The sequence below is a fragment of the Nonomuraea sp. 3-1Str genome (assembly GCF_031570565.1).
GTDB lineage: Bacteria > Actinomycetota > Actinomycetes > Streptosporangiales > Streptosporangiaceae > Nonomuraea.
Genome location: NZ_JALHBK010000007.1, coordinates 227,973 through 284,229 on the forward strand (window position 1 = coordinate 227,973; position 56,257 = coordinate 284,229).

General features: G+C 72.2%; 53 protein-coding genes (2 of these 53 only partly in view). 25 read left to right on the forward strand and 28 right to left on the reverse strand.

What is annotated here, in order from left to right:
* A protein-coding gene (locus MTP10_RS14615; protein WP_310709696.1) for a histidine kinase crosses the window boundary here: on the reverse strand, positions 1-156 show its 5' end (the start). It extends 987 nt beyond the left edge of the window; the window shows 156 of its 1,143 coding nt (coding positions 1-156); it begins with the start codon at positions 154-156; its stop codon lies off the left edge, out of view.
* 139 nt (positions 157-295) lie between these two features.
* Between MTP10_RS14615 and MTP10_RS14620 the strand changes: the two genes are divergently transcribed.
* Positions 296-532, forward strand: coding sequence for a hypothetical protein (locus MTP10_RS14620; protein ID WP_310709697.1), 237 nt, complete (start codon positions 296-298; stop codon positions 530-532).
* 35 nt (positions 533-567) lie between these two features.
* Entirely contained in the window at positions 568-1,707 is a 1,140-nt protein-coding gene (locus tag MTP10_RS14625) for a cystathionine gamma-synthase (protein WP_310709698.1), read from the forward strand.
* Between the two features lie 48 nt (positions 1,708-1,755).
* On the opposite strand, the gene MTP10_RS14630 is transcribed toward MTP10_RS14625, so the two are convergent.
* Positions 1,756-2,184: a DUF2269 family protein gene (locus tag MTP10_RS14630; RefSeq protein ID WP_310709699.1), complete on the reverse strand. Its 429-nt coding sequence runs from the start codon at positions 2,182-2,184 to the stop codon at positions 1,756-1,758.
* Between the two features lie 10 nt (positions 2,185-2,194).
* Positions 2,195-2,329: a hypothetical protein gene (locus MTP10_RS14635; RefSeq protein WP_310709700.1), complete on the reverse strand. Its 135-nt coding sequence runs from the start codon at positions 2,327-2,329 to the stop codon at positions 2,195-2,197.
* 149 nt (positions 2,330-2,478) lie between these two features.
* On the opposite strand from MTP10_RS14635, the gene MTP10_RS14640 reads away from it, so the two are divergent.
* Positions 2,479-2,901, forward strand: a complete 423-nt coding sequence (locus tag MTP10_RS14640; protein WP_310709701.1) for a DUF6292 family protein — start codon at positions 2,479-2,481, stop codon at positions 2,899-2,901.
* A 23-nt stretch (positions 2,902-2,924) separates the two neighbouring features.
* Here the strand turns inward: MTP10_RS14640 and MTP10_RS14645 are convergent, their stop codons facing one another.
* From MTP10_RS14645 to MTP10_RS14655, 3 genes are all read right to left on the reverse strand, one after another.
* A complete protein-coding gene (locus MTP10_RS14645; protein ID WP_310709769.1) occupies positions 2,925-4,892 on the reverse strand; it encodes a hypothetical protein in 1,968 nt (655 codons plus the stop codon).
* A 30-nt stretch (positions 4,893-4,922) separates the two neighbouring features.
* On the reverse strand, positions 4,923-5,690 hold the full coding sequence (locus MTP10_RS14650) for a hypothetical protein (RefSeq protein ID WP_310709702.1): 768 nt from the start codon (positions 5,688-5,690) through the stop codon (positions 4,923-4,925).
* Between the two features lie 63 nt (positions 5,691-5,753).
* Positions 5,754-7,175 carry a sigma 54-interacting transcriptional regulator gene (locus MTP10_RS14655; protein ID WP_397334463.1) on the reverse strand — a complete coding sequence of 474 codons (1,422 nt, stop codon included), beginning with the start codon at positions 7,173-7,175 and terminating at the stop codon, positions 5,754-5,756.
* 141 nt (positions 7,176-7,316) lie between these two features.
* On the opposite strand from MTP10_RS14655, the gene MTP10_RS14660 reads away from it, so the two are divergent.
* Positions 7,317-8,510: an FIST N-terminal domain-containing protein gene (locus MTP10_RS14660; RefSeq protein ID WP_310709770.1), complete on the forward strand. Its 1,194-nt coding sequence runs from the start codon at positions 7,317-7,319 to the stop codon at positions 8,508-8,510.
* Positions 8,511-8,527: 17 nt separating this feature from the next.
* Here the strand turns inward: MTP10_RS14660 and MTP10_RS14665 are convergent, their stop codons facing one another.
* Positions 8,528-9,541: a hypothetical protein gene (locus MTP10_RS14665; protein ID WP_310709704.1), complete on the reverse strand. Its 1,014-nt coding sequence runs from the start codon at positions 9,539-9,541 to the stop codon at positions 8,528-8,530.
* 162 nt (positions 9,542-9,703) lie between these two features.
* On the opposite strand from MTP10_RS14665, the gene MTP10_RS14670 reads away from it, so the two are divergent.
* Together MTP10_RS14670 and MTP10_RS14675 are read left to right on the forward strand one after the other, a co-directional pair.
* Positions 9,704-10,255, forward strand: a complete 552-nt coding sequence (locus MTP10_RS14670; protein ID WP_310709705.1) for a sigma-70 family RNA polymerase sigma factor — start codon at positions 9,704-9,706, stop codon at positions 10,253-10,255.
* Positions 10,252-10,839, forward strand: coding sequence for a hypothetical protein (locus MTP10_RS14675; RefSeq protein ID WP_310709706.1), 588 nt, complete (start codon positions 10,252-10,254; stop codon positions 10,837-10,839). The genes MTP10_RS14670 and MTP10_RS14675 overlap by 4 nt, the downstream gene beginning before the upstream one ends.
* Positions 10,840-10,884: 45 nt before the next feature.
* Here the strand turns inward: MTP10_RS14675 and MTP10_RS14680 are convergent, their stop codons facing one another.
* Positions 10,885-12,324, reverse strand: a complete 1,440-nt coding sequence (locus MTP10_RS14680; RefSeq protein ID WP_310709707.1) for a M1 family metallopeptidase — start codon at positions 12,322-12,324, stop codon at positions 10,885-10,887.
* Between the two features lie 99 nt (positions 12,325-12,423).
* Positions 12,424-13,506: a 4-hydroxyphenylpyruvate dioxygenase gene (gene hppD, locus MTP10_RS14685; RefSeq protein ID WP_310709708.1), complete on the reverse strand. Its 1,083-nt coding sequence runs from the start codon at positions 13,504-13,506 to the stop codon at positions 12,424-12,426.
* A 130-nt stretch (positions 13,507-13,636) separates the two neighbouring features.
* On the opposite strand from hppD, the gene MTP10_RS14690 reads away from it, so the two are divergent.
* The gene (locus tag MTP10_RS14690; RefSeq protein ID WP_310709709.1) at positions 13,637-14,134 is read left to right on the forward strand and encodes an Lrp/AsnC family transcriptional regulator; all 498 of its coding nucleotides are present in this window, start codon (positions 13,637-13,639) and stop codon (positions 14,132-14,134) included.
* Positions 14,135-14,221: 87 nt separating this feature from the next.
* A complete protein-coding gene (locus MTP10_RS14695) occupies positions 14,222-16,357 on the forward strand; it encodes a transglycosylase domain-containing protein (RefSeq protein ID WP_310709710.1) in 2,136 nt (711 codons plus the stop codon).
* Here the strand turns inward: MTP10_RS14695 and MTP10_RS14700 are convergent.
* On the reverse strand, positions 16,343-18,322 hold the full coding sequence (locus tag MTP10_RS14700; RefSeq protein WP_310709711.1) for a thioredoxin domain-containing protein: 1,980 nt from the start codon (positions 18,320-18,322) through the stop codon (positions 16,343-16,345). The two genes, MTP10_RS14695 and MTP10_RS14700, sit on opposite strands and share 15 nt — an antisense overlap.
* A gap of 103 nt (positions 18,323-18,425) precedes the next feature.
* Between MTP10_RS14700 and MTP10_RS14705 the strand changes: the two genes are divergently transcribed.
* A complete protein-coding gene (locus tag MTP10_RS14705; protein ID WP_310709712.1) occupies positions 18,426-19,604 on the forward strand; it encodes a hypothetical protein in 1,179 nt (392 codons plus the stop codon).
* Between the two features lie 23 nt (positions 19,605-19,627).
* On the opposite strand, the gene MTP10_RS14710 is transcribed toward MTP10_RS14705, so the two are convergent.
* The 3 genes from MTP10_RS14710 to mca all read right to left on the reverse strand — a co-directional run bounded on the left by MTP10_RS14710 (position 19,628) and on the right by mca (position 21,064).
* Entirely contained in the window at positions 19,628-19,918 is a 291-nt protein-coding gene (locus MTP10_RS14710) for a GNAT family N-acetyltransferase (protein WP_310709713.1), read from the reverse strand.
* Positions 19,919-20,089, reverse strand: coding sequence for a hypothetical protein (locus MTP10_RS14715; RefSeq protein ID WP_310709714.1), 171 nt, complete (start codon positions 20,087-20,089; stop codon positions 19,919-19,921).
* A gap of 87 nt (positions 20,090-20,176) precedes the next feature.
* Positions 20,177-21,064: a mycothiol conjugate amidase Mca gene (mca, locus tag MTP10_RS14720; RefSeq protein ID WP_310709715.1), complete on the reverse strand. Its 888-nt coding sequence runs from the start codon at positions 21,062-21,064 to the stop codon at positions 20,177-20,179.
* A 134-nt stretch (positions 21,065-21,198) separates the two neighbouring features.
* Here mca and MTP10_RS14725 point away from each other — a divergent pair, with 134 nt between their 5' ends.
* The 9 genes from MTP10_RS14725 to MTP10_RS14765 all read left to right on the forward strand — a co-directional run bounded on the left by MTP10_RS14725 (position 21,199) and on the right by MTP10_RS14765 (position 30,148).
* Complete coding sequence (locus MTP10_RS14725; RefSeq protein ID WP_310709716.1) at positions 21,199-21,618, forward strand: DUF4307 domain-containing protein; 420 nt, start codon at positions 21,199-21,201, stop codon at positions 21,616-21,618.
* Between the two features lie 105 nt (positions 21,619-21,723).
* Positions 21,724-22,224: a transcription elongation factor GreA gene (greA, locus tag MTP10_RS14730; protein WP_049557273.1), complete on the forward strand. Its 501-nt coding sequence runs from the start codon at positions 21,724-21,726 to the stop codon at positions 22,222-22,224.
* Positions 22,225-22,424: 200 nt separating this feature from the next.
* Positions 22,425-23,573 (forward strand): C40 family peptidase, encoded by a 1,149-nt coding sequence (locus tag MTP10_RS14735; protein ID WP_310709717.1) that lies wholly within the window; start codon positions 22,425-22,427, stop codon positions 23,571-23,573.
* A gap of 68 nt (positions 23,574-23,641) precedes the next feature.
* Positions 23,642-24,163 (forward strand): hypothetical protein, encoded by a 522-nt coding sequence (locus MTP10_RS14740; RefSeq protein WP_310709718.1) that lies wholly within the window; start codon positions 23,642-23,644, stop codon positions 24,161-24,163.
* A gap of 250 nt (positions 24,164-24,413) precedes the next feature.
* The gene (locus MTP10_RS14745) at positions 24,414-26,207 is read left to right on the forward strand and encodes a phosphoenolpyruvate carboxykinase (GTP) (protein ID WP_310709719.1); all 1,794 of its coding nucleotides are present in this window, start codon (positions 24,414-24,416) and stop codon (positions 26,205-26,207) included.
* A gap of 105 nt (positions 26,208-26,312) precedes the next feature.
* Entirely contained in the window at positions 26,313-27,140 is an 828-nt protein-coding gene (locus MTP10_RS14750) for an amidohydrolase family protein (RefSeq protein ID WP_310709720.1), read from the forward strand.
* A gap of 142 nt (positions 27,141-27,282) precedes the next feature.
* A complete protein-coding gene (locus MTP10_RS14755; RefSeq protein WP_310709721.1) occupies positions 27,283-27,804 on the forward strand; it encodes a hypothetical protein in 522 nt (173 codons plus the stop codon).
* Positions 27,805-27,859: 55 nt separating this feature from the next.
* Positions 27,860-28,621, forward strand: coding sequence for an isoprenyl transferase (locus MTP10_RS14760; RefSeq protein WP_310709722.1), 762 nt, complete (start codon positions 27,860-27,862; stop codon positions 28,619-28,621).
* A gap of 207 nt (positions 28,622-28,828) precedes the next feature.
* Positions 28,829-30,148 (forward strand): PhoH family protein, encoded by a 1,320-nt coding sequence (locus MTP10_RS14765; RefSeq protein WP_310709723.1) that lies wholly within the window; start codon positions 28,829-28,831, stop codon positions 30,146-30,148.
* Positions 30,149-30,163: 15 nt separating this feature from the next.
* Here the strand turns inward: MTP10_RS14765 and MTP10_RS14770 are convergent, their stop codons facing one another.
* From MTP10_RS14770 to MTP10_RS14780, 3 genes are read right to left on the reverse strand one after another with little or no spacing between them, the layout of a single operon-like run.
* Positions 30,164-30,727: a hypothetical protein gene (locus MTP10_RS14770; protein ID WP_310709724.1), complete on the reverse strand. Its 564-nt coding sequence runs from the start codon at positions 30,725-30,727 to the stop codon at positions 30,164-30,166.
* On the reverse strand, positions 30,724-32,160 hold the full coding sequence (locus MTP10_RS14775; protein ID WP_310709725.1) for a HAMP domain-containing sensor histidine kinase: 1,437 nt from the start codon (positions 32,158-32,160) through the stop codon (positions 30,724-30,726). The genes MTP10_RS14770 and MTP10_RS14775 overlap by 4 nt, the downstream gene beginning before the upstream one ends.
* Positions 32,157-32,831 (reverse strand): response regulator transcription factor, encoded by a 675-nt coding sequence (locus MTP10_RS14780; protein WP_175603042.1) that lies wholly within the window; start codon positions 32,829-32,831, stop codon positions 32,157-32,159. Before MTP10_RS14780 ends, MTP10_RS14775 begins: the two co-directional genes overlap by 4 nt.
* A gap of 273 nt (positions 32,832-33,104) precedes the next feature.
* On the opposite strand from MTP10_RS14780, the gene MTP10_RS14785 reads away from it, so the two are divergent.
* Positions 33,105-33,806, forward strand: coding sequence for a lytic transglycosylase domain-containing protein (locus MTP10_RS14785; protein ID WP_310709726.1), 702 nt, complete (start codon positions 33,105-33,107; stop codon positions 33,804-33,806).
* A gap of 71 nt (positions 33,807-33,877) precedes the next feature.
* On the forward strand, positions 33,878-35,875 hold the full coding sequence (locus tag MTP10_RS14790; protein WP_310709727.1) for a glycosyltransferase family 2 protein: 1,998 nt from the start codon (positions 33,878-33,880) through the stop codon (positions 35,873-35,875).
* A gap of 5 nt (positions 35,876-35,880) precedes the next feature.
* Here MTP10_RS14790 and MTP10_RS14795 read toward each other — a convergent pair whose 3' ends face one another.
* From MTP10_RS14795 to MTP10_RS14815, 5 genes are read right to left on the reverse strand one after another with little or no spacing between them, the layout of a single operon-like run.
* A complete protein-coding gene (locus tag MTP10_RS14795; protein WP_310709728.1) occupies positions 35,881-37,077 on the reverse strand; it encodes a tannase/feruloyl esterase family alpha/beta hydrolase in 1,197 nt (398 codons plus the stop codon).
* Positions 37,077-38,099: an alpha/beta hydrolase gene (locus tag MTP10_RS14800; protein ID WP_310709729.1), complete on the reverse strand. Its 1,023-nt coding sequence runs from the start codon at positions 38,097-38,099 to the stop codon at positions 37,077-37,079. The genes MTP10_RS14795 and MTP10_RS14800 overlap by 1 nt, the downstream gene beginning before the upstream one ends.
* On the reverse strand, positions 38,096-39,367 hold the full coding sequence (locus MTP10_RS14805; RefSeq protein ID WP_310709730.1) for an MFS transporter: 1,272 nt from the start codon (positions 39,365-39,367) through the stop codon (positions 38,096-38,098). The genes MTP10_RS14800 and MTP10_RS14805 overlap by 4 nt, the downstream gene beginning before the upstream one ends.
* Positions 39,368-39,421: 54 nt before the next feature.
* The gene (locus MTP10_RS14810; protein WP_310709731.1) at positions 39,422-41,350 is read right to left on the reverse strand and encodes a GAF domain-containing protein; all 1,929 of its coding nucleotides are present in this window, start codon (positions 41,348-41,350) and stop codon (positions 39,422-39,424) included.
* 10 nt (positions 41,351-41,360) lie between these two features.
* Positions 41,361-42,122 (reverse strand): SDR family oxidoreductase, encoded by a 762-nt coding sequence (locus MTP10_RS14815; RefSeq protein WP_310709732.1) that lies wholly within the window; start codon positions 42,120-42,122, stop codon positions 41,361-41,363.
* A 245-nt stretch (positions 42,123-42,367) separates the two neighbouring features.
* Here MTP10_RS14815 and trpD point away from each other — a divergent pair, with 245 nt between their 5' ends.
* A complete protein-coding gene (gene trpD / locus MTP10_RS14820; RefSeq protein WP_310709733.1) occupies positions 42,368-43,399 on the forward strand; it encodes an anthranilate phosphoribosyltransferase in 1,032 nt (343 codons plus the stop codon).
* Positions 43,400-43,409: 10 nt separating this feature from the next.
* On the opposite strand, the gene MTP10_RS14825 is transcribed toward trpD, so the two are convergent.
* From MTP10_RS14825 to MTP10_RS14835, 3 genes are read right to left on the reverse strand one after another with little or no spacing between them, the layout of a single operon-like run.
* Entirely contained in the window at positions 43,410-44,804 is a 1,395-nt protein-coding gene (locus MTP10_RS14825) for a class II fumarate hydratase (RefSeq protein ID WP_310709734.1), read from the reverse strand.
* 54 nt (positions 44,805-44,858) lie between these two features.
* Complete coding sequence (locus MTP10_RS14830; RefSeq protein WP_310709735.1) at positions 44,859-46,433, reverse strand: protein kinase domain-containing protein; 1,575 nt, start codon at positions 46,431-46,433, stop codon at positions 44,859-44,861.
* A gap of 34 nt (positions 46,434-46,467) precedes the next feature.
* Positions 46,468-47,598 carry a serine/threonine-protein kinase gene (locus tag MTP10_RS14835; RefSeq protein WP_310709736.1) on the reverse strand — a complete coding sequence of 377 codons (1,131 nt, stop codon included), beginning with the start codon at positions 47,596-47,598 and terminating at the stop codon, positions 46,468-46,470.
* A 690-nt stretch (positions 47,599-48,288) separates the two neighbouring features.
* On the opposite strand from MTP10_RS14835, the gene MTP10_RS14840 reads away from it, so the two are divergent.
* Positions 48,289-48,480 (forward strand): DUF5999 family protein, encoded by a 192-nt coding sequence (locus MTP10_RS14840; RefSeq protein WP_310709737.1) that lies wholly within the window; start codon positions 48,289-48,291, stop codon positions 48,478-48,480.
* 90 nt (positions 48,481-48,570) lie between these two features.
* Here the strand turns inward: MTP10_RS14840 and MTP10_RS14845 are convergent, their stop codons facing one another.
* Both MTP10_RS14845 and MTP10_RS14850 read right to left on the reverse strand, forming a co-directional pair.
* Complete coding sequence (locus tag MTP10_RS14845) at positions 48,571-50,223, reverse strand: fumarate hydratase (RefSeq protein WP_310709738.1); 1,653 nt, start codon at positions 50,221-50,223, stop codon at positions 48,571-48,573.
* Positions 50,224-50,293: 70 nt separating this feature from the next.
* Positions 50,294-51,190, reverse strand: coding sequence for a DMT family transporter (locus tag MTP10_RS14850; RefSeq protein WP_310709739.1), 897 nt, complete (start codon positions 51,188-51,190; stop codon positions 50,294-50,296).
* 67 nt (positions 51,191-51,257) lie between these two features.
* Between MTP10_RS14850 and MTP10_RS14855 the strand changes: the two genes are divergently transcribed.
* Both MTP10_RS14855 and MTP10_RS14860 read left to right on the forward strand, forming a co-directional pair.
* Complete coding sequence (locus tag MTP10_RS14855) at positions 51,258-52,658, forward strand: PLP-dependent aminotransferase family protein (RefSeq protein WP_310709740.1); 1,401 nt, start codon at positions 51,258-51,260, stop codon at positions 52,656-52,658.
* A 49-nt stretch (positions 52,659-52,707) separates the two neighbouring features.
* The gene (locus MTP10_RS14860) at positions 52,708-53,646 is read left to right on the forward strand and encodes a Gfo/Idh/MocA family oxidoreductase (RefSeq protein WP_310709741.1); all 939 of its coding nucleotides are present in this window, start codon (positions 52,708-52,710) and stop codon (positions 53,644-53,646) included.
* 17 nt (positions 53,647-53,663) lie between these two features.
* Here the strand turns inward: MTP10_RS14860 and MTP10_RS14865 are convergent, their stop codons facing one another.
* Both MTP10_RS14865 and MTP10_RS14870 read right to left on the reverse strand, forming a co-directional pair.
* Positions 53,664-54,821, reverse strand: coding sequence for an MFS transporter (locus tag MTP10_RS14865; protein WP_310709742.1), 1,158 nt, complete (start codon positions 54,819-54,821; stop codon positions 53,664-53,666).
* A 45-nt stretch (positions 54,822-54,866) separates the two neighbouring features.
* The gene (locus MTP10_RS14870; RefSeq protein WP_310709743.1) at positions 54,867-55,601 is read right to left on the reverse strand and encodes a DUF998 domain-containing protein; all 735 of its coding nucleotides are present in this window, start codon (positions 55,599-55,601) and stop codon (positions 54,867-54,869) included.
* Positions 55,602-55,778: 177 nt separating this feature from the next.
* Here MTP10_RS14870 and MTP10_RS14875 point away from each other — a divergent pair, with 177 nt between their 5' ends.
* Positions 55,779-56,257, forward strand: partial view of a DUF1707 domain-containing protein gene (locus MTP10_RS14875; RefSeq protein WP_310709744.1) — the 5' portion only. 169 nt of this gene lie beyond the right edge of the window; only the first 479 of its 648 coding nucleotides appear in the window; it begins with the start codon at positions 55,779-55,781; the stop codon falls past the right edge of the window.

Consider the following 56,257-nt stretch of genomic DNA (forward strand, 5'->3'; position numbering starts at 1 on the left):
GATGCCCGCGGCCCCGGTGATGGGGACGAGCCACTGCGGGCCGCCGTCCTTGGCCGCCACGGCCATGTCCACCAGCAGCATCATGCCGAGCCAGCCGACCACGGCGATCTCGCTCAGCCGCCTGATCCAGTACACGATGCGCCTGCCGTCCCCCACGCCATGGAGCCTAAGCCGGAAGTCGGAGTGCCCGTATCGGCCGTTCGGCCGAGCGGCGGCGGCCAGGACCGGCCCTTCAGCGGAGGCGGCGGCCGGCGCCCGCGGCGCATGCTGGACACGTCGGAAGGGGGACGAGGCCATGGTGGTCATCGGATTCACGCTGCTGGGGTTGGGACTGGTCGTCGGGCTGCTGCTCGCGGTGGCCGACCCGGTGCTGCTCTCGCGCATCAACGGGGAGCACACCGGCCAGGACGACGCGGAGACGGGCAGCGGCCGGTACATCCCGGTGCCGCGCCGCGAGCCGCGCGTGGAGGCGGAGGTCGTCCGGCTGGCGGACCCGGCGCGCGACGACCGGCACGAGCCCGCCGCCGCCTGAGCCGGTCGCGGGGCGCGTCCGTTACCGTGGGGCCTATGACGAACGGTTTCGAAACCCTGGCGATCCACGCAGGTCAGGAGCCCGACCCGCTGACCGGCGCGGTCGTGCCGCCCATCTACGCGACGTCCACCTACAAGCAGGACGGCGTCGGCGGCCTGCGTTCCGGATATGAATACAGCCGCTCGGCCAACCCCACGCGCACGGCGCTGGAGGAGGCCCTGGCGGCGGTCGAGGGCGGGGCGCGCGGGCTGGCCTTCGCCTCGGGCCTGGCGGCCGAGGACACGCTGCTGCGCACGGTCTGCCGGCCCCAGGACCACGTCATCATCCCGAACGACGCCTACGGCGGCACGTACCGGCTGTTCGCCAAGGTCAACGCCCGCTGGGACCTGCACTTCGACCCGGTGCCGCTCGGCGACCTCGACGCCGTGGCCGCGGCGATGACGCAGAAGACGCGGATCGTGTGGCTGGAGACGCCGACCAACCCGCTGCTCGGCATCGCCGACATCGCGGCCCTGGCCCAGCTCGCCCACGACAACGGGTCCCTGCTGGTCGTGGACAACACCTTCGCCTCGCCGTACCTGCAGCAGCCGCTCGCGCTGGGCGCCGACGTGGTCGTCCACTCCACCACCAAGTACATCGGCGGCCACTCCGACGTGGTGGGCGGGGCGCTCGTCGCGGCCGACCGCGGGCTCGGCGACGAGCTGGCCTACCACCAGAACGCCATGGGCTCGGTCGCGGGGCCCTTCGACGCCTGGCTCACGCTGCGCGGCCTGAAGACGCTCGGCGTGCGGATGGACCGCCACTGCGACAACGCCGAGCGCGTCGTCGACCTCCTGCGCGCCCACCCGCGCGTCACCCAGATCCTCTACCCGGGGCTGGAGGAGCACCCGGGGCACGAGGCCGCCGCCAAGCAGATGAAGAGGTTCGGCGGCATGGTGTCGTTCCGGGTCGCGGGCGGCGAGGAGGAGGCCGTCGCGGTGTGCAACCGGGCCGAGCTGTTCACGCTGGGCGAGTCGCTGGGCGGCGTCGAGTCGCTGATCGAGCACCCCGGCCGCATGACGCACGCCTCCGCGGCCGGCTCGCCGCTGGAGGTGCCCGGCGACCTCGTGCGGCTGTCGGTCGGCATCGAGACGATCGACGACCTGCTCGCCGACCTGAGCCGCGCGCTGGGCTGACCGCCCGGCCCGGCGGAGCCGTCCAGGTCGGCACCACCATCAGGCCGTCTAGGTCGGCACCACCATCAGGAAGAGGATGACCAGCCAGATCACCGCCAGCAGCCCGCTGATGGCGGCGATCCGGCCGTTCTGGACCTTGGCGTCGTCGTCCGTCTCGGTGCTCGCGAGCATCCGGACGGCCGAGCGCAGATCCCGGTCGATGATGACGATCAGCACGATGGCGACGATGAACAGCGTCATCGACGCCGTCATGTACCACTTGCCGAGCACGCCCCCGCCCATGACCGCGCCGAGCGCGATCCCGAACACCAGCACGCCCAGCGCTCCGATGCCGTAGACACGGGTCGTGCGCTGGATGCTCTGCAGGACGGGCACGTTCTTGGTGCGGATGGCGCGGGGCGCGGCCATGGTCACCGCGGTGAGCGGGCCCACGGTGAAGATGGCGAAGCCGATGTGCAGCCAGAGAAGCAACGACATGCCGCTGAGACTAGTCCCCGGCGATCTCGACCGTGGGCTCGACACCCAGCGGTGCCTCGACGCCGTCTTTGCCGTCCGGGGAGCAGTGCATGACGAGCTCGGTGACGGCCACGGCCACCACCATGAGCGTGATCAACACAATCATGGGCAACATCTGACTCCCCTCCTTCCCCGTCGTGGACGTAAATATCGTCCGTAATGACTAGACGGTGTGGCAACGGAATAAGTTCGGCGCGGGTATGGTTGGGGACCGTCCCACTTTTCTCACCCTTTGGACACATGGGGGTGTCTTCCGTGACCATCAGGCACGTCGAGCCGTATACCGATGAGTGGCTGAAGCAGCCGGTCTGCTACGCGCGCCTCGTCGTCGAGCAGCTCGGCGCCGAGGTCTCCGACTGGTGGGAGGGTCCCTGCGACCCCCGCGCCGTCACCGTCCGGCTCGCCGACGGCACGGCACTGGTGTGGGACGAGGAGAGCGGCTGGCGGCTCGGCCGCTACGTCGCCGGCGAACCCGGCCGACACACCGAGCTCACCGGCGTCCGTTACCTCGGCGGAGGGCTGCTGCCCCGGCCGGAGCGGGTGCCGGCGGCGCTCGCCGACGCCCGCGAGGGCGTGGGCTCCAGCACCGCCTGGCGCCCCTGCTACCGCTCCCACCGCAACTGCCGCGACGGCTTCGACGTCGCCCTCGACTTCTACACCCGGCTCATCGACGCCTGACCTCCCTCGCGGGAGCGGCCGGGTCAGCGGGCGCGGCGCAGCCGCAGGAAGTCGCTGACCACGTACTCGCCGAGCCGCTCGGCGTCGGGGGAGAAGACCCGCCCGCCGTTCCTGCGGGCCACCTCCTCCACGAACTCCTTCAGCCGCTCGTCGGCCGCCAGCATGAAGACGTTGAGCGTGGCCCGCCGCCTGGTCATCTTGTCGACCTCGGCCAGCGTCAGCTCCAGCGTCTCGGCGGAGGGCGGCCACTCGAACGCCGACTGCCCGTTGCGCATCAGGTGCGCCGTCGGCTCGCCGTCCGTCACCACCAGCACCACCGGCTCGAAGTCGGGGTGCCGGTCGAGGTGGCGGCCCGCGATGAGCAGCGCGTGGTGCAGGTTGGTGCCCTGCACCATGTCCCAGTCGAGACCCGCCAGCTCGTCCGGCTGGAGCACGCGCGCGTAGTTGGAGAACCCGATGATCTGCACCGCGTCCTGCGGGAACTTCGAGGCCACCAGCGCCTGCAGGGCCAGCGCGGTCTGCTTGGCCGCGGCCCAGGTGCCGCGCAGCGCCATCGAGTAGGACAGGTCCACCAGCAGGCAGACGGCCGCCGCGCTGCGCCGCTCGGTCTCGGCCACCTCGAAGTCGTCCACCGACAGGCGCACCGCGCTCCCCGGCGACCCCTCGGCTCGCCGCAGGCCGCCGTTGCGCACGCCGTTGACCAGCGTGCGGACCACGTCGATGGGCTGCTCGTCGCCGAAGCGCCACGGCCGTGACGAGCCGGTCAGCTCGCCCGCCGAGCCCGCGTCGTGCAGGTCGTGGTCGCCGCGCCGGCCGGCGTCGAGCGAGGAGAACACCCGGCGCAGCGCCGTCTCGCCGAGCCGCCGCACCGCCTTGGGGGTGAGCTCCAGCTTGCCGCGGCGGCGCAGCAGGTAGCCCTGCTCCTCCAGCTCCCGCTCGATCCGCCGCAGCGCCTCCAGGTCGTCCACCGCCGAGCGTCCGAGCGCACGCCGGACCGCCGCCTCGTCGATGTCGTCGAGCCGGGCGCCCGGGTAGTCCTGCCGCAGCGCCGACTCCAGCCGCGTCAGGTCGGCCAGCTCCTCCAGCGCCGTCACGGCGTCGCCCATCGCCAGCGGCTCCTCGCCGCCCAGCCGCTCGGGGGTGTCCCAGGCCAGGTCGGGGCGGCGGGCGTAGAGGGACTCGCCGAGGCGGCGCATCTGGTCCGACAGCCCGGCCTGGTCGAGCGTCTGGTTGATCAGGTTGTTGAGCTCCTCGCGCTGGCCGGGCGTCATCGAGGCCAGCATCCGCTGCGTGGCGGCGGCGCGGCGGGCCAGGATGTCGACCAGCTCCTCCAGGTCGCGCGGGCGCTCGGGGAACAGGTCGCCGTACTCCTCCATGAACGCGTCGAAGTCGGCCTGCGTGTGCTCGCCCCGGGCGTCCTTGTCGAGCATGTCGTTGAGGCCGGCCATCATCTGCCGGACCCGCTCCATGGCCGCCGGGTCGGGGTCGGCCAGCGCGTCGCGCATCCCACGGAACTGGGTGTCGAGCACCTCGCGCCGCAGCAGGTCGCGCAGCTCCTCGAACGTCTGCCGCGCGGCGGCGGAGCGCCACTCGTACGAGCTCAGCTCCTGGATGGCGCTCGCCGTGTCGTCGGGCAGCCCGTCGAGCTCGCTCTCGCGCAGCCGGGCGTCGTCGGACGGGTCGGGGAACAGCTCGGCCCGCTCCTGGCCGATGGCCTTGTCGAGCAGGGCGCGGGCGTGTTCGAGGGTGCCGTCGAGGCGGCCGCTGTCGCGCAGCTCGCGGCGGCGGCGGCGCACCTCGCGCAGCATGTCGTCGAGGCCCCTGCGGTCGTTCGCGCCCGGCAGGCCCCGCTTGAGCAGGTCACGCAGGGCATGGACGGGGGTGGAGCCGGACAGGATGGCGTCGCCCATCTCGTCCAGCGCCGCCCGCACGTCGTACGGCGGGGCCAGGGGGTCGGGGCCGTCGTGGTACTCGCCATAGCGGTAGGCCATCACGGACCCACGCTAACCCCACGAGCCCGTTCACGCGTCCCCGTAGACCTCCCAGACCTGCTGGACCTCCTCGGAGAGGGGCACGTAGTCGACCCGGACCGCCACCGGGTGCCGTACGCCTCTCAGCGCCCCGGCCAGGTCGGCCCCCGTGCACGCCTTCCGGCCGAGGCCGTTCGCGTCCGCGTTGACGGGCTCGCCGGTCAGCCAGCCGTCACGGCACCCCCGGGTCACGCGGCTGAAGGCCGCCGCCCGGGTGTAGCCGAGCCGCACCGTACGGCCGGCGCGGGTGAACAGCACGGCCGAGTCCCCGGCCGGCCGGAGCGTGCCCCGCACCACCCGGGAGGGCGACGGCTGGACCAGGACCTCGCTGACCGTGACCGCCCGGCCGTCGCGGTGCTCGACGTGGACCGGCACCGGGCCGCCGCGCAGGCTCTCGGTCAGGTCGCCCGGCGCGCACCGGGTGGTGCCGCGTCCCCTGCCGTCGATCGCGATCTGTCCCTCGGTCTCCTTGAGGTCGCAGGCCACGGTGACGCGGCGGTAGGCGGCCCCGGTGTAGTCGAGCGTGAGCCGCCGGGCCCCGGCGATGGCGGTGAAGCGGTGCAGCGGCTTGCGGTAGGTGGCCGCGCGGGGCGTGACGCGCAGCCTGCCGGCGCCGTCGGCCCACGCGTAGCCGAACACCGCCTCGGTCTTCGCCTCGGCCTGTGCGGGGCGGGTGGCCGCGGTGGCGGCGGCCGGTGCCGCGGGCGCGCAGAGCAGACCGCACAGGGCCAGGACGGCGACATGGACGAACGGGCGCATGGGACGGTTCCCCCCGGTCGGAGTGATGGACACCCACTCTGACGCGGGAGGGACGTCAGATGTTCACGTCCGGTAGACGGTCACCCCGTCGAGGTCGTCCTTCGACAGCCGCCGCATGAGGTACAGGCCCTCCAGGGCGAACTCCAGCGCCGCGGCGGCGTGCCCCGGCGACTCCTCGCCCGTGCCCATGCCGAGCCGGGACATGATCTTGGCCAGGCCGTCGACCGGGCCGATCCGGTGCAGCAGCTCGCCGGCCGGCACCAGCTCGCCCGACTCCACCTGGTTGCCCTGGGAGAACTTCTCGATCAGCGCGGACAGGTCCATGCCGCCCAGCCGGCTGCGGAACGTCTCCGCCGTGGCCCGGCGCAGCAGGTGGGCGAGGATCTCGGTCTCCCGGCCCTCCTCGCTGACCTCGAACTCCACCTTGCCGCGCAGGCTGTGGACGACGCAGGACAGGTCGCACACCCGGGTGACGGCCCGGTCCTCGCCGGTGATCGCGGCCCTGCGCACGGCGGAGGCGGCGGCGGTCTCGGCGGCGGCGATGGAGAAGCGCGCCGAGACGCCCGAGCGGGCGTCGACGGAGGTGGACTCGCGGACCAGCCGGGTGAACCGGGCGATGGTCTCGACGAGGTGCTCCGGCACGTCGGCGCCGATGTCGGGCACCGACTCCTGCCGGATCAGCGCCAGCTCGTCCTCGACCGTCATCGGGTAGTGGGTGCGGACCTCCGCGCCGAACCGGTCCTTCAGCGGCGTGATGATCCGGCCCCGGTTGGTGTAGTCCTCGGGGTTGGCGCTGGCGATGAGCAGGACGTCCAGCGGGAGCCGCAGGTTGTAGCCGCGGACCTGGATGTCGCGCTCCTCCAGCACGTTGAGCAGCGCCACCTGGATGCGCTCGGCCAGGTCGGGCAGCTCGTTGACGGAGAAGACGCCGCGGTTGGTGCGCGGGACCAGTCCGTAGTGGACGGTCTCCGGGTCGCCCAGCCGCCTCCCCTCGGCGATCTTGATGGGGTCGACGTCGCCGATCAGGTCGCCCACCGACGTGTCGGGCGTGGCGAGCTTCTCGCCGTAGCGCTCGTCGCGGTGCTTCCACGCGACGGGCAGCTCGTCGCCCAGCTCCTCGGCGAGGGCCCGGCAGCGCGTGCAGACCGGCGCGTACGGGTGGTCGTTGATCTCGCAGCCCTCGACGACCGGCGTCCACTCGTCGAGCAGGCCCGTCACCGTGCGGATCAGCCGGGTCTTGCCCTGGCCGCGCTCACCGAGCAGGACCAGGTCGTGCCCGGCGAGCAGAGCCCGCTCAAGGTGCGGCAGGACGGTGTCGTCGAAGCCCACGATGCCGGGGAAGCGGGGCTCGCCCGCGCGCAGTCTGGCCAGCAGGTTCTCGCGGACCTCTGCTTTCACGGTGCGATGAACGTGACCGCTTTCTCGCAACTCGCGGAGATTTAGAGGCTGATGCACGGGATCGAGACTACGTCCCCCGCGACGAATGCGGCAGAGGTTTCGCGTCCGGCGCAGATTACGGATCTTGCTGATTGAGTGACGCGTCGTGTGCGTGCTTGTTCCTTTAGTGGGGAGAATCGGAGCCTAGGGAACTTGGAGCTGCCGAGGGAGGCGGGAAGCGTGGCCCTGATGACAAGCCGCTTCGCGGACGGCCTCGCCGTGGGTGCGGACCTGGAGGAGACGGACCTGGAGAAGCTCGCCGAGCGTGCGGTGGGACAGGCGCTGTCCCGGCTCGGCGACCAGGCGGACCTGGTCTGTTTCTTCATCTGCGGTGACGACCCCGACGACGTCGCACGGGCCGGGCAGCGGGCGATGGCGCTCGCGCCCGACGCGCACGTGATCGGCTGCAGTGCCACAGGAGTGATCGGAGACGGACAGGGAGTGGAGCTGAAGCCGTCCGTGAGCGCGTGGGCGGCCACGCTGGGGCAGGCGCGGCTGACGCCGTTCGCCCTGGAGACGCTGAACGCGGAGGACCGGTTCGTGGTGGTCGGGCTGCCCGACCGGGGCCCCGACGACCACGTGGCGATCCTGCTGGCCGACCCCTACTCGTTCCCGACGGACGCGTTCGTCGAGCGGTCGGCGGACGTGCTCGGCGATCTCCCGCTGATCGGCGGCCTGGCCAACGGCTCACACGGGCGCGGCTCCGTGCGGCTGTTCGCCGACGGCGAGATCTACACCGAGGGCGCGATCGGCGTGCTGCTCAGCGGCCCCGTGCGGATCAGCACCGTCGTCAGCCAGGGGTGCCGCCCCATCGGCCCGTCCATGGTCGTCACCCGCGCCGAGGACAACCTCCTGCTGGAGCTGGCCGGGCAGCCCGCGCTGGCGCGCCTGGAGGACATCGTCAGCGAGCTCGACGAGGACGACCGCGAGCTGGTCGCCGCCGGCCTGCAGATCGGGCTGGCCATCGACGAGTACGCCGAGCGCCACGAACGCGGCGACTTCCTCATCCGGGGCGTGATCGGCATCGACCCGGAGCGGGAGGCCGTGGCGATCGGCGACATCGTGGAGATCGGGCGTACCGTCCGCTTCCAGGTGCGCGACGCCGCCACGGCCGACGAGGACCTGTACGACCTGCTGGAAGCCCACCGGGCCGAGTTCGGGCAGGCGGACGGGGCGCTGCTGTTCTCCTGCAACGGGCGCGGGTCGGCCATGTTCGGCAGCGCCGACCACGACCCGGTGGCGCTGCGCGACACGCTGGGCCCGATCGGCATGGCCGGGTTCTTCGCGGCCGGGGAGGTGGGACCGGTCGGCGGCCACAACCACGTGCACGCCTTCACGGCGTCGGTGCTGGTCTTCTCGCCGGGTACGGCGGACGGGGCGTAGATCCGGGCGGGCGACCGTTACGGCACCAGCCCCCAGGTGGTGGCCAGCCGCTCCGCCACGGCCTCCTGCCGGGGGCGGTAGACGGCGAGGAACCGCGCGCCGCACTCCAGGTCGTCCAGCGCGGAGGCGATCTCCCGGCGCAGGTACCGCTCGGCCTCGCGGGCCGGCAGGACCTGGCGCGACTCGTCCGACACGTCGGCGGGGGAGCGTCTCTGCACCCGCTTCCCCTCGCGGTGCCGCGCGGCGGACTTCTCCAGCCGCTCCAGGAGCGCGGCGAACCGGTCGCGCTGCGAGGTGGCCACCTCGGTGGGTGCCGTGGCGGTGACCGCGTACCCCTTGGCGGTGAGGCAGTAGGCGTAGGAGCCCGCCAGGGCGATCAGTCCCGGGTCGGTGTCCAGCTCGTTCTTCCAGGCCCGTCCGAGCGCCCGGACGTACTGCCGGCGCAGGTGGGCCGCGTCGCTGACGTCCCGGCCGAGGACCTGCTTGACGGTGATGACGTAGCACTCGGCGCCGGCGGCGGCGTAGGCGTCCGTGCCCGCCGCGCCGTGCGCCCTGGTGCGAGCCGGCCCGGGAGTCTCGGGCGGCGGCTCCACGGCGAGGGGCGTGCCGACGGCCGGCGGCTCGGGCGCGTGCGTCCGCGTGGGCGTGGCGTCCGCGGTGTCGGCCGGCGCGGAGGGGGATGTCACCGGCGTCTCGGCGGCCGGGAGATCGGCCTGCGGGGGAAGGGTCTCCGGGACGTGGGCGAGCGGGTCGTTCGGGCGGGCGAGCGCGGCGAAGACCCCGTAGCCGTACCGCGAGCGGTACGCGCGCATCGCCGCCCGGTCGCCTCCGCGGCGCCGCTGCTCGTCGGCGGCCGGCGGCGCGGGAGTCCCCGGTACGGCCGGCGCGTACGTGAAGCCTCGCCCCTTCATGCACGCGGCCATGACCTGCTGCTGCCGCCCCAGCACGCCCGGGGCCGGAGGCGGCGCGGGCACGAGGCCGCAACCGGTCGCCATGGCGGCGACGCCCAGGAGGGCCACGATCTTGCGCATGACGGCCAGGGTAGGGGCTCCCGCGCCCGGCCCCGGCACGGTCCGCACCCGTCAGCGGCCGACAGGCGGTGATTCGTGTCATAGATCACAACTGTCAGGCTTGTAACGCTTCGGTGGGCTCCTTCCAAGCAGGGGTGTAGATCGACGAAGGGAGCTTGGCCGGTGCGTCGCAAACAGGCGGAGATCGCCACGGATCCCGTGGCCTTCGAAGCCTTCTACCGGCGGCACGTCGACGCGGTCACCCGCTTCCTCGCCCGCCGGGTCGAGGACCCTCACACCGTCGCCGACCTGGTGGCCGAGGTGTTCGTGGCGGTGCTCGACTCCGCCCACACCTACCGGGCGGGCCTGGGCAGCGAGATCGCGTGGCTGTACGGCGTGGCGAGGAACACGCTCTCGGCCGAGCGGCGCCGCGCGTTCAGGGAGTCGAGGCTGGCCGACCGCGTGGGCGGCCGGCGGCTGCTGGACGCCGACGACGTCGCGCGCCTGGAGGAGCGGATCGACGCGGAGAGCAGGGCCAGGCGGGCCTTCGAGGCCATGGCTGGGCTGCCCGAGGGGGAGCGGGCCGTGATGGAGTTGATCGCCATCGACCAGCTCACCGTCACGGAGGCCGCGCAGGCCCTCGGCATCCGGCAGGGGACCGCCCGGGTCCGGCTGTACCGCGCGCGCCGCGCGCTGCGCGACGTTCCCCTCGTCATGGAAGGAACCACAGGATGAGTTTCGAGGAGCGCCTGCTGATGGAGCTGAAAGCCGAAGTCGCCGCCCGCGGGGTGGAGCACCGCCGCCGGGTGACCGTCCGCCGTCTGTTCGCGGGGGCGGCGGTGGCCGGGCTGGCCGCCGCGGCCGCCGTGGCCGTGCCGCTGCTGACCGGCACCGAATCCCCGGCGTACGCGGTGACGAAGAACACCGACGGCACGATCGGCATCGAGATCAAGGAGTTCAGAGACGCGGACAAGCTGGAGAAGGACCTGGCACGGCTGGGCGTCACGGCCGACGTGACGTACGTCAAGCCCGGCACCTGGTGCAGGCGCGACAGGGGCCGCGTCGTGCCGGGGGACAAGGCCGCCCGCGTGCGGGCTGGAGGGGTGGACATCGAGCCCCGGTACATCGCGAAAGGCCAGACGCTGCTGCTGGAGTTCACCATGAACGAGGATCAGACCTCCGGCCCGGTGAAGCCACAGGTCCTGTGGCAGTTCTCGGGACGGGTGATCGACGGCCCGGTCAAGCCGTGCGTCGTGGTGCAGGACCCGAGCTGGAACGACATCGGCGGCCCCGAGGGACGGCCGCCCGCCGGTAGCTGACCCCGCGGCCGACGCCGGGCGGGCCGGGGCCGGGCCGCGGGTCGCTCAGGACTCGGGGCGGCTGGGCTGGAAGAGCCAGGCGTCGAACAGCGAGTCGAGCTGCTTGCCCGACAGCTTCTCGGCCAGCGCGATGAACTCGGGAGTGGTGGCGTTGCCGTACTTGTGGTCGGCCACCCACGTCCGCAGCAGCGTGAAGAACGTCTGGTCGCCCACGGCCCGGCGCACCGCCTGGAGCGTCATGGCGCCCCGCCGGTAGACCGACTGGTTGAACAGGTCGTCCGGCTTGGCCCGGCCCGGAGGGTACTTCCAGACCGGGTCGTTCTTGACGGCGTACTGCCGGCGGAACATCGTGTCGGCCGTGGCCCCGCCGGTGTGCTCGGACCACAGCCACTCGGCGTAGGTGGCGAAGCCCTCGTTGAGCCAGAGGTCCTTCCAGCGCTTGATGCTGACGCTGTCGCCGAACCACTGGTGGGCCAGCTCGTGGGCGATGATGCTCGTGTCCGGGTCGAAGCCGCCGTACATCGGCTTGGTCTGGTTCTCCAGGGCGTAGCCGGCGGAGTAGTTGTCGACGACGCCGCCGGTCGAGGAGAACGGATAGGGGCCGAAGAGCTTGCTCCAGTAGTCGGTGACCTCGCCGGAGACGCGGTAGAGCTTGCCGAGCGCGTTGCGGTAGGCGGGGTCGACGGCGGCGATGTTCGGGATGCCGCCGGGGGTCTTGCCCTGGCGCAGGTCGAACTTGCCGAGTGTCGCCGTGGCCAGGTAGGTGGCCATCGGGTGGGTCTCGCGCCAGGTGAACGTGGTGCGCCCGCCCGGGGCCGCCTTCTTGCCGGTCAGCTCGCCGTTGGCCAGGGCGGTCAGGCCCTGCGGCACGGTGATCTGGAAGTCGAAGGTGGCCTTGTCGGCGGGGTGGTCGTTGTTGGGGAACCAGGTCTTGGAGCCGGAGGGCTCGGAGGCCACGAACGCGCCGTCGGTCGTGGGGATGAACCCGTAGGTGCCGAGGTTGGACGGGTCCTTGACCGGCTTGGGCTGGCCCGCGTAGGTGATCTTGACCGTGAAGCGGGCGCCGTCGGCCAGCGGGGTCTGCGGGGTGACGGTCAGCTCGTCGCCCTCGCGCGAGAAGCCGGCCTTGGCGCCGTCGACGGTGGCCTCGCTCACCTCAAGCCCGGACAGGTCCAGGTTGAAGCGCGACAGCCGCTGGGTGGCCGTGGCGTCGATCGTGGTGACCCCGTCGAGGTGCTTGGTGGACGGGGTGTAGCCGATCGTGACGCCGTAGTGGCCGACGTCGTAGCCGCCGTTGCCGTCGAGCGGGAAGTCGCTGTCGCCGATGCCCGGCGCGCCGGCGTCGGCGCCGCTCGCCGCGACGGGCGTGCCCTTGCCCGAGGTGTCGGGGTGGGCCGGGCCGGCCGCGGCGTCGCCGCTCTGTGAGCAGGCGGGCAGCGTCAGGAGCGCGACCAGCGCGGCGCTCGCCTGGCGGGTGAACCTCATGACGTCGCGCTCCCCCTTCGTAGCGTGACACGTAGCTTACGCGGTGTCACGAGCGCGCGGGGAGCTCGCCGGACCTCGGCGCGGTCGCGCTCGGACGCCTCAGAGGTTACCCCGGCGCTCCTGCTCCCGCTCGATGGCCTCGAAGAGGGCCTTGAAGTTGCCCTTGCCGAATCCCAGCGAGCCGTGCCGCTCGATCAGCTCGAAGAAGACGGTGGGCCGGTCCTGCACCGGCTTGGTGAAGATCTGCAGCAGGTAGCCGTCCTCGTCCCGGTCCACCAGGATGCGGCGCTTCTTGAGCTCCTCGATCGGCGCCCGCACCTGCCCGATGCGCTCACGCAACTCGGGATCGTCGTAGTACGAGTCGGGCGTGTCGAGGAACTGCACGCCGGCCGCCCGCATGTGGTCGACCGTGGTGAGGATGTCGTTGGTGGCCAGCGCGATGTGCTGCACGCCGGGGCCGCCGTAGAACTCCAGGTACTCGTCGATCTGCGACTTCTTGCGGCTGACGGCCGGCTCGTTCAGCGGGAACTTGACCTTGCGGGTGCCGTCGGCCACGACCTTCGACATGAGCGCGGAGTACTCGGTGGCGATGTCGTCGCCGACGAACTCCGCCATGTTGGTGAAGCCCATGACGCGGCGGTAGAACTCCACCCACTCGTCCATCCTGCCGAGCTCGACGTTGCCGACGCAGTGGTCGACGGCCTGGAACAGCCGCCCGTTCTTCACCGCGGGCGCGGCCACGAGCGGCTCGGTGGCCTGGTAGCCCGGCAGGTAGACACCGCCGTAGTTGGACCTGTCCACGAGCGTGTGACGGGTCTCGCCGTAGGTGGCGATCGCGGCGAGCACCACCTTGCCGCGCTCGTCCTCCAGCGTGTACGGCTCGACGAGCCCCCGGGCGCCCTGCCGTACGGCGTGGGCGTAGGCCGACTCCACGTCCGGCACGTCGAGCGCGAGGTCGATCACCCCGTCGCCGTGCTCGGCCACGTGCCGGGCCATGTCGGTGCCGGGCCGGATCGAGGAGCGGAGCTCGAACCGGGCGGAGCCCGAGGTCAGGACGTAGCCGACCTCGTCGCGGCTGCCGTTCTCCGGCCCGCGGTAGGCCACCAGTCGCATGCCGAAGGCGGTCGAGTAGTAGTGCGCCGCCTGCTTGGCGTTGCCCACGGCGAACACCACGGCGTCCATCCCGTTAACCGGAAAAGCATCAGTCATGCCACTAAATCTCGACTTACCTGATCTGGTTGTGCAAGAGTTACCTGAAACACTGGACAATCTGTCCAGCGCAGCCGCGATACGTCCGGAGTTCCTGTACACCATGACGATCGACGATCTCGACGCCCGTCTCATCGCGCTGCTGGCCGCCGAGCCGCGCCTCGGCGTGCTGGAGAGCTCGCGCCGCCTCGGCGTGGCCCGCGGCACCGTCCAGGCCCGGCTCGACCGGCTGATGGCCAGGGGAGTGATCACCGGGTTCGGGCCGGACGTGTCACCCGTGGCGCTCGGTTACACCGTCACCGCGTTCGTCACGCTGGAGATCAGGCAGGAGGCCGGGCACGACCCGGTGTCGCACGGTCTGGCGCGCATCCCCGAGGTGCTGGAGGTCCACACGATCACCGGCGGCAGCGACCTGCTCTGCCGGGTCGTGGCGCGTACCAACGCCGATCTCCAGCGGGTCATCGACGAGATCGTGGACGTGCGGGGCGTGCGTCGCACCTCGTCCGTCATCGCCCTGGACACACCCGTTCCGTACCGGGTGCTGCCGCTCGTGGCGGACGTTCCGCGCCGCGCGGGGGACCAGTACGTACGATCACGGTAGGGACGAGGCACCGTCACCGGTCGTCTACCCTTTACGTTCGCCCAGCATACGGGGGTTTGCGAGGTGCGGAGCGGTGGTGGGAACGGCATGCGGAAACGACGGATCCTGCGTCGGCTGCTGATCGCCGGCGGCGTGGGGATCATCCTCGCGGTCGCCGCGTTCGGCGTGGCGTGGGCCATGACGCCCATCCCGGACAGCACGCAGAAGCAGGCCACGGCGCAGGGCTCCGTCATCTACTACCGCGACGGCAAGAGCGTCATCGCCCGGCAGGGCGTCGACCGCCGCAACGTCGAGCTGGCCAAGGTGCCGCAGCACGTGCGCGACGCCGTCATCGCGGCCGAGAACCGCTCCTTCTACGAGGACGCCGGCGTCTCGGTCAAGGGCACCGGCCGCGCCCTGTGGTCCACGCTCACCGGCCAGCAGCTCCAGGGCGGCTCCACGATCACCCAGCAGCTCGTCCGCAACTACTACAGCGGTCTCAGCCAGGAGCGCTCCGTCACCCGCAAGATCAAAGAGATCATGATCTCGATCAAGGTGGACCAGTCCAAGTCCAAGGACTGGGTGCTGGAGCAGTACCTCAACACCATCTACTTCGGCCGCGGCGCCAACGGCGTCCAGGCCGCCGCACAGGCGTACTTCGGCAAGGACGTCGGCAAGCTCAGCGTGGCCGAGGGCGCCTACCTGGCCTCGGTGATCCAGCAGCCCAGCCGCTTCGCCGACCCCAAGGGCGCCGACCTGGAGGCCGCCCAGGCCCGCTGGCGGTCGGTCGTCGAGGCGATGCGCCAGAGCGGCACGCTCGGCGCGCAGGAGGCCGCGGCCCAGACGTTCCCGGTGCTGAAGGCGCCGAAGAAGCCGTTCGTGCTCCGGGGCCAGGCGCAGTACATGCTGGACCAGGTCACCGCCGAGCTCAACCGGCGCGGCTACAGCGACGAGGACATCAGCAGCGGCGGCCTGCGGGTCGTCACCACCTTCGACAAGAAGCTCATGCAGGCGGCCGAGAAGGCCGTCAAGAACACGGTGCCCGCCGCCACCCCGAAGCAGGTCCGCACCGGCCTGGCGGCCGTCGACCCGTCCAACGGCGAGGTCGTCGCCTTCTACGGCGGCAACCCCAAGCTCACCGGGTACGACAACGCCTTCTCCGCCAAGGTGCCGGCCGGCTCCACGTTCAAGGCGTACACGCTGGCCGCCGCGCTCAACAACGGCCTGGAGCTGTCCACCCAGGTCAACGGCAACTCGCCGATGCGCGTGGCCTCCGACCCCACGCACCCGATCCCCAACGACAGCGGCCGCTCGTACGGGACGATCGACCTGGTCCGCGCCACCCAGAACTCCGTCAACACCGCGTTCGTGGACCTCGGCCAGAAGGTCGGCCTCGACAAGGTGGCCGCCACCGCCGAGGCGGCCGGCATCCCCGTGGCGCAGCTCCAGCCGCACCAGGCCGCCGCGACCTTCCCGCTCGGCGTCGCCTCGGTGAGCGCCGTCCAGAACGCCTCCGGCTTCTCCACCTTCGCCAACAAGGGCGTCCACGTGGAGGCGCACGTGGTCAAGTCCGTCACCGACGCCAAGGGCGCCAAGGACGTGATCAAGCCGGCCTCCGCGCGGGCCGTCGCCGAGCAGGCCGCCGCCGACGCCACGTACGCGCTCCAGCAGGTCGTCAAGTACGGCACCGGCACCGCAGCCCGGCTCTACGACCGCCCGGTGGCCGGCAAGACCGGCACCACGGACGAGTCCAAGTCGGTCTGGTTCAACGGGTTCACGCCGCAGCTCGCGGTCGCCGTCGACATGTTCCGCTCCGACAACAAGACCGTCACGGTCCCGGGCTACGGCGTGCAGTTCGGCGGGCAGCTCCCCGCGCAGGTGTGGCGGGCGTTCATGACCGAGGCCATGCGCGGCAAGCCCGTCGAGGAGTTCCCCGAGCCGTCCGACTACGGCTACACCTCCCCGTACGACAACCCGTACGACAACCGGTACGACAACCCGTACGCCCCCCGCGACCCGCAGAGCCCCTACGACGGCTGGGACCAGCCCGACCCCCGGCAGCCGACCGGGCTGGACGAGACCACGGGGCCCCGGTTCACCGAGCCGCCGCAGACCCAGGTCCCGGACGACACGCAGGGCCCGCCCGACCTCGGCGACGACGGCGGCCGGTCCACCGACCAGGGCACCCTGGTCCCGACCACGGAGCCCGACGGACAGGGCCCCGTGCGCTCACCCGCCGGCTAGCTCGCGGCGCAGCTCCTCGGGCGTCGTGACCGGCATGCGGCAGGTGAAGCCCCGGCACACGTACGCGGCCGGCGCCCCTCCGACGAGCCCGCGCCCCTCCAGCAGCGCCGGGCCGCCCGCCACCGCCGCGGCCCCGCCCTCCTCCCCGGGCGTGCCCAGGGCGACGACCAGGCCCGGCACGTCCGCCAGCATCGCCTCGCGGTGCAGCGCCCGCGTGCGCGGGTCGGCCGGCGCGCCCACGACCGCCACCTCCACCGGCCCGTCCAGGGCGGCCCGCGCCACCGCGAGCCCCCACCCGGCGAACCGCGCGTGCCCGCCGGCCAGCACCGACACCGTGCCCAGCGCGGAGTGCGCCGCCTCCCGGTGCCGCGTCGAGCCGGTCAGCGCCGCGTACGACAGCAGCGCGCCCGCGGCGGCGTACTGCCCCGACGGCGTGGCGTTGTCCGTCGGGTCCTGGGGCCGCTGGAAGAGCCGCTCGGCGTCGTCGGCGGTGTCGTAGAAGCCGCCCGTCCCGTCGCCGAAGCGGTCGAGCACGGCGTCGAGCAGCGTCCCGGCCAGCCGGAACCACCGGGTCTCCCCGGTCGCCCCGTAGAGCGCGAGCAGCCCCTCGGCCACGTTGGCGTAGTCCTCCAGCACGCCCGCGTTCGCGCCCGCCCGGCCGTCGCGCGAGGTGCGCAGCAGCCTGCCGTCGCGGACGTGGACGCGCTCGAGCAGGCCGGCCGCCGCCGTGGCCGCCTCGACGAGGTCCGGCCGGTCGAACACCGCGCCGGTCTCGGCCAGCGCCGCGACGGCCAGGCCGTTCCACGAGGCCACGATCTTGTCGTCGCGGCCCGGCCGCACCCGCGACTCCCGGGCGGCCAGCAGCCGGGCGCGCACCGAGTCGAGGCGCGCGACGTCGTCCGGGTCCTCCAGGAGCTGGAGCACCGACGTGCCGTGCTCGAACGTGCCGGTGACCTCGAACACCCGGGCCGCCCAGGCGCCGTCGTCCTCGCCGAGCACCTCGCGCAGCTGCTCGGGGGTCCAGACGTAGAACCTGCCCTCCTCGCCCTCACTGTCGGCGTCGAGCGCCGAGGCGAAGCCGCCCTCCGGGGTGCGCATCTCGCGCAGCAGCCAGTCGGCGGTCTCCAGCGCGATCCGCCGGGCCCGCTCGCCGCCCCCCGCCTTCCACCAGTGCGTGTAGACGCGCATGAGCAGCGCGTTGTCGTAGAGCATCTTCTCGAAGTGCGGCACGACCCACCGCGCGTCCACGCTGTAGCGGGCGAACCCGCCGCCGAGCTGGTCGTAGATGCCGCCCCGGGACATCGCGTCCAGCGTCTTCCCGCTCATCCCGCGCTCGCCCGAGCGCAGCAGGAACTCCAGCACCATCGACGGCGGGAACTTGGGCGCCCCGCCGAACCCGCCGTGCCCGGCGTCGAAGGAGGCCCGCAGGTTGTCCATGGCCCGGTCCAGCGCGTCCGCCCCGGGCAGCGGCCCGGTGGGCAGCGTCGTCCCCTGGGTCAGCGCGGAGACCACCTGGGAGCCCTGCCGCAGCACCCCTTCGCGGTTGCCCGTCCACGCCTGGTCGACGGCCGCCAGCAGCCGCTGGAACTCGTGGCGCGGGAAGTAGGTGCCGCAGTAGAACGGATGGCCGTCCGGCGTGGCGAACACCGTCATGGGCCAGCCGCCCTGGCCCGTCATGGCCTGCGTGGCGCCCATGTAGACGGCGTCCACGTCGGGGCGCTCCTCGCGGTCCACCTTGACGTTGACGAAGCGCTCGTTCATCAGCCGGGCCGTCTCGGCGTCCTCGAAGCTCTCGTGCGCCATGACGTGGCACCAGTGGCACGCCGAGTAGCCGACGCTCACCAGCAGCGGGACGTCACGCCGCCGCGCCTCGGCGAAGGCCTCCTCGCCCCAGGGGTGCCAGTCGACGGGGTTGTCCGCGTGTTGCAGCAGGTACGGGCTCGTCGAGTCCTTCAAGCGGTTCATCAAGACCTCCCCGGATCACCCTACGGGGCCACCTGCCCCCGGCGCCCGCGCGCATAACCGGATGGGTACGCGCCCGGCGGCGTGGAGGCGTAGGTTACGGAGAGTGGACTTGGAGTTCGTCTGCGCCCACGCGGGGCGCCGTGCCACGGCCCTGACCCGCAGGGACGTCGCGCGGGCGCTGCTGTCCGTGCCCTCCGGCCTGGCCCTGGTGGCGCTGCCGGACCTGCGGCGCGCGATGCTCGCCGCGGGCAACGCCCTGTCGCCGGTCTTCTGGGAATCGGCCCGGCGGACGCTCATGCTCATCGAGTCCGGCCAGGCCACGGTGGGTGAGGTGCAGCGCTGGGTCGAGTCCACCGGCACCGAGCCGATCCTCCTGATGCCGACGCTCCAGACGCCCGACTACTTCATCTGGCCGGAGGAGGACGAGCGGGGGCCGGTCAGCCAGGAGATGTACTCCCGGCTCGTCCGCCACCTGGAGGAGCGCGTGGAGGCCGGGGACATCGACTCCGACGCGCTGCTCAGGGGCGACCCGCGGGCCCGGCGCGCCTACGAGGAGATGCAGGAGCGGTGGCTGAACACGCCGCTGCCCGACGGCCGGGTGCCGGGGTTCGAGGTCAACGACGAGCAGGACGAGGAGCTGATGGCCTTCTGCGACGAGCAGCAGGTCAACGCGCTGAGCGAGCTGCGGCGCGTCCTGGGCGGCATGCCGAGGCGTCCGGAGCTGCCGGCCGCCGACCTGGAGGCGGCCGCGACGCGGCTCCGGGTGCTGCTCGGCCAGCCGGGCTACCCGGCCAACGTGCTGCGGGCCTGCGCCGGGTTCGAGAGCCTGCCGATGCCCGACGACGACACGGAGCTGTGGCTGTCGGTGGTCGCGGGCATCGCCGGGCCCGTCTCCGACCTCTCGGAGGACGACGACACCGTCGAGGAGTTCACCGACCTGGAGGGCGAGCTGCGGCACGAGGACACCGTGCTGGCCGAGCTGTGCGCCATCCAGCTCGCCGACTGGCTCGGGGCGGTGACCGCGCTGACCCGGCTCGGTCCGGGCGTGCTGGCCTCGCCCGAGCGGATCGCGCGGCTCATCGCCGAGTCGCCGGACATCGACACCGGCGAGATCGACATGAGCGACCCCGACGAGCTGCGCGCCGGCGAGCGGCTCTTCACGCCGGTGGTCACGCTGTGGGGGCATCTCGGCATCGTGGACGCCGACGACGTGCTGACGCCGCTCGGCTGGTGGGGGCTCCCGCTGGCGCTCGAACGCGCCTGGTCGCGCAAGGAATGGTGAGCCCTGCCGTGGCGGGCGGCGCGCTAGGACACCTTGGCGTCCACCAGGTCCTGGTACTCGGGGTGGCGCTCGATGTACTTGACGACGTACGGGCAGAGCGGCACGACCCGCAGGCCCGTGTCGCGGCTCAGATCGAGGGCGTGGCCGACCAGCCGGCCCGCGAGGCCCTGCCCCTCGTGCTCCGGCCGCACCTCGGTGTGGGTGAGCACGATCTTCTCGGGCAGCAGCCGGTAGTCGGCGAACCCGGCGACCTCACCGTCCAGAAGGATCTCGAACCGGCTCCGCGCCGGGTTGTCGACCACGTCGATCGCCATCTACTCGGCCTTCTTTCCCTCGTCGGTGGTGTCGCCCTCGTGTGGCACCTTGATCTTCGACATCTGCTTGTTCATCGACTTGATCAGGATGTAGAGGGCGACCCCGATGAGGGCCACGACGGTGAAGCCGAGCAGGCCGGGGCTGACATCGCCAGCTGCGAGAACAGTCACCCTTCCAGTCTGCCACCGGGGGGCCGTGGTCCGGCCCCCGGTCCTGACCGCGCCGGACCGCGGCCCGAGCCGGAGCCGCGGGCCGGGTCAGGAGTGCGCGGGCGAGACGGCCTCGTCGGCGTGGATGCCGGCGAACAGGTCGTCCTCGGGCAGCTCGGTGTCGACCAGCGAGCGGGCCAGGTGGTAGTCCTCGGTGGGCCAGATCTCCTGCTGGAGCTCGCGCGGGCAGACGAACCAGAAGCCGTCGGGGTCCACCTGGGTGGCGTGCGCGAGCAGCGCCTGGTCACGGATCTCGAAGTAGTCGGCGCACGGCACGCGCGTGGTCACCGGCCACTTGGCGGGGCGGTCCTCCCAGCGGGCGATCCAGTCGCTGTAGGGGGAGCCCAGGCCGCGCTGGGTCATGACCTCGTGGAGCGCCTCGAACCGCTCCTTCGTGAAGCCCATCTGGTAGTAGAGCTTGAGCGGCTGCCACGGCTCGCCGGCGCCGGGATAGCGGTCGGGGTCGCCGGCGGCGTCGAACGCCTCCACCGACACCCGGTTGGTCATGATGTGGTCGGGGTGCGGGTAGCCGCCGTCGTCGTCGTAGGTGATGATCACATGCGGCCTGAACTCGCGCACGGCCGCCACCAGCGGCGCGGCGGCGTCCTCCAGCTTCTGCAGGGCGAAGCAGCCCTCGGGCAACTCCTCCTCCTCGCTCTCGGGCAGCCCCGAGTCGACGAAACCGAGGAACCGCTGCTCGACGCCGAGGATCTCACGGGCCCGCTCCATCTCGGCGCGGCGCACCTCGCCGATGTTGGCCACGATCTCGGGGCGGTCCATCTTCGGGTTGAGCACCGATCCGCGCTCGCCTCCCGTGAGCGTACAGACCAGCACCTCCACGCCTTCGCGGACGTAACGGGCCATCGTCGCCGCGCCCTTGCTGGACTCGTCGTCAGGGTGGGCGTGGACGGCCATCAGCCTCAGCGGTGCACTCACGGGCTCGATGTCTCCTCAGTCGGACCGAACAGGCGTCCAGACAGGTTAGTTTCTGCTGGGCGGTCGCGAGGGCGTGGCCCCCGCGGGCGACAATTGTCTCGGATAACGCTGAAGGAGTGCAGGGAGATTCCGCCATGGCCACCAGAGATGTCGGGAACGGGCCTGTTCTCGGCACACCCGACGACTACCCGGACCGTCCCAAACGAGGGGGCCGTCTCGTCGTGCACGTCGTGATCGGCGTGCTGGTGGCCATCATCGCGGGCGGATGGGGCTACGTGATGTGGTCGATGACCGGCAGCTCGTCCGGCGCCGTGGCGCAGGTCGTGTCGTTCACGGTGCAGCCGAGCCAGGCCGAGATCGTCTTCACCCTCGACAAGCCGGCCGATCGCGCGGCCGTCTGCCAGATCAGAGCCCTGGACGCCAAGCATGGCGAGGTGGGCACCAAGGACGTAAGAATCGGGCCGGGAGAGGGTACTAAGCAGCTCAAGGAGCGGCTGGAGACCAGCGCTGAGGCCGCTTCGGTCCACATCCAGTACTGCAATCTCATAGAATAAGACGTTTGGGGAAGCGTTGGTGCGGCCGGGCTTGTTAGCCTTTCGCAATTCGACCGCACGGGCGTCCCCAGAGTTCCAGGGCCCCTAGGCAAGCAAGGAGAACCCGTGGCCGACTCTCGCGATGAGAACGTCACATGGCTGACGCAGGAGGCGTACGACCGCCTGAAGGCGGAGTACGAATATCTCTCGGGCCCAGGGCGCGTCGACATCGCCAAGAAGATCGAGGCCGCCCGCGAAGAGGGTGATCTGAAGGAGAACGGCGGTTACCACGCCGCCAAGGACGAGCAGGGCAAGATGGAGGCCCGCATCTTCCACCTCCGCCAGATCCTGGACAGTGCGCAGGTCGGGGAGGCTCCGAAGACCGAGGGCGTCGTGGGCCCCGGCATGACCGTGACGATCCGGTTCGTCGGCGACGACGACGAGGTGACCTTCCTGCTCGCCTCCCGCGAGGAGAGCGGCGCGCCCATCGACGTGTACTCGCCCAAGTCCCCGCTGGGAGCGGCGATCAACGGCAAGAAGATCGGCGAGAAGGCGACCTACAGCATGCCCAACGGCCGTCAGAACACGGTCGAGATCCTCGAGGCCGTGCCGTACATCGGCAACTGACTCCCGGAGAGACGCACCGCCGGGCCCACGACGGCCCGGCGGAGCCTTCCGCTGCCCTGGGGCTGCGCCGCGGCTCGGCCATCCGCCAGGACCTGAGCTACCTGCTGCGCTCCGAGGCGCCTGGAGGTCCTCACCACCCGTACGGGCCGCACGGCCCGTACGGGCGTCCGCCCCGTGTCCGGCGTGACCACGCGCGGCTGGTGCCGTTCATCGTGGTGGCGCTGGTCGCGGTGCTGACCGCCGACGTGCTGCTCCTGGTCCAGCCCGGGGGGCGGCGGCAGCCCGTGCGGCAGGGGCAGGCGGCGGCGACGGCGCCCGCGCAGGCCCGGCCCTCGCCCGGGGAGACGCTGGTCGCCGAGTCCGGCCCGGCCCCCGAGGTCAGGCCGCTGGGCACGCTGCACAAGCCCAACCTGTTCGTCGTCACCCGCAAGCCGTTCACCACGAAGCTGCTGGAGAAGGTGGCGCGGTTATCCGGCGTGCGGGCACTGGAGCTGGCCGACGCGGCGTCCATCACGCTCGACGGCAAGCGCGTGCAGACCCTCGCCGTCGACCCCTCGACGTTCCGCTCCTACACGCCGAAGGTGACGGCGGCCTCCGACGCCCTGTGGAAGAACGTGGCGTCGGGCGATGTGGCGGTCTCGTTCGTGCTCGGCAACGACGGCGGCCTGTCGCTGCACAGCCGTGTGAGCGGCCCGGCGGGCCCGCTGCGCATCGGCGCCTACGCGACGACGGGCTTCGGCGCGGTGGACGCCGTCGTCTCCAAGCGGACGGGACGGGCGCTCGGCCTGCCCCGCGACAACGCGCTGATCGTCAGCGCTCCCAGGACCAACTCCGCGAAGCTGCGCGACGCCCTGCTCAAGGTGCTGCCGAAGGGCACGCAGGTGGCCATGGTCAACCCGGTGCTGCCCCCGGCCAAGAAGCAGGCGAAGGTGTGGGCGGCCGGCGCGTTCATGTCGGTCGACCAGATCACGGTGGCGCTGCGGGCGGCGGCCTCCAAGCTCGGCCGGCCGTACGTGTGGGGGGCCGAGGGTCCCGACACGTTCGACTGCTCGGGCCTGGTGCAGTGGGCCTACGCGCAGGCGGGCGTCAGGATGCCGCGCGTGACGCACCAGCAGTGGGTGACGGGCCCCCAGGTGCCGCTCTCGCAGGCGCAGCCGGGCGACCTCATCTTCTGGCGCAGCGACCCGACCAACCCCGGCTACATCTCGCACGTGGCCATCTACTGGGGCAACGGCAAGATGATCCAGGCCCCGCGCACGGGTGACGTGGTGAAGATCAGTCCGGTGCACACCCGCAACCTCGCCGGGGTCGTGCGCGTCAGTCCTGTCCTGGCCGGCAGGGTCAGGTAACCGTACGGTCATCAGCTCCATACCCTCCAGTGCGTGCGTCTGCCGAGCAATGGTGTAATTCTGATTACATGGAAAGCGGAGAAAGCACAGCACAGGTACGCGCGTGGTTCACCGGCCGCCTGCCGGAGGGCTGGTTCGCCGGCGCTCCCGAGGTCTTCCGCGACCGCGAGGAGATCGCGGTGATCGGCACGCTGCCCGAGCCGTCCGGCGACGTGCCCGAGGAGGAGCGCGCGGCGCTGGTCGACGGGCTCGTCCGGCGGTTCAGGGAGGAGACCCGGGAGCGCCGCGTCGAGATCGCCCGCGAGGCCGAGCGCAGGTTCCGCCAGAAGATCTCCTGGGGCGTCTCCTGTGGCGGGGAGACTGTGATGTTCACCACTCTGTCCGTGCCGGTGATGACCAGGCTCCGGCAGTCGGAGCGCCAGGTTCTCGACACGCTCGTGGCCGCCGGCGTGGCCCGCAGTCGCAGCGACGCGCTCGCCTGGTGCGTGCGCCTGGTCGGCAAGCACACCGACACCTGGCTGGCCGATCTCAGGGACGCCCTGCGCCACGTCGACCGCGTCCGCTCCTCCGGGCCCGACGTCGAATCCTGAGACCACGCAGCGAAAAAGAGACGGGAAATGGTTTATACCACTCCGGAAATTGGTTTAGACCATGCTCCGGAAGCCGGTTGAAGTGCCTGCGGCCATTCTTTTAAAACGGTTCCCGCTGGGTAGGCTCCCCGAATCGTCAAGGCCCCTGCCTGCGGCGACGCTCACGTGAACAGGTCTATGCCAATTGGCTTTCACGTGGCTTCGTCGTTAATGATGACTGGGCCCTGAAGACTCTGGAGGAGCCGTAGCCGTGTCGCTTTCCATCGATGTATCCGCCCCGACGAGCAATGCCGAATTGGCCGCCTGGGTGAACGAGGTGGCCGCCCTGACCCAGCCCGACCGGATCGAGTGGTGCGACGGCTCGGAGGCGGAATGGACCCGCCTGACCAACCTGCTGGTCGAGCAGGGCACGTTCACCCGCCTGGCCAAGCGGCCCAACAGCTTCCACGCCACGTCGGACCCGAGCGACGTCGCGCGGGTGGAGGACCGCACGTTCATCTGCTCGGAGCGCGAGGAGGACGCCGGGCCGACGAACAACTGGGTCGCGCCCGCGGAGATGCGCGCCACCTTCGGCGAGCTCTTCAAGGGCTGCATGCGCGGCCGGACCATGTACGTGGTGCCCTTCTGCATGGGCCCGCTCGGCGGCGAGATCTCGCAGCTCGGCGTGGAGATCACCGACTCCCCGTACGTCGCCGTCTCGATGCGGATCATGACCCGGATGGGCGAGAGGGCGCTCCGGCTCATCGAGGAGCGCGACGAGTTCGTGCGCTGCGTCCACAGTGTCGGCGCGCCGCTGGAGCCGGGCCAGGAGGACGTGCCCTGGCCGTGCAACTCCACCAAGTACATCAGCCACTTCCCCGAGACCCGCGAGATCTGGTCGTACGGCTCCGGCTACGGCGGCAACGCGCTGCTCGGCAAGAAGTGCTACGCCCTGCGCATCGCCAGCACCATGGCCCGCGACGAGGGCTGGATGGCCGAGCACATGCTCATCCTCAAGCTCACGCCGCCCGCCGGCGAGGCGCGCTACATCGCCGCCGCGTTCCCGAGCGCCTGCGGCAAGACCAACCTCGCCATGCTCCAGCCCACGATCCCCGGCTGGAAGGTGGAGACCGTCGGCGACGACATCGCGTGGATGCGGTTCGGCAAGGACGGCACGCTGCGCGCGATCAACCCGGAGGCCGGCTTCTTCGGCGTGGCGCCCGGCACCGGCGAGGTCACCAACGCCAACGCGGTCAGGACGCTCTGGGGCAACAGCATCTTCACCAACGTCGCCCTCACCGACGACGGCGACGTGTGGTGGGAGGGCCTCACCGACGAGCCCCCGGCGCACCTCACCGACTGGAAGGGCCGCTCCTGGATGCCGGACAGCGACGAGCCCGCCGCCCACCCGAACGCCCGGTTCACCACGCCCGCCGCCCAGTGCCCGACCATCGCGCGCGAGTGGCAGGACCCCGAGGGCGTCCCCATCTCGGCGATCCTGTTCGGCGGGCGCCGCGCCACCGCGGTGCCGCTCGTGACCGAGTCGCTGAGCTGGGAGCACGGCGTCTTCCTCGGAGCCAACGTCGCCTCCGAGAAGACCGCCGCGGCCGAGGGCAAGGTCGGCGAGCTGCGCTACGACCCGTTCGCGATGCTGCCGTTCTGCGGCTACAACATGGGCGACTACTTCGGCCACTGGCTGGAGATCGGCCGGCGCGAGGGCGCGCGGCTGCCGCGCATCTACTACGTCAACTGGTTCCGCAAGGACGCCGGCGGCCGGTTCGTCTGGCCGGGCTTCGGCGAGAACAGCCGCGTGCTCAAGTGGATCGTGGAGCGCCTCAACGGCGAGGCCGGGGCCGTGTCCACGCCGATCGGCCTGGTCCCCGAGACGCTCGACACCGAGGGCCTCGACCTGTCCGAGGAGGACCTGCGCATGCTGCTCTCGGTCGAGCCGGAGGTGTGGCGGGACGAGGCCGCCCAGATCCGCGCCCACTTCGACACCTTCGGCGAGCACCTGCCGAAGGAGCTGTGGGACCAGTACAACGCGCTGCTGGACCGCCTGTCGTAACGCCGCCCACAGGTGCCTCGCGGCCGGCCCGTCAACGGCGACGGGCCGGCCGCGTGATCGTGCGGCCCCTTGCCGGACGGGGCGAGACATCCTAGGTTCTGGGGCGTGATCGTGGACGCGCACCAGCACTTCTGGGACCTTGGGATCGGCTCCTACCCGTGGCTGACGCCGGAGCACGGCGTGTTGTACCGCACGTACCGGCCGGCGGACCTGGCGCCCGAACTGGCCGCGGCCGGGGTGGACGCCACCGTGCTGGTGCAGGCGGCCGACTCGTACGAGGAGACCGACGCCCTGCTGGCGCTGGCCGACGCCCACGACTTCGTCGCCGCGGTGGTCGGCTGGGTGCCGCTGACCCGGCCGGACGAGACCGCCGAGGCCATCGAGCGCTATGCCAGACATCCGAAGTTTCGCGGAGTTCGGCACCTCATCCACGACGAGCCGGACCCCGACTGGGTGGTCCAGGAGACCGTGCTGGAGTCGCTCGGGCTGCTGGCGGAGGCGGGGCTGACCTTCGACGTGGTCTCCCAGCTGCCCCGGCACCTCGACCACGTGGTCACGCTGGCCGAGCGCCATCCCACGTTGCGCGTCGTCGTGGACCACCTGTCCAAGCCGCGCGTCAGGGAGCACCTCTGGGAGCCGTGGGCGTCCCAGATCACGCGGGCGGCGGCGCTGCCCAACGTGTACGCCAAGGTGTCCGGGCTCGTCACCGAGGCCGACCACGAGAGCTGGACCGTGGAGGACTTGCGGCCGTACGTGGACCACGCGGTGCGGGCTTTCGGCCCCGAGCGGCTGATGGCCGGCAGCGACTGGCCGGTGGCGCTGCTCGCCGCCGACTACGGGACGGTCTGGCAGGTGACGTCGTCCCTGCTGGGAGGCACGGACCGGGAGCTCGTCCTGGGGGAAACAGCGCGGCGTTTTTACGCATTCGAGTGATCTTCCCACCGGCATTATGGCTGGGTGTTTTCTTGGGTTTAGGGAGCTTTGGGGTGGAAAAGCTGCGGATGTGGGGGGACTACGCTGCGTCGATGGATCTTTCCTTACCGTCACGCCCGTCGCGTGCACGGACAGCGTCGGCATGCCCTACGAGGTCACCCTGGAGCTGTCGCGCGACGGCACGCCGTACGGCGTCGTGGGGGAGCGGTGCGGCTGGCTGCTGCGACGGCTGGCGCACGGCGTGGACGAGGCCCGCGCGGGGAGGGGGGCGGCCGGGCGGTGGCCGGACCCCGATGACCGCTTCCCCGACGAGGATCCGGACAGCGAGCTGTTCGTGTTCCGGTATCGTACGAGGTCAGCCGTGGTGGGAGGAGGCGAGCTGCGCTGCCAGCTCCGCACGATCCCGCTGTGGGTGCCCGGGCGTGGCCGGCCGGGGCGATGGCGGCTGACGCGCCGCGCCTTCGTCGAGGCGTGGGGCACGGGGGGCGTCGGCATGCGTGCCGTGCTGACCTCGGCGGAGCTCGCCGGCTTCGTGCACGCGCTCGTCGCCGAGGCCGACGGCTGTCTCGCCACGACCGTGCCGAGACGGCGGACGCCCCGCCGTTCGGCCGAAGATCTCAACAGGAATCCCAATGAGGGAGCAGGCACGGGCGAAACACGGTGATAATTGCCTGTTAGGTCATTCGACCGAAGGCACAGCACCGCTGGGGAGGGACTCCGTGGGCCTGCGCGACCTGGTCTACCGGCTGTACGAACGCCGGTTGGAGGCCAAGCTGTCCAAGGACAGCGGTCCCCGGCATGTCGGGGTCATCATCGACGGCAACCGCCGCTGGGCACGCGCCATGGGCATGCGCGACGTCTCCAGGGGCCACCGCAAGGGTGCGGACAAGATCTCCGAGCTGCTCACCTGGTGTCGGGAGTCCGGCGTCGAGGTGGTCACGGTGTGGATGCTGTCCAACGACAACCTCAACCGGCCCAGCGAGGAGCTGGAGCCGCTCCTGCGGATCATCGAGGACGTCACGCAGGAGCTCGTGGAGCAGGGCTGGCGGATCAGCCCGGTCGGGGCGCTCGATCTGCTCCCCGACAGGACCGCCAATGTCCTAAAAAACGCGAAAGAAGCGACATCGCACCGTCCTGGCCTGATTGTGAACGTTGCAGTTGGGTATGGAGGAAGACGTGAGATTGCCGATGCGGTGCGCTCACTCCTCCAGGAGCAAGCCAGCAAGGGGGCCAGCATCGAGGACCTCGTCGAGGTACTCGATGTGGAGCACATCGCGGAGCATCTCTACACTCGCGGCCAGCCCGACCCGGACCTTCTCATCCGGACCTCGGGCGAGCAGCGGCTGTCCGGCTTCATGCTCTGGCAGAGCGCTCACTCCGAGTTCTACTTCCACGAGGCTTACTGGCCTGACTTCCGCAGGGTCGACTTCCTGCGGGCGCTGCGCGACTACGCCGCGAGGCACCGGCGTTACGGTTCCTGACCCGACATCTGGGTATCCAAGACGTAACGTTGGAAGTGTCCGGTCACAGACCGGACACTCCGGAGAGGGCCCCATCCTTGCGCCAAGACTTGCCGAGGGGGCCGGAATTCGGCGTCGCCGGCACGTCGCGGCCGAGGACACGGGTCCGGTCCGATTCCCACCTCGTCTGCAGGGTGCCCCCCGCCAGGGGCGCCCGGGGGAGAACGTGTGGCAGTGTCCTCGAGCAACCCGTCCACCCAGTCCGGCAAGCGCACGTACGTGCTGGACACCTCGGTGCTCCTCGCCGACCCGGCGGCGATGACCCGCTTCGCCGAGCATGAGGTCGTCCTCCCGATCGTGGTCATCACGGAGCTGGAGGGGAAGCGGCACCATCCCGAGCTGGGCTACTTCGCGCGCAAGGCCCTGCGCTACCTCGACGACCTGCGCGTCAGACACGGCCGGTTGGACGAGCCGATGCCGGCGGGGGACGGCACCATCAGGGTGGAGCTCAACCACAGCGACCCGTCCATCCTGCCCGTGGGCTTCCGCCTGGGCGACAACGACACCCGCATCCTCACGGTGGCCCGCGCGCTGGCCGCCGAGGGCTGTGACGTCGTGCTGGTGTCCAAGGATCTGCCCATGCGGGTCAAGGCGGCCTCGATCGGCCTGGCCGCGGAGGAGTACCGCGCCGAGCTGGTCGTCGAGTCGGGCTGGACCGGGATGGCCGAGATCCAGGTGACCGACGAGGACGTTCAGACCCTCTTCGACCAGGGCTCGGCCGAGGTGGAGGAGGCCAGGGAACTGCCCGCCCACACGGGCCTGCGGCTGCTGTCGAACAAGGGCTCGGCGCTCGGCCGGGTGCTGCCCGACAAGTCGGTACGGCTGGTGCGCGGCGACCGCGAGGTGTTCGGCCTGCACGGCCGCTCGGCCGAGCAGCGGATCGCGCTCGACCTGCTGATGGACCCGGAGATCGGCATCGTGTCGCTCGGCGGCCGGGCCGGCACCGGCAAGTCCGCGCTGGCGCTCTGCGCGGGCCTGGAGGCCGTCCTGGAGCGCCGCCAGCACCGCAAGGTGATCGTCTTCCGGCCGATCTACGCGGTGGGCGGCCAGGAGCTCGGCTACCTGCCCGGCACCGAGGGCGAGAAGATGGGCCCGTGGGGCCAGGCGGTCTACGACACCCTGGGCGCGATCACCTCGCCGGAGGTGATCGAGGAGGTGCACGACCGCGGGATGCTGGAGGTGCTGCCGCTCACCCACATCCGCGGCCGGTCCCTGCACGACGCGTTCGTGATCGTGGACGAGGCCCAGTCGCTGGAGCGCGGGGTGCTGCTGACGGTGCTCAGCCGCATCGGCGCCAACTCCCGCGTGGTGCTCACCCACGACATCGCCCAGCGCGACAACCTGCGCGTCGGCCGGCACGACGGTGTCGTGGCCGTGGTGGAGAAGCTCAAGGGCCACCCGCTGTTCGCCCACGTGACGCTGACGCGGTCGGAGCGCTCGCCGATCGCCGCCCTGGTGACGGAGATGCTGGAGGACATCAACCTCTAGGTCGCCTCAGGCGGGTCACTTCAGGTCGCCGCAGATGAACCGCCCCTCCACCTTGGAGGGGCGGTTCTCGTACCTGTGGACGATTTTGACCTGCTCGAACGCGGCGTCCTGCTGGGCCGTGCACACGATCTGGGCCTTGGCGGGCCGCGACAGGGTGCCCTCGCCCTTGACGATCACGGTGAGCGTCGAGGTGCGGGGCAGCTTGACCTCGTCGCGCCGGATCGGGTTGAGGGAGTCCTCGATGCCCTCCAGGGTGAACCCGCGCAGCGCCGTGTCACGGCCGCCGAGCGGCTGCGTGGAGGCCGCGAACAGGGCCGTCAGGAGGCTCTCGACGGTGTCCGACTCGACGTCGGCCGGCTCCAGCGTCAGCTTGCCGCCCTTGATCAGGTAGATGGTCTTGGACGGCGGAGGCACCGCGACCGTCGGCGGCCCGGCCACCTCCCGCACGTCGGTCGGCGAGATGCCGCAGGCGGACACGGGCACCAGCAGGGCGCCCGTGAGGAGCGCCAGGGCGCCCCGTGCGCCGCGTGGGCGCAGCAGGCCCCGGCCAGGGGTCGTCCGTGCCGTGCGGCCCCTCATGCGCGCGGCAGCCAGACCGTGAAGAGCGTGCCCGGCGACTGCGGGCGCACGGAGATCGTGCCGCCGTGGAGCTGCGCGTTGGCCCGCGCGATGGACAGGCCGAGGCCGCTGCCCTGGCTGCGGGTCCGCCCGGCGCCCGCCTTGAAGAACCGGTCGAAGACATGGGGCAGTGCCTCGGGCGGGATGCCCTTGCCGTGGTCGCGCACCTTCACCTCCAGGCCGTTCTCCGTGCCCCGGGCGCTCACCAGCACCGGCGCCCGGCCGTGCTTGAGCGCGTTGCCGACCAGGTTGGCCACGATGATGTCGAACCTGCGCGGGTCCAGGTTGACCGTCAGGCCAGGCGGTACGCTCACCTGCACGTCCTCGTCCCAGCCGCGCACCTCCAGGCAGCCCTGGACGGCGTCGGACACGTTAACCGGCTCCAGGTTGAGCGTGGCCGTGCCCGCGTCGAACCGGCTGATCTCGATGAGGTGCTCGATCAGCTCGCGCAGCCGCTCGATCTCCCTGAGCACGAGCCGGACGGCCTGTGCCGTGTCCTCCGGGAGCCGCTCCGCCTCGTCGTTGAGCACGTCCGCCACGGCCGTCATCGCGGTCAGCGGCGTGCGCAGCTCGTGGGAGACGTCCGCGACGAACCGGCGCGACATGGCCTCCAGCGCCCGCAGCTCCGACACGCTCAGCTCCAGCGCCGCCGCCGCGTCGTTGAAGCGGGAGGTCAGCTCGGCCAGCTCGTCCTGCCCGTGGACCGGCAGGCGGGTGTCGAGCCGGCCCTGTCCGAGCGCCTGGGCCGCCGCGCTCAGCCGCCGGACCGGGAGCAGCACCTGCCGGGCCGACAGCAGGGCCACGACGAGGGCGATCGCGACGATGCTGGCGCCGCCCTGGGTGAGCTTGCCGCGCAGCGCCGCGAGCTGGCTCTGCTCGTCACGCAGCGGGAAGAAGACGAAGGTACGCAGCCCGGTCGGCTCGGCGGTGGAGCCGGCGCGCCGGTAGACCTCGGAGCCGACGACGAGCCACAGCTCGTTGCGAATCACCCTGAGCTGGGTGACGACGTTCTGCTTGGCCCGGCCGTACAGCTCGTTGGGCACGTCGTCCATGGTCAGCGGGCCGTCGGCGTAGAGCAGGTCGCGGTACTCGACGACGACGCTGCGTCCGGGGCCGTCGAGCGCCTGGCCGAGCTGCTCCAGGTTCTGCGCGGTGGGCGACGCCTCACCCTGCCGCAGTCTGCCGATCGGGAAGGTGATGCGGTCGAGCTCGCGGCTGACCACGTCCACGGCGGTGTCCTCGGCCCGCTCGACCAGCGCGGTCTTGGCCAGCTCGAAGCCGATGGTCGCGACGAGCACCGAGGCGGTGACGGCGACCAGGGTGAAGGTGATGACGAGCCGCGCGCGCAGGCCGATGGGCAGTCTGATCAGCCGTCCGAGACGGTTCCTGATCATGGAGGGCTGAACCGGTAGCCGAACCCGCGCACGGTGTGGATGAACACCGGCTCGGCCGGCTTCGGCTCGATCTTCGCGCGTACCCGCTGGACGCAGGCGTCCACCAGGCGGGAGTCGGCGACGTGCGTGTGGTCCCAGACCTCCCGCAGGAGGTAGCGCCGGTTGAGCACCTGGCCGGGGTGGCGCACCAGCTCCAGCAGCAGCCGCAGCTCGGTCGGGGTCAGGTGGATCTCCTTGCCGGCCAGCGTGACCTTCAGCGCGCCCCGGTCGATCACGAGGTCGCCGAAGGTGATGCGGTCCGAGGCCGCCGACTCGGCGCGGCGCAGGATGGCGCGGATGCGGGCGTCGAGCACGCGCGGCTCGACGGGCTTGACCACGTAATCGTCGGCCCCGGCCTCCAGGCCGACCACGATGTCGAGGTCGTCGCCGCGGGCGGTGAGCAGGATCACGGGGAGCTGGTCGAGCCGGCGGATGCGGCGGCACACCTCGACCCCGTCGATGCCGGGGAGCATGACGTCGAGGATGGCGATCTCGGGCCGGCGCGACCGGATGTGGTCCAGGCCCTCCTCGCCGGTGGCGTAGGAGGTGACGGAGTGTCCCTGCCGCGTCAGTGCCAGCTCCAGGGCTGTGCGCACGGAGGCGTCGTCTTCGATGAGGAGGATGCCGGCCACCTGCACATTATTCGTCCAGATATGGGATGCATCTGACGTGCGTCATAGAACTGTGACATGTCACGCACACGACCACAAAAAACGCCCGTCAGCCTATAGGCCGCCTCTGCTCATCGGAAAGCCACGGTAACGTGTGATGAAAATCACACCGTGCGGGAAACGGCACGCCAAGTGGCTGGTGGGACCAGAGTTGTCCTGCCGAATGTCCCGTTTCGGTTGCGGACCACCCCCCAGGACAGGGCAAGCTCATTGCTCGTGAGCCCAGGACCGCAGTTGAGTGAGCGTCGCGCTCCCGAAACCCCCCGCTCGGCACGCCGACCGGCCCGTTCCTCGAGGCTGACCCCCAAGCGGGTGCTCGGCGTCGGCCTGGCGGTCGTGATCGTCGTCGGCGGCGGCGGCTTCGTCGCCTACCGCGCCGTCCAGAACGCCGACGCGCCCCGCACCCCCTTGTCGCTGACCGACATGGGCAACATCGCCAGTGGCGACTTCGGCGGGTCCGACCCCAAGACCGACGCGCTCAAGGAGGCCGCCGTCCAGGCCTACCGGGCCGACAAGCTGAAGGACGGGCGCGCCGGCAAGCCGTCCGGCTTCGACTGGGTCGAGGTCAAGAAGAAGGCCCCGGGTGGCGGCGGCTTCCCGCCCGCCAACTTCCCGCCCGGCAGCACCCCCTCCCCGGGCAGCAACAAGGCCATCGCGCGGACCATGCTGGCCGGTGCGGGCTTCGGCGCCGACCAGTGGGGCTGCCTCGAACGGCTCTGGCAGAAGGAGAGCGGCTGGAACGAGCGGGCGATGAACCGCTACTCCGGCGCGTACGGCATCCCGCAGTCCCTGCCCGGCAGCAAGATGGCCTCGGCCGGCGGCGACTGGCAGACCAACGCCGCCACCCAGATCAAGTGGGGCCTCGGCTACATCAAGGGCCGCTACGGCTCGCCGTGCGGCGCGTGGGGGCACTCCCAGTCCACGGGTTGGTACTGACAGGTCATCCTTTTCCTCAGCAATCGGCAAGCCTGCGGGTCCGATCATGAGGGCGGGCGCACGCTGACCGCATGGCTGTGAAGGTCAGTGTGATCGTCGATGTCCACAACCCGGGTGACACGGCCGACCCGTGCCTGCGCTCCGTCCTGGGCCAGTCGCTGCCGGCCGACGACTACGAAGTGATCTTCGTGGACGACGGGTCCGCCGACGGGATCGCCGAGCGGCTCGACACGGTCGCCGCGGTGCGCCGCAACGTCCGCGTCCTGCACCTGCCGCACAGCGGCTCCCCGATGCGGGGCCGCAACGTCGGCATCGCGGCGGCCAAGGGCGAGTACGTCTACCTGATGTCCCAGTGCGACCGGCTGGAGCGCGAGGCGCTGGAACGCATGTACGAGCGGGCCGTGGAGACGGACGCCGACGTGCTGGTCGGCCGGCTGGCCCGCGACACGGGGCCGCCCATGAGCGCCTTCCAGCAGAGCCGGGCCCGCGCCGACATCCTGCGCGACCGGCTCTTCTCCCTCCTCACCCCGCACAAGCTCTACCGCCGGGCGTTCCTGGAGCAGCACGGCCTCGGCTTCGCCGCGCCGGGCGGCCAGCTCGCCGAGCAGGCGTTCTCCGTGCGGGCCTACCTCAACGCCAAGGTCGTCGCCATCCTCGCCGAGCAGGTCTGCTGCCACCTCGGCGAGTGGCCCGAGCCCGAGGAGGACCCGGGGACGATCGTGACGGAGCTGCGCGACCTGCTGGACGACATCGACTCCTGCATCGGCGAGGGCCGCCACCGCGACCGCATGTACGCCTACTGGTTCCGCTCCACCGCGCTGCGCCCGTTCCTCACCAGCAGGTTCGCCGGCTCCTCCATCGACCGGGGGATGCACTTCACCATCCTCAGGGAGCTGGTGCTGGAGCGCTTCCCCGAGCGGCTGGACCGCTACCTGCCCGTGCACCTGCGCGTCGTGGCGGCGCTCCTGCGCTCCGGCCGGCTCGACCAGCTCGTCCTGCTGGCCAACTCCACCCGCCGCGCCGGGCTGGGCGCCGACCTGACCGAGGTCCGCTGGGACGGCCACGTGCTCGTGCTCGCGCTGACCGTCGAGGTGCTGGGCGGCGACGGGCGGCCCACCGTCTTCCGCGCCGACGGCGACCGGCTGCACTGGATCCCGCCCCGCTCGGTCGATCCCTCGCTGCTCCCGGACGGCGTCACCGACGTCACCTCCGCGGTCGAGCGGGCCCGCATCGAGGTCTACGTCCGGCACGCCGAGACGGGCGTCATCCACTTCCTGCCGGTCGCGTACCGGGTCGAGCGCGTCCAGGAGGGGCGCCGCCACACCCGCGTGCGCATCGTCGGCGAGGCCCGCGTGGACGCCACCGAGGCCGCCATGGGGCGGCCGCTGAGGTCCGGCCAGTGGGAGGTGCACGTCCGCATGTACGGCGGCGCGCACCAGGCCAGGGCCCGGGTACGCCGCCCGGAGGGGCCGCTCAACTGCCTCGGCGTGCTGGCCGAGCGGCCCAAGACGCGCCTGGTGGTGCCCTGCTGGACCGACGAGGGCGAGCTGGGCCTGGCCGTCGAGCCGCGCTCGTTCGCCGAGTCCATCGCCCTGGTCTCGCCGGGCGTCACCGTCCGGCGGCAGGAGGGCAGCCTGTACGTGGTGCTGCCGGTGCCGTACGTGCCGCCGAGCGGCGGGCCGCCGCTGGAGCTGGTGCTGCGCGGCACCGGGCGCAGGACGCGTGAGGTGAGCGCGCCCGCCCTCGTCGAGCCGGGCTTGACGGAGCGCACCGCCGGCCAGCTCGTGGCCAGGCTGCCGGTCAGGCGGATGTTCGCGCCGCCGGACGTGCTCGGGCCGGGCCGGTGGCTGCCGTCGCTGCGCGGCGCGGAGGAGGAGATCGGGCTCCGGTTCGGTCTGGAGATCCGGCGCGGCGCGGTCATGGTCCGCCCGACCGCCGCCGTGGCGCCGCCCCGCCGCTCGCCGCTCGGCCGCGACACGGCCCTGCACCGGATCGGCCGGCGCCTGCCCTTCGCCCGCCACCTCGTACGGCTGGCACGCGCGGGCAGGCACCGCTACCTCAAGGACTGACGGCGCTACCGGCCCGTCCACTCCTCCAGCTCGGCGAAGGCGTCGCGGAAGACCGGCAGCATCGGCCTGAGCCGGTCCGGGTAGACGTCCACCAGGCTGTCGAGGTGGTTGCCGCCCTCCACCCGGTGGTAGCGGAAGGGCCGGTGCGGGCCCACCATCCGGGCGTACACGTCCGAGTCGCGCTCGATGGGCAGCAGCGAGTCGAGCGTGCCGTGCAGCGTGATCAGCGGCTTGGTGATCCGCCCGGTGAGCGCGATCTTCGCGAGCGCCGCGTAAGGCCGGCGCGCGTCGTAGTCGTAGTCGGCCGGGGCGCCGTCGTAGGCCGGGTCCAGCTCCTTCTGGTAGAGCTGCTGGGTGAGCTCCCAGTAGTACTGCCGGTGGAACGGCCACAGGAACTCCGAGCCGGCCGCGAAGCCCGCCTCCCGCACCCCGGTCTCGTCCGGGTACGCCTTCAGCGCCGCCGGCAGGAAGTTCAGCAGGTTGTCGCCCTTGACCCGCCAGAGCGTGCCCTCCCAGTCGACGCCGCCGTCGTAGAGCCACCCGCGGTTCTCCAGCTGCCACCTGACCAGGTAGCCGCCGTTGGAGATGCCCGCCATGTACGTGCGCCGCGGCGCCTTGCCGTAGCGCTGGGCGGCGACGGCCTTGGCGGCGACCGTGAGCTGGGTGACGCGCTCGTTCCACTCGGCGATGGCGTCGCCGGGGCGGCGGCCGTCGGTGTGGAACTCCAGGCCGGTGTTGCCCTTGTCGGTGGCCGCGAAGGCGTACCCCTTGGACAGCACCCAGTCGGAGATCGTGAAGTCGTTGGCGTACTGCTCCCGGTTGCCGGGGGTGCCGGTGACGACCAGGCCGCCGTTCCAGTGCTCGGGGAGCCTGATGACGAACTGGGCGTCGTGGTTCCAACCGTGGGTGGGGTTGGTGGTGGAGGTGTCGGGGAAGTAGCCGTCGATCTGGACGCCGGGGACGCCGGTGGGGTTGACGGTGGCTGCCGAGTGCAGGCCGGCCCAGTCGGCGGGGTCGGTGTGGCCGGTGCGGGTGGTGCCGGCGGTGGTGAGGTCGTCGAGCGTGGCCGTGACGGCCCGCTCGGCGCCCGGCACGGTGAGCGTCCCGGCCCGCCCGGCCGCCTGGGTGGCCGGTGACGCCGGGCTGAGCAGGCTCGCGACGAGGCTGAGGGCCCCGGCGGCCAACTGGTAGTGGGCGAGCATCAGGACTCCTGGAGGTGCCGGGCCAGCAGGCGCCGGAAGTCGTCGGGGCGTTCCAGGTGGGGGCTGTGGCCGCACTTGTCCAGCACCGCCTCGCGGTACGGGCCGTAGCGGCCGAGAACGGCCCGGGTCTGGGTGACCATGGGCTGCGCCGGCGTGCCGGGGGAGCCGGGCACCACGCCGATGGCGCCGAGGTGGGCCAGGTCGAACACCGAGGTGTCGGAGACGATGACGTCGTCGGCCCCGCGGATCCACAGGATGGGCGGCTTCGGGCTGATCTCGTGGAGGTCGTCCAGGCGGAAGCGGGTGGGCGCCGCGGCGTTGAGCACCCCCCGGGTGCCCGGGGCGACGCCCGGCCACGCGGGAGAGGTGGCGGCGTCGCCCGGGTAGTGGCCGTCGCCGACCCGGGTGGTGAGCATGGCGGCGACGTACCGGTCCTCGTCCTCCACCGGGCTCGCCACGTACGCGGAGCGGAACACCGAGCGGGGCGAGGCGGGGTCCTCGTCCGACAGGTCGCCGCGCCGCAGCCGGGCCACGAACTCCTGGTTGACCGCCCCCGCCCCCGACCCGGCGCCGTCGGGATGGGTCAGCGTGCCGTCAGGGCCCTCGGTGCCGCCGAACCCGTAGGGGGAGATCGGGTTGACCAGCGTGACCGACCGGACGGCGGCGGGCCGGTCGCGCAGCGCCTGGAGGACGACGCCGCCGCCGAGGCTCCAGCCGACGAGGTGGACGGCGGGCAGCTCCAGCGCGTCCACCAGCTCCAGCAGGTCGTCGGAGTAGTCCCGCAGGCCGCGCGTGGCGTCCACGGGCTCCGGGTCGGTGTCGCCGAAGCCGCGCAGGTCCACCGCGAGCGGCCGGAAGCCGTCCGGCAGCGCGGCCATGCTCGTGTGCCAGAACGCGGAGGAGGAGACGTTGCCGTGGACGAACAGGACCGGCTCGCCGGCCCGGCCCTCGACGGTCACGACGTGCTGGGTGAGCCTCGGCGTCGTGACCTTCACGGACGTGAACTCCGGGGAGGCGCTCACGCGCGGACCTTCTCGGCCAGGTCGCGGCCCTGGGTCTCGCGGGCGGCGAAGACGGCGATCAGGGTGAGCACCGCCGCCGCGCCGAGGTACACGGAGATCGGCAGGGAGCTGCCGAAGTCCTTGAGCAGGGCGACCGCGATGAGCGGGGCCAGCGCCCCGGCCACGATCGCCGAGAGCTGCGCGCCGATCGACACCCCGGTGTACCTCATCCGGGTGCCGAACAGCTCGGAGAAGAACGCCGCCTGCGGGCCGTACATCATGCCGTGGAAGATCAGGCCCACGGTGACGGCCAGCGTGATCGCCAGGAAGTTGCCCGTGTCGATGAGCGGGAAGAACGCGAAGATCCACAGCCCGATCCCGGCGGCGCCGGCGATGTAGAGCGGCCGGCGGCCGAGCCGGTCCGACAGGGCCCCCCACATGGGGATCGTGACGAAGTGGATCGCCGAGCCGATCAGCACGGCGCTGAGCACGGTCGAGTTGGCGATCCCGGTGCTCTTGGCGTAGGTGATGACGAAGACCGTGATCAGGTAGAACGAGATGTTCTCCGCCAGCCGCGCGCCGATGGCGATGAGCACGTCGCGCCAGTGGTGGCGCAGCACGCCGATGATCGGCGCCGTCTCCTCCGGCTCGGCCTGCTGGAACACCGGGGACTCGGTGATCGACAGCCTGATCCACAGCCCGATCAGCACCAGCACGCCCGACAGCAGGAACGGCACGCGCCAGCCCCAGCTCAGGAACGCCGCGTCCGACTGCGTGGCGGCGAGGATCGCCAGCACGCCGGTGGCGAGCAGGTTGCCGCCGGGCGCGCCCGCCTGCGGCCAGGAGGCCCAGAAGCCGCGCCGGCTCGCCTCGCCGTGCTCGGAGACGATCAGGACCGCGCCGCCCCACTCGCCGCCGAGCGCGAAGCCCTGCACCAGCCGCAGCACCGTGAGCAACACCGGCGCCGCGGCGCCGACGGTCGCGTACGTGGGCAGGCAGCCGATGAGGAACGTGGCGGCGCCCATCATGAGCAGGCTGACCACCAGGAGGGTCTTGCGGCCGAACCGGTCACCGTAGTGGCCGAAGATCAGGCCGCCGAGGGGGCGGGCGACGAATCCGACGGCGAGGGTGAGGAACGCGAGGAGGGTGCCGGTCAGCGGATCGGCCTCGGGGAAGAACAGCTTGTTGAACACGAGGGCGGCTGCCGAGCCGTACAGGAAGAAGTCGTACCACTCGATGGTGGTGCCGATCAGGCTGGCGCCGACGACCCTTTTGATGGAAGTGGCCATGCCGTCACGCTAGGGAGTGACGGGAGTCACTTATATGGGGGCGAAGCCCACAGTCTACGGCGCCGATGTGTGGCCGAGGCGGTGCAGGCGGAGCGCGAGCTGGATCTCCAGCGCCCGCTCCGGCTCCGACCAGCCGTCGCCGAGGAGCTTGCCGATGCGGTCGAGCCGCTGGGTGACGGTGTTGACGTGGATGTGCATGACCTCGGCCGTACGGGACGGGGAGCAGCCCGTGCCGAAGTAGGCGGCCAGCGTGCCGGTCAGCGCGGTGCCCCGGCGGGTGTCGTAGTCGACGACGGGGCCGAGCGCCGAGCGGACGAAGCCGTGCACGTCGCGGCCCTCGCCGATGAGCAGGCCGACGAAGCCCAGCTCGGCGGCGCTCGCGCCGTCGCCGGCGCGGCTCAGCGCGATCAGCGCCTCCGCGCACCGCCGCGCCTCGCGGTAGGCCCCGGCCACGTCACCGGCCCTGTCACCGGCCCTGTCACCGGCCCTGTCACCGGCCCTGTCGCCCGCCACGTCACCCGCCCTGTCGCCCACCCGTGAGGCGCCCGCCGTCGCCGGCGTGCCCAGCGAGGCGCTCAGCTCGGCGGCGACGCGCTGAGCGAGCGCGCCCGCGTCGTCGCCGGGCAGGAGCAGCACGACCTCGCCGGCCCGGCCCGCGGCCAGCCCGTGACGCACCGCGGCGTGCGACGACGCCCAGAACGCGGCCCGTTCCCGCTGCCCGTCGTGCCGGGCGGCCACGACCACGTGCGGCGCGCCCAGGTCCACGCCGAGCCGCCGCGCCCGGTCCGTCAGGCCGGGAGTGCCGGGCCGGGAGATCAGGTCGTCCAGCAGCTCGCCCCGCACCCGCCCCTCGGCCTCGGCCACGCTGCGGCGGAACAGCAGCAGCAGCGCGCACACCAGCGCCGCCCGCTCCAGGATCCGCTCGTCGGCGTCGTCGCTGCGCAGGACCAGCGTGCACAGCGGCTCCCCGCCGACGTCCACCGACGCGATCCGCAGGTCTCCTCTGCGCACCGTACGGCCCAGCGCCCGCGACGCCTGCGCGGCCTCGAACACGCCCGCGTCCAGCTCGCCCACGGCCCCGTCGAGCGGCCCCGCGATCGGCATGCCCAGGTCGTCGAGCACGGCCAGCGAGCCGCCCAGCACGTCGGTCACCACGGCCGCCACGTCCTCGATGCCGCCGCCCCGCAGGACCAGCGACGTCATGCGGTCGTGCGCGAGCGCGGCCCGCTCCACGGCCTCGGCGTGCGCCCGGGCGGTGCGATGGGCGCTGGACAGCTCCTCCAGCGCGTTGCGCGTCTCCTGGAGCAGCCGGGCGTTGTCGATGGCGACCGCCGCGTGCGCCGCCAGGCTCGCCAGCAGCGACACCTCCTCCTGGTGGAAGGGCCGGGCACTGCGGTCGGCCGCCATCAGCACGCCGATCACCCGCTGCCCCAGCCGCAGCGGAACGCCGAGGATCGCGACCAGGCCCTCTTCCTTGACGGCCTCGTCGATGTCGTCCTTGTGACGGAACCTGGCGTCGGCGAAGTAGTCGGCCGTGGCGTACGGGGTGGCCGACTGCGCCACCAGCCCGCCGAGCCCGGCCCCCATGTCCAGCCGCAGCGCACGGAACTTCGCCGAGATCGACCCGTCGGTGACCCGCATGTACGTGTCGCCCCGCTCCGGGTCGTGCAGGGTCATGTACGCCGTGTCGGTGCCCAGGAGCTGCCTGGCCCGGTGGACGATCGCCTCCAGCACCGCGTCCAGGTCGCGCAGCGCGGCCAGGTCGCCGGCCGTGTCGTACAGGGCGGACAGCTCGGCCTCGCGCCTGGCCCGCCGTCGCAGCAGCGCCCGCACCCTGAGCGCCTCGATCTTGGCGCGCTCGAGCTCCTCGATCGTCGCCGCGTCGGCCCCCTCGGCGCGGGCCTGGATGATCGGCCCCTCGAACTCCACGGCCGACGCCTCACGGGCGAGCAGCTCCAGGAAGTGGGTGGCGGGCGTGTTCATGACGTCGGGGCTACCGCGCCGTCCAGCCGCCGTCGACGGGCAGCGAGACGCCCGTGATGAACGAGCCGCTCGGGCCGCACAGGTACGCGACCAGCTCGGCCACCTCCTCCGGCTCGATGAGACGCTTGATCGCCGCGGGTCTCAGCATGACGTCCTCGACGACCTCACCCGGGTCGATGCCGTGGGCCCTGGCCTGGTCGGCGATCTGGTCCTCCACGAGCTGCGTGCGCACGTACCCGGGGCAGACGCAGGTCGAGGTCACGCCGTGCGGGCCGCCCTCCAGCGCGATCGTCTTGGACAGGCCCTCCAGCGCGTGCTTGGCCGTCGTGTACGCCGACTTGTACGGCGAGGCGCGCAGCCCGTGGACCGACGAGATGTTGACGAACCGGCCCCACTCCCGGGCGTACATGCCGGGCAGCACCCGCCGCGCGATGCGGAACGGCGCCTCCACCATCACGCGCAGCATGGTGGCGAAGACCTCCGGCGGGAACTCCTCGATGGGCGCCACGTGCTGGAACCCGGCGTTGTTGACCACGATGTCCACGTCGGCGGGCAGCCCCTCGGCGAATCCCGGATCGCCCAGGTCGGCCACCACGGCCGTGCCGCCCACCTCGGCGGCCACCTTCCCGGCCGCGTCCGCCCTGCGGTCGACGACGAGCACGTGCGCCCCCGCGGCGGCCAGCCGCCGCGCGCAGGCGGCCCCGATGCCGCCGCCCGCCCCGGTCACCAGCGCGGTCCGCCCCGTCAGCGCACCGGTCAGTTCGTTCGCCATACCTCCGACCCTAGGCGCTGCGCCGCGGCCGCATGATGGGGCCCGGCTACACAGATCACCATCGCCGTATGTGGGCCGGCCCGGCTGATACAGTTTGCCCCATGACCGCGTACGCGCAGCAGTGGTGGCCCGCCTCCTAGGCGGACCCGCACGCGCATACGCACCCCGGCCGCCTCGACGAGGCGGCCGCCCGCATGTCCGGGACGCCCCCCGTCGAGCACCTCGACCAGCGAAAGGGCGTTCACATGACGATCACCTGGGCCTCCCTGCTCGGCTCGCTCCTCGACGGCTCCTCCCTCCAGGCACACCAGACCGCGTGGGCGATGGACCAGATCATGTCCGGCGCGGCCACGGACGCCCAGATCGCCGGCTTCGCCGTGGCCCTGCGCGCCAAGGGCGAGACCGTGGACGAGGTGACGGGCCTGGCCGACGGCATGCTGGCCCGCTCGTACGCGATCAGGGTGCCGGGCGAGACGGTGGACCTCGTCGGCACCGGCGGCGACCGGGCGGGCACGGTCAACATCTCCACCATGGCCGCCGTCGTGACCGCGGCGGCCGGGGCCCGCGTGGTCAAGCACGGCGGCCGGGCCTCCTCCTCGACCACGGGCGCGGCCGACGTGCTGGAGGCGCTGGGCGTGCGCGTCGAGCTGCCGCCGGCCCAGGTGGTGCGGATCGCCGAGGAGGTGGGCATCACCTTCTGCTTCGCCGGGGCCTTCCACCCGGCGATGAGACACGCCTCGCCCGTCCGGCGCCAGCTCGGCGTGCCCACGTTCTTCAACTTCCTCGGCCCGCTCACCAACCCGGCGCTGCCCGCCGCGCAGGCCGTGGGTGTCGCGGACGCGCGCATGGCGCCGGTGATCGCGGGTGTGCTCGCCCGGCGCGGCTGCTCCGCGCTCGTCTTCCGCGGCGACGACGGCCTCGACGAGCTGACCACCACCGGCCCGTCCACGATCTGGGTGGTACGCCGCGGCAAGGTCACCGCGACCCCGTTCGACCCCGCCGACCTCGGCATCCCGCGGGGCCGCCCGGAGGACCTGCGCGGCGGCGACGCCGAGCACAACGCCGCGGTCGCCCGCGCGGTCCTGGCGGGCGAGCCGGGACCGGTGCTCGACATCGTGCTGCTCAACGCCGCCGCCGCGCTCGTGGCCGCCGAAGGGGCCCCGCCCGCCGCCGACCTCGTCCCGTCCCTGGGAGCGGCCCGCAAGCGCGCGGCCGACGCCGTCGAGTCCGGGGCCGCGGCCGCGCTGCTGGCCCGCTGGGCCCGCGCCACCGGCTGAGCGGCGCCGGTCAGTCCTTGCCGGAGTTCGTCATGGCCAGCACGTCGAGGACCGCGTCGAGCTGCTCCTCGGTGATCTTGCCGGACGCGACGTGGCCGCGCTCGACGACCACCTCCCGGACGGTCTTGCGCTCGGCCAGGGCCTGCTTGGCGATGCGCGCCGCCTCCTCGTAGCCGACGTACCGGTTGAGCGGGGTGACGATCGACGGCGAGGACTCCGCGTACTCGCGCAGCCGCTCGGCGTTGGCCGTGATGCCCGCCACGCAGCGGTCGGCGAGCAGCCGCGACACGTTCGCGAGCAGCCGGATCGACTCCAGGATGTTGCGCGCGATCACCGGGAGCTGCACGTTGAGCTCGAACGTCCCCGAGGCGCCCGCGAACGTGATGGCGGCGTCGTTGCCGATGACCTGCGCCGCCACCATGGCCGTGGCCTCGGGGATCACCGGGTTGACCTTGCCCGGCATGATGGACGAGCCCGGCTGGAGGTCGGGCAGGTTGATCTCGCCGAGCCCGGCGCGCGGCCCGGAGCCCATCCAGCGCAGGTCGTTGGCGATCTTGTTGAGGGACACGGCCACGACCTTGAGCTGACCCGACAGCTCGACGATCGAGTCCTGCGCGCTCTGCGCCTCGAAGTGGTCCAGCGCCTCGCGGAACGGGATGCCGGTCGCCTCGCGCAGCTTGGCGATGGCCTTCTCGGCGAAGCCCGGCGGGGTGTTGATGCCGGTGCCCACGGCCGTGCCGCCCAGCGGCAGCTCCAGCACGTGCCCGAGCGCCGACTTCACCCGCACCAGCCCGTGCTCGATCTGCGAGGCGTAGCCGCCGAACTCCTGCCCGAGCGTCACCGGCGTCGCGTCCATCAGGTGGGTCCGCCCCGACTTCACCACCTGGTCGAACTGGAGGGCCTTGGCCCGCAGGCTCGCCGCCAGGTGCTCCAGCGAGGGCATCAGGTGGTAGGTCACCTCGGTCGCCGCCGCCACGTGGATGGAGGTGGGGAAGACGTCGTTGGACGACTGCGAGGCGTTCACGTGGTCGTTGGGGTGGACGGGCCGGCCCAGCCGCTCCTGCGCGAGGTGGGCGACGACCTCGTTGGCGTTCATGTTGGACGAGGTGCCGGAGCCGGTCTGGAAGACGTCGATCGGGAAGTGGTCGTCGTGCTCGTTCTCGGCGACGTCGGCCGCGGCCTGCGCGATGGCCTCGGCCAGGTCCTTGTCCAGGACGCCCAGCTCGGCGTTGACCTCGGCGGCCACGGCCTTGATGAGGCCGAGCGCGGCGATGTGCGACGGCTCCAGGGGCCGTCCGGAGATCGGGAAGTTCTCGACCGCCCGCTGGGTCTGCGCGCGCCACCTGGCTCCGGCGGGCACGCGCACCTCGCCCATCGAGTCTGTTTCGATGCGGAACTCGCTCATGCCCCCAGTCTGTCCCACGCCGGACGTCTCAATCGGGGGCGCGGGCGTGCCGGATCAGCTCGACAGGATGGCCACGATGAGGATCGCGATCATCACGGCGGCCGCGGCGGCCACCGCCATGAGGACGAGCATGCCCGTGCGGTTGCCGGCGGGCCGCTCCTCGGGCCCCGCGATGGCGAACAGGTCGGTGCCGAGCCCCTTGGAGTCGGGCCGCTCCGTGGCCATCCCCTGCGGCCCGTAGGGTGCCGGGCCCGGCTGGTGGGGGCCGGGGGGAGGACCCTGGTAGGGGCCCTGACCGGAGATCGGCTGCTGGGGGTACTGGCCGGGCCGGCCCTGCGGCACGGGGCGGGCGGGCTGCTGGCCCGGAGCCGGCGGGTAGACCTGCTGGCCGGGGGGAGCGCTGTGGGGCCGGGGCGTCTGGATCCGCTGGGTCTGGAGGGACCCCTCGTCGGCGGGCGGCCCCTGCTGGGGGCGGCCCGGGAGCGGGGTCTTGGGCCGCATCAGGCTGACCGTGCGCTCGGAGTCGGGCACCACACGGCCCGGTCCCTGGGCGCCGGGCCGTTGAGGGCCGGGCTGCTGGGAACCGGCCTGCTGGGCGGCGGGCTGCTGAGGCCCGGCCTGCTGAGGTCCGGCCTGCTCGGGACCGGCCTGCTGGGGACCGGCCTGAGGACGCGCGCCCGCTCCCCGCTGAGGGCCGGACGCCGGCGAGCCCGGCGTCCTGGAGCCGCTGGCGGGGTTGGTGGCGTCGGGCACGGAGGCCTCCTGGCCGGTCAGGGCCTCGGCGGTGATGACCGGCATCTCGTGGGTGGGGGTGTCGGCGACCATCCGCAGCATGGTCTCGGCCTTGGCCGCGCTCAGCCGCTTCCTGTGGTCCTTGTTCAGCAGCCCGGTCAGCACGGGCCCGAGCTGGCCCGCCTGGGTGGGCGGGTCGGCGTTCTCGCTCAGCAGCGCCGCGAGCGTCTCCGCGATCGAGGCCCGCTCGTACGCGGGACGCCCCTCGACGGCGAAGTACAGCGTCGCCCCGAGCGACCAGATGTCGGACTCGGGACCGGTGTACTCGCCCCTGGCGCGCTCCGGAGCGGTGTAGCCGGGGGAGCCGATCACCATGCCGGTCTTGGTGAGCCTGGGATCGCCCTCGGCCTTGGCGATGCCGAAGTCGGTCAGCACCACGCGACCGGTCTCGGTGATGAGCACGTTGCCCGGCTTGACGTCGCGGTGCGTGATGCCCTGGGCGTGCGCGGCCCGCAGCGCGCCGAGCAGGTCGACGCCGAGCTCGGCGACCAGCCGGGGCGGCAGCGGCCCCTCCTCGTCGATCACCTGCTCCAGGGAGCGGGCCTCGACCAGCTCCATGATGATCCACGGGCTGCCGTCCTCGATGAGCACGTCGTGGATGGCGGCGACGGCCGGGTGGCTGATGCGCGCCGCGATGCGGCCCTCGCGGACCATGCGCTCGCGCAGCTCGGCCCGCTGCTCCTCGGTGAGTCCGGAGTCCTGCCGGATCTCCTTGACCGCCACCTCGCGGCCGAGGGCACGGTCCCTGGCGCGCCACACCGTCCCCATCGTCCCTCGCCCGAGCGGAGAGATGAGCTCGTAGCGCTCGGCGAGCAGGCGTGTCTGGTGTTCCGGCATGAGAAGAAGATATCTATTTCGCTTGGAAAGTGCTTTAGCCTCGCTTGCGAAGTTCCCTTGGCCAGAACCTTCGAGGAAGGCACAACTTTATCACCGCCGTCATGACGCGGGCATAGATCGACGGAGTCGCGGGCCGCTGCTCCACCCGCCGGCGATGGACGCCTTCGCCGGGCCGGCGCTCCTGCCTGGGCGAGGGCACCGTGACCGGGGCGGCCAGGATGTCGGCCCGCTGCATGGCGTCGGCTCTGTGCAGCCCGCGATGCGCGGGCCGGCGTGGGAAAGAGGCCGCGGTCGCCGCCTGTGCCGCTCGTACGGGCCTGCGGGAGGCCAGTGGCTCCTCGGCCGAGCCGCCCGCCGCCACGCGCGCCAGCATGAGCGAGGCGCGCACGGAGTCGAGGCGGGTCTCCGGGTCGATCCGGAGCAGCGCGTCCAGCACGGGCGCGAGCGGGCCCGCCTTGGTCATCGGGATGGGCTCGCCGCTGGTCAGCGCCGCCAGGGCCGCGGCGGCCGTACGGCGGCCGTGCAGGCCCCTGCCCTCGACGGCGGTGTAGAGCGTCGCGCCGAGCGACCACAGGTCGCCGGCGGGGCTGGCCTTGGCGCCGAGCACCCGCTCCGGCGCGATGTAGCCCGCCGAGCCCAGCACGATGCCCGCCTGCGTGATCGAGACGTCGCCCTCCAGCGCCGCCAGGCCGAAGTCGGTGAGCACGGCCCGGTCGTCGGTGACGAGCACGTTGCTGGGCTTCACGTCGCGGTGCAGGATGCCCTTGGCGTGCACGGCCCGCAGCGCGCCGAGGATCTGCCGGCCGATCTCCGCTGCCCGGCGCGGATGGAGCGGTCCCTCCTGCTGGATGAGCTGCTCCAGCGACCTCGCCTGCAGCAGCTCCATGACGATCCACGGCCGGTCGTCCTCGGTCACGACGTCGAACACCGTGATGACCGACGGGTGCGCCACCATCGCCGTGGCCCGGCCCTCGCGCTCGGTGCGGGCGCACAGCTCCGCCCGCAGCTCCTCGTCGAGGACCGCCGGCAGGCGTACCTCCTTGACCGCGACGTAGCGGTCGAGCAGCTCGTCGTGCGCCCGCCACACGGTGCCCATGCCGCCGCGTCCGACCGGCTCCAGGAGCCGGTAGCGCGCGGCGAGAAGGTAACCGGAGGGCGCACGCATGCCTGGCAGCTTACCTATTTGTGTAAACCGACCAGTAGAGGCCCGGCCGATAAAATGTTGCGAATCCAAGTCAACCCGTCTGACTCGCCCCGTCAGCGAGCCTGCTCGGCGCGCCCATGGACGCGCGAAGTGTCGTGCCCGTCCACATGGTGGGGGCCCGGCCGCCGCGCCGCAAGGGATGCGCGCGCCGCCGCGTGTACGTGCCCGCCGCGGACCCCGGTCCCGTACGCCGTGACTCCCGACCGTTCCGCACCCGATACGGAATGGCATTTCCCCAGCTCCGAGCCCCTTTCCGGGATGGCTTGCCCAGGTCCGGAGAAAAGCGCATTACGCCGATAAAGGGGGCTCAGTCAGCACGGGAAGGGGTGCGCCGGGAACTCTGGGGTGCGGTAGGCCGGTTGTAAGGGTGTCGTAAGGGGGTGGGTGCAGAGTGAAGCTACTAACGAGGCGACTCCCCAAGAATCCGGAAAGTGACCGCCACGATCGGCAGAATGGGGAGCACGCGTCGGAGGCACGACCAAGTCAGCGATCATGACGGCTTCACCCGAAGGACGTGATGAGGATGCGCCAGACCCAGGTTCACCCCCGGCCGAGGAAGCCGGCCGGCCCCTCCCTCGACCTTCGCACTCCGTCGGGGCGCAAGCTGCCCTTCTGAAACCCATCGCAGGAGCGTCATCTGAGAGGTGCACGATGTGCTGCAGTCACTTCCCCGTCTGCCCCGCCGCGGTATCGCCCGACCGTGAGGCGGCCCATGTGATCTCGGCCCACCCCGACCAGGGCTGGAGCCTGCTCTGCAACGGCGTCGTGCTCTTCGAGGACACCGGCCTGCTGCTGCCCGACGGCAGCGTCGTGGCCCCCCACCGAGCCGCCGTCCTGGCCTGACCCGCCTCCCCGCGCCGCCTTCGGTGACCCCGGAAACGCCGAAGGCCCCGGCCGGTCGACGTGCCCGGCGGGGCCTCCTCGCGGCTCAGGTCAGCGGCGGCCGATCGACAGCACCGGCCCCGTGCGATCGTCGAAGAAGTCGTCGCCCTTGTCGTCCACGACGATGAACGCGGGGAAGTCCTCCACCTCGATCTTCCACACCGCCTCCATGCCCAGCTCCGGATACTCCAGGACCTCCACCTTCCTGATGCAGTCCTGCGCCAGCCGCGCCGCCGGCCCGCCGATGGAGCCCAGGTAGAAGCCGCCGTGCTGCCGGCACGCCTCGGTCACCTGGCGCGACCTGTTGCCCTTGGCGAGCATGACCATCGAGCCCCCGGCCGCCTGGAAGCGCTCCACGTAGGAGTCCATCCGCCCGGCCGTCGTCGGCCCGAACGAGCCCGACGCGTAGCCCTCGGGCGTCTTGGCCGGCCCCGCGTAGTAGACGGCGTGGTCCTTCAGGTACTGCGGCATCTCGCCACCGTCGTCGAGCAGCTCGGCGATCTTGGCGTGCGCGATGTCGCGGGCGACGACGAGCGGGCCGGTCAGCGAAAGGCGCGTCTTGACCGGGTACTTGGTGAGCTGGGCGAGGATCTCCGGCATGGGCCGGTTGAGGTCCACCTTGACGACGTCGTCCGACAGGTGCTCGTCGGTGGTCTCCGGCAGGAAGCGGGCCGGGTCGGTCTCCAGCTGCTCCAGGAAGACGCCCTCCGGCGTGATCTTCGCCAGGGCCTGCCGGTCGGCCGAGCAGGAGACGGCGATGGCGACCGGGCAGGAGGCGCCGTGGCGGGGCAGCCGGATGACCCGCACGTCGTGGCAGAAGTACTTGCCGCCGAACTGGGCGCCGATGCCGAGCTTCTGGGTCAGCTCGAAGACCTTGGCCTCCAGCTCCAGGTCGCGGAAGCCATGCCCGGACGGCGATCCCTCGGTGGGGATCGAGTCGAGGTAGCGGGCGCTGGCGTACTTGGCCGTCTTCAGCGCGTACTCGGCGGAGGTGCCGCCGACGACGATCGCCAGATGGTACGGCGGGCAGGCCGCGGTGCCGAGTGAGCGGATCTTCTCCTCCAGGAAGGCCAGCATGCGCTTCTCGTTGAGCACCGCCTTGGTCTCCTGGTAGAGGAACGACTTGTTGGCCGAGCCGCCGCCCTTGGCCATGAACAGCAGCTTGTACTCGTCGGGGTGGCCGTGGGGGTCCTCGGCGTAGAGCTCGATCTGGGCGGGCAGGTTGTTGCCCGTGTTCTTCTCCTCCCACATGGTCAGCGGGGCCATCTGGGAGTAGCGCAGGTTGAGCCGGGTGTAGGCGTCGTACACGCCGCGCGCGACGTGCTCGGCGTCGCGGCCGTCGGTCAGCACGTGGCGGCCGCGCTTGCCCATGACGATCGCGGTGCCGGTGTCCTGGCACATGGGCAGCACGCCGCCGGCCGAGATCGAGGCGTTCTTCAGCAGGTCGAGCGCCACGAACCGGTCGTTGCCGCTGGACTCCCGGTCATCGATGATCTTGCGGAGCTGGGCCAGGTGGGACGGGCGCAGGAAGTGGGAGATGTCGTGCACGGCCGTCTCGGTGAGCAGCCGCAGCGCCTCGGGGTCGACCTCCAGGAACGTGCGGCCGGCCGCCTCGACTCTCCGCACCCCCTCCGAGGTGATCAGCCGGTACGTGGTGTCGTCGGCGCCCAGCGGGAGAAGATCGGTGTAGTCGAACTCGGCCATGCCCATCCTTTCGATTTCCCAAAGCGTACGCCCACGCGAGGCCGGCTCCCGCCCGGCCTCCGGCCCGGGCTCACGTGCGCTCGGCGGCGAGGTCCGGCACGGGGACGGGCCCGGGAGCGGGCGGCGCGGGGCGGCGGGCGGTGAGGCCGACGAGGATGCCGCACACCACCAGCCCCGCGCCCAGCAGGTCGTAGCCGGACGGCGTCGCGATGCCCAGCACCGCGCCGGTCGCGATGGCCCCCACCGGGATGAGGCCCGCGAACAGCCCGGCCCGCCCCGGACCGAGCTGCGGAAGCGCCGTGTACCACAGGAAGAACGCCACCACGGTGACCACGAAGGCCAGGTAGGCGAACCCGGCCGCCTCTGCGACGGTCGGCACCCGGAGCATGCCCGTGCCCTCCCGCACCATCCCGATCACGGTCAGCAGGGGCACGGCCAGCGCCGTCGAGTACGCGCTCACCCGTACCGCACCCAGCTTGGGCAGCAGCGGGAGGGCCAGCAGCGAGAAGGCGATCTCCCCGGCGAACGCGCCGAGCGCCCACAGCAGGCCGTGCAGGTTGCCGCTGCCGAGCCCGGTGGCCAGCGTCGCGCCCGCCACGACCACGCCCGCCCCCGCCAGCAGCCGGGGCGCGGGCCGCCCGCCCGCCAGCGCCAGGGCCAGCGGCACGGCGCCCAGCACGGTGCCGACCAGCGCGGGCCCGGCGGCGCCGGCCGACTCGGTCACGCACACGTTGAACAGCGCCAGTCCCGTCAGCGACAGCGCGCCGAGCAGCCCCCACTCCCGCGGCGTCAGCCGGACGAACCGCAGCCCCATGGCCCGGGTCATGACCAGCAGCACGACGGCGGCGAGCAGGTAGCGCACCGCCTGCCCGCCGTACACGGGATAGTCCTTGACCAGGCCGGACACTCCGGCCAGCGTTCCCACGAGGAACATGGCGCTCGCGGCGCTCACGACACCTTTGCCCATGTACGAGCATGCTAGGGAGACAATGGCTCTCCCAAACAGTCCAATCTGCTGCCGCGAATGAGGACCAATGGCCGATCTGTACGTACCGGTGGATCACGAGCGGGGTGGCGTGGCCGCGCAGGTGGCCTCCGGCCTGCGGGAGGCGGTCCGGTCGGGCCGGCTGGCGCCCGGCGACCGGCTCCCGTCCAGCCGCGACCTGGCCACCGACCTCGGGGTGTCGCGCGGGGTCGTGGTGGAGGCGTACGAGCAGCTCGTCGCGGAGGGCTTCCTCGTCTCGCGCGTCGGCTCCGGCACCCGCGTGGCGCCGGCCGCGGCCGCCTGTCAGCGCGGGCCCGGCGGCGAGGAGCAGGTGCCGTACCACGACCACCGGAGCAGGGCGACCTCGCCCGACCTCGGCCACTTCCCGCGCGAGCGCTGGCTGGCGGCGCTGCGGCAGGCCCTGGCCACCATCCCGTCCGACGCCCTCGACTACGGCGACCCGGGCGGCATCCCGGAGCTGCGCGAGGAGCTGGCCGGCTACCTGCGGCGGGTGCGCGCGGCGGACGTGGAGCCGGAGAACCTCGTCATCGTGGGCGGCGTCGCCCAGGGCCTCAGCCTGGTCCTGCACGTGCTCGCCGCGCAGGCGTCCAGCGCGCCGCAGGGCGATGGGTTCGGGCTGGCCGTGGAGGATCCGACCAGCCACCGGCAGATCCCCCTGCTGCGCCGCGCGGGCGCCGAGCTGCTGCCCGTGCCGGTCGACGGGCAGGGCGTCGACGTCGCCGCGCTGCGCGAGCGCCCGGCTCGCGCGGCGCTGGTCACACCGGCCCACCAGTACCCGACGGGCGTGGTGCTGTCGCCCTGCAGGCGGGCCGCGCTCGTGGAGTGGGCGCAGGACGCCGACGCGATCGTGCTGGAGGACGACTACGACGCCGAGTTCCGCTTCGACCGCGACCCGGTGGGCTGCCTGCAGGGCCTCGCGCCCGACCGGGTGGTGCTGGCCGGCAGCGTCAGCAAGGCGCTGGCACCGGGGCTGCGGCTCGGCTGGGTGGTGGCCCCGCCGTCGCTGGCGGGGGCGGTACGGCTGGCGCGGGGCGAGTTCGACCTGGGCTCGCCGGTGATCGAGCAGTACGCCCTGGCCGGCTTCCTGCGCACCGGCGGCTACGACCGGCACCTGCGCCGCATGCGCCGGGAGTACCGCAGCCGCAGGGACGCCCTGGTCAGGGCGCTGGCGGAGCACCTTCCCGAGGTCCGGGTCCGGGGCATCGAGGCGGGCCTGCACGCCTACCTCGACCTGCCGGCCGACTGGGACGAGCACCAGGTGGTGGAGGCCGCCCGCGAGCTGGGCCTGGCCATGGAGGCCGTGGGCCCGATGCGCTTCACACCGGGCGGCCCGGCGGTGGCCGCGGGCTTCTCCCGGCTGCCGGCACACCGGGCGGAGCGGGCCGTACGAGGGCTGAAGGTCAGAATGTCAGGACAAACTATTGACTGAGGCGCGCGGGCTCGCCTACAAAGAGAGCGACCGTCACCTTGGAGGCGCCATGCGTGTGGGACTGCTGGGCCTGGGCCGGATCGGGGCCTTCCACGCCGAGACCCTGGCCGCGCACCCGCTGGTGCACGAGCTGATCGTGGCCGATCCCGTGCGCACGTCGCCGTACGGCAGGCCGGGCGACCCGTTCGAGGCCGACGCCGTGGTCATCGCCACCCCCACCGGCACGCACGCCGACCTGCTCCTGGAGGCGTGTCGCAGGGGTGTCCCCGCGTTCTGCGAGAAGCCGGTGGCGGGCGACGTCGAGCGGACCCTGGAGGTGCTCCGGGCGGCCCGCGGACACCGGGTGCGGATCGGCTTCCAGCGCAGGTTCGACCCCGGGTACGTGAGCGCGGCGACGGCGCTGCGCGGTGGCGAGCTGGGAGAGCTGCACCGGGTCCACCTGATCACCGCCGACCCGGCGCCGCCGCCCGCCGAGTACATCCCGCTGTCCGGCGGCATCTACCGCGACTGCCATATCCACGACTTCGACATCCTGCGCTGGGTGACCGGCCGCGAGGTCGCGATCGTCTACGCGACCGGCGCCAACCGGGGCGCCCCGTTCTTCGCCGCGGCGGGCGACGTGGACACCAGCGCGGCGCTGCTCACCCTCGACGACGGCACGCTCGCCACCGTGCAGGGCTCGCGCTACAACGGCGCCGGGTACGACGTGCGCATGGAGCTGGCCGGCAGCAAGGGCACGCACGTCGTGGGGCTGAGCCCGCGGGCGCCGCTGCGCTCCTCGGAGGGGCTGGAGCCCTCGGAGGAGCCGTGGCCGGACTTCGTCGCCCGCTTCCGGCAGGCGTACGTCGACGAGATCGACGGCTTCCTGCGCGGCGACCCCCGCCTGTGTCCCATCGAGGACGCGCTGGAGGCCCTGTACGTCGCCGAGGCCGCGGAGCTGTCACGCCGCGAGCGCCGCCCGGTCGAGGTGGCCGAGGTACGGCGCTGATCCCAGGCCGAAGCGCGCTAGGCCGGCGTCTTGACCGCGGGCTCGAAGCCTCTGGCCAGCACGATGATCACGCCCGCCAGCAGGAACGGCGCGGCGAACGCGATCCGCATGTCGAAGGAGTCGGCCAGGCCGCCCACCAGGGCCGCGCCGACGATGAAGCCCACGTAGTTGAACAGGTTGACCCGGGCGATGGCCACGCCCGTGCCCGCCGGGTCCAGGCGCCCCGCCGCCGAGAACGACTGCGGCGCCACCACGGACAGTCCCACGCCGGTCAGCCCGAACGCCACGATGGCCAGCGGCTGGCTCGACGAGAGCACGATGCCGAGGAAGCCGAGCGTCGCGATCGCGCCGCCGATCCGCACGATGGCCGCCGGGCCGTACCTGCGCACCGCCAGGTCGCCGCCGAGCCGTACGGCCAGCGTCGTGGCCTGGTAGGCGGCGTAGGCCAGCGGTACCACGCCGGGGGTGGCGGCCAGGACGTCCTTCATGAAGACCGTGCTGAAATTCGAGACCGCGGCGTCGCCGACGTACAGGAAGCCCATCGCCAGGCAGAGCGGGATGATCGGCCGCCACGGGAACCGGCCGCCGGCCGTCGCCTCCGTGTGCTCGACCTTCTCCTCCTCGACGGTGCAGAGCCTCGGCCCGGCGTAGAGCGAGGCCGCCACGGCCAGCACCATCGGCACGCTCATGACCACCGCGAGGTCGAGCCCGGCCGCGGCCGACGCCCACAGCGCGCCGAGCAGGCTGAACACGCTCCACACGCAGTGGAAGCCGTTCAGCACGGCCCTGCCGTACCTCCGCTCGACCGCCACGCCCTGCATGTTGATACCCGCGTCCACCGCTCCGACCGCCAGCCCGAACAGCAGCAACGCGACCAGCAGCAGCGGCACGCTCGGGGCGAGACCGGCGAGCACCACGGCGACGGCGACGGCCGGCTGCGCGGCCCGCAGCAGCGGCTTGCTGCCCAGACGCGCGGCGAACGAGCCGGCGGCGACGCTTCCGACGCCCGCGAAGACCGGCACGACGAGAAGGAGCAGGGTGAGCGTGCCCTCGTCGAGCTCGTGCCGGTGCTGCAGCGCGGCGACCTGCGTCAGCAGGGTCGCGAACGACAGTCCCTGCACGGCGTAGGCGCCGAACGTGGCGATGCGGGCCTGACGATCACGGGGGGTCGGCACGGCGGCCTCCAGGTGGGGGGTCAGCAAACGTGAGGCGCGGTCAGGTTAGCGCTCGACCGGCCCTTTCGCCAGGGCACACGCACCCAGAGCCACCACGGCGGCCACCTCCGTGACCGCCAGGCCGCGCTCCACCAGGCCGAGCGGCATCACCTGCCACCACGCCAGCCCGCCGCGCGCCCCCACCAGCACCACCGCGACGATCCCCGCCACCCACAACGCCGAGCCGAGGCCGAAGCCGAAGGCCGCCAGCGCGGGGCCGCGCCGCCCGGTGTGCCGCCACGGGCGGGCGATGACCAGCGCCGCCACCGGCAGGCTCAGGAACGCCACCAGGCTCCCCGCCCGGTGGATGCTGCCGCTCAGGCTCGGCCCGACGGACCAGTCGTGCTTGGGGAACCAGGCCGTCACCAGCAGGCCCGCGCTCCACGCCATCAGCGCCAGCGTGCCGAACACCCCCGCCAGTCGCGTGCGGGCCAGCGCGACGCCGATGGCCGCCGACCCGGCCGCGAGCAGCGCCACGCCGAGGCCGAAGACCCAGCCGTAGGCGCCGAGGCCGTGCTCACTGATGGTCCTGCGCAGGGGGTTGATCTCGCCCAGCCCGGCGCCGACCACGTCCAGGCCGGCGATCACCACCACGCCGGCGCCCACCGCGCCGAGACCCCATCCCGCCGCCTGCCGCACCAGCCACTCCCTCCGCGCCGCCGCGGGCTCCTCTGCGGGCGCTCTTCCGGTCGGCTCTTCCGTCAACGGGCCGGCCCGCCGCCAGATTCCGTACCTCCCCACCGCATGACCGTCCTTCGCACCACATGAGCGTTTTTCGCACCGCATGACTGTTGTTCGGGCCGCATGACCGTCGTTCGGGCCGCATGACCGTACGAAACCGGGACTCGTACGGAGTCGTCACCTTGGCCGGACCGGCGGTGGCGAGCGAACGGGCCTTCCGCCGGATATCGTCGAGATGTGAACGAGCGCCCGGGAGCCTGGCTGCCCCGCCTGCAGGAGGTCGGCGAGCGACTGGCCGAGGAGTGGATCAGCGCCCGGCGTCCCGCCAGGCCCGACAACCCGCAGCCGCACGAGCTGCGCGCCTCCGACGACGACCGCGAGCGCATCGCGCAGGTCCTCCAGGACGCCCACGCCGATGGCCGGCTCGCGCTCGACGAGCTGGAGGAGCGGCTCGGCGTCGTCTACTCCGCGCGTACCCTCGGCGACCTCGCCGGCCTCACCGCCGACCTGCTGCCGGAGGAGGAGCAGCCGCTGCGGCTCGACGGCCGGCCGGTGTCGGCGTTCTTCAAGCAGGAGCAGCGCGGCGGCCGCTGGGTGGTGCCGGCCGAGCTGGACGTGACCGCCATGTTCGGCACCACCAAGCTCGACCTGCGCGACGCCATCCTGCAGAACCAGCGGATCGTCATCAACGCCACGCTCGTCTTCGGCGGGCTGGA

Bases quoted from the DNA above. Each gene is read 5' to 3' on its own strand.
- MTP10_RS14675 (WP_310709706.1), top strand. From the start codon at position 10,252: ATGAGTTTCGAGGAGCGCCTGCTGATGGAGCTGAAAGCCGAAGTCGCC.
- MTP10_RS14620 (WP_310709697.1), top strand. From the start codon at position 296: ATGGTGGTCATCGGATTCACGCTGCTGGGGTTGGGACTGGTCGTCGGG.
- MTP10_RS14830 (WP_310709735.1), bottom strand. From the start codon at position 46,433: ATGCCGGAACACCAGACACGCCTGCTCGCCGAGCGCTACGAGCTCATC.
- MTP10_RS14645 (WP_310709769.1), bottom strand. From the start codon at position 4,892: ATGGCCTACCGCTATGGCGAGTACCACGACGGCCCCGACCCCCTGGCC.
- MTP10_RS14630 (WP_310709699.1), bottom strand. From the start codon at position 2,184: ATGTCGTTGCTTCTCTGGCTGCACATCGGCTTCGCCATCTTCACCGTG.
- MTP10_RS14665 (WP_310709704.1), bottom strand. From the start codon at position 9,541: ATGCGCAAGATCGTGGCCCTCCTGGGCGTCGCCGCCATGGCGACCGGT.
- MTP10_RS14770 (WP_310709724.1), bottom strand. From the start codon at position 30,727: ATGAGGGGCCGCACGGCACGGACGACCCCTGGCCGGGGCCTGCTGCGC.
- hppD (WP_310709708.1), bottom strand. From the start codon at position 13,506: ATGGACGCCGTGGTGTTCGCCGTGGGCAACGCCAAGCAGGCGGCGCAC.
- MTP10_RS14755 (WP_310709721.1), top strand. From the start codon at position 27,283: ATGCCCTACGAGGTCACCCTGGAGCTGTCGCGCGACGGCACGCCGTAC.
- trpD (WP_310709733.1), top strand. From the start codon at position 42,368: ATGACGATCACCTGGGCCTCCCTGCTCGGCTCGCTCCTCGACGGCTCC.
- MTP10_RS14725 (WP_310709716.1), top strand. From the start codon at position 21,199: ATGGCCACCAGAGATGTCGGGAACGGGCCTGTTCTCGGCACACCCGAC.
- MTP10_RS14805 (WP_310709730.1), bottom strand. From the start codon at position 39,367: ATGGCCACTTCCATCAAAAGGGTCGTCGGCGCCAGCCTGATCGGCACC.
- MTP10_RS14660 (WP_310709770.1), top strand. From the start codon at position 7,317: ATGACAAGCCGCTTCGCGGACGGCCTCGCCGTGGGTGCGGACCTGGAG.
- MTP10_RS14840 (WP_310709737.1), top strand. From the start codon at position 48,289: ATGTGCTGCAGTCACTTCCCCGTCTGCCCCGCCGCGGTATCGCCCGAC.
- MTP10_RS14710 (WP_310709713.1), bottom strand. From the start codon at position 19,918: ATGGCGATCGACGTGGTCGACAACCCGGCGCGGAGCCGGTTCGAGATC.
- MTP10_RS14695 (WP_310709710.1), top strand. From the start codon at position 14,222: ATGCGGAAACGACGGATCCTGCGTCGGCTGCTGATCGCCGGCGGCGTG.
- MTP10_RS14860 (WP_310709741.1), top strand. From the start codon at position 52,708: ATGCGTGTGGGACTGCTGGGCCTGGGCCGGATCGGGGCCTTCCACGCC.
- MTP10_RS14680 (WP_310709707.1), bottom strand. From the start codon at position 12,324: ATGAGGTTCACCCGCCAGGCGAGCGCCGCGCTGGTCGCGCTCCTGACG.
- MTP10_RS14635 (WP_310709700.1), bottom strand. From the start codon at position 2,329: ATGATTGTGTTGATCACGCTCATGGTGGTGGCCGTGGCCGTCACCGAG.
- MTP10_RS14855 (WP_310709740.1), top strand. From the start codon at position 51,258: ATGGCCGATCTGTACGTACCGGTGGATCACGAGCGGGGTGGCGTGGCC.
- MTP10_RS14775 (WP_310709725.1), bottom strand. From the start codon at position 32,160: ATGATCAGGAACCGTCTCGGACGGCTGATCAGACTGCCCATCGGCCTG.
- MTP10_RS14845 (WP_310709738.1), bottom strand. From the start codon at position 50,223: ATGGCCGAGTTCGACTACACCGATCTTCTCCCGCTGGGCGCCGACGAC.
- MTP10_RS14700 (WP_310709711.1), bottom strand. From the start codon at position 18,322: ATGAACCGCTTGAAGGACTCGACGAGCCCGTACCTGCTGCAACACGCG.
- MTP10_RS14625 (WP_310709698.1), top strand. From the start codon at position 568: ATGACGAACGGTTTCGAAACCCTGGCGATCCACGCAGGTCAGGAGCCC.
- MTP10_RS14835 (WP_310709736.1), bottom strand. From the start codon at position 47,598: ATGCGTGCGCCCTCCGGTTACCTTCTCGCCGCGCGCTACCGGCTCCTG.
- MTP10_RS14740 (WP_310709718.1), top strand. From the start codon at position 23,642: ATGGAAAGCGGAGAAAGCACAGCACAGGTACGCGCGTGGTTCACCGGC.
- MTP10_RS14790 (WP_310709727.1), top strand. From the start codon at position 33,878: ATGGCTGTGAAGGTCAGTGTGATCGTCGATGTCCACAACCCGGGTGAC.
- MTP10_RS14850 (WP_310709739.1), bottom strand. From the start codon at position 51,190: ATGGGCAAAGGTGTCGTGAGCGCCGCGAGCGCCATGTTCCTCGTGGGA.
- MTP10_RS14810 (WP_310709731.1), bottom strand. From the start codon at position 41,350: ATGAACACGCCCGCCACCCACTTCCTGGAGCTGCTCGCCCGTGAGGCG.
- MTP10_RS14825 (WP_310709734.1), bottom strand. From the start codon at position 44,804: ATGAGCGAGTTCCGCATCGAAACAGACTCGATGGGCGAGGTGCGCGTG.
- MTP10_RS14795 (WP_310709728.1), bottom strand. From the start codon at position 37,077: ATGCTCGCCCACTACCAGTTGGCCGCCGGGGCCCTCAGCCTCGTCGCG.
- MTP10_RS14815 (WP_310709732.1), bottom strand. From the start codon at position 42,122: ATGGCGAACGAACTGACCGGTGCGCTGACGGGGCGGACCGCGCTGGTG.
- MTP10_RS14650 (WP_310709702.1), bottom strand. From the start codon at position 5,690: ATGCGCCCGTTCGTCCATGTCGCCGTCCTGGCCCTGTGCGGTCTGCTC.
- MTP10_RS14690 (WP_310709709.1), top strand. From the start codon at position 13,637: ATGACGATCGACGATCTCGACGCCCGTCTCATCGCGCTGCTGGCCGCC.